Annotated in this window: 54 protein-coding genes and 1 tRNA gene (2 of these 55 running past the window's edge); 15 read left to right on the top strand and 40 right to left on the bottom strand. The window is 72.4% G+C overall.

All coding sequences use genetic code 11. From position 1 onward, the window contains the following. The 5 genes from xseA to DEI91_RS05160 all read left to right on the top strand — a co-directional run. Positions 1–406, top strand: partial view of an exodeoxyribonuclease VII large subunit gene (xseA, locus tag DEI91_RS05180; RefSeq protein ID WP_111051229.1) — the 3' portion only. The gene continues 860 nt to the left of window position 1, outside the view; 406 of the gene's 1,266 nt are visible here — the last part of the coding sequence; its start codon lies beyond the left edge, outside the window; the stop codon is at positions 404–406. 113 nt (positions 407–519) lie between these two features. Continuing rightward, positions 520–786 carry an exodeoxyribonuclease VII small subunit gene (locus DEI91_RS05175; RefSeq protein WP_111051228.1) on the top strand — a complete coding sequence of 89 codons (267 nt, stop codon included), beginning with the start codon at positions 520–522 and terminating at the stop codon, positions 784–786. Continuing rightward, positions 783–1,421 carry a DUF4245 domain-containing protein gene (locus tag DEI91_RS05170; RefSeq protein WP_111051227.1) on the top strand — a complete coding sequence of 213 codons (639 nt, stop codon included), beginning with the start codon at positions 783–785 and terminating at the stop codon, positions 1,419–1,421. The genes DEI91_RS05175 and DEI91_RS05170 overlap by 4 nt, the downstream gene beginning before the upstream one ends. 102 nt (positions 1,422–1,523) lie before the next feature. Beyond that, the gene (locus tag DEI91_RS05165) at positions 1,524–2,138 is read left to right on the top strand and encodes a carbonic anhydrase (protein ID WP_111051226.1); all 615 of its coding nucleotides are present in this window, start codon (positions 1,524–1,526) and stop codon (positions 2,136–2,138) included. A gap of 165 nt (positions 2,139–2,303) precedes the next feature. After that, positions 2,304–3,716: an aspartate ammonia-lyase gene (locus DEI91_RS05160; protein WP_111051328.1), complete on the top strand. Its 1,413-nt coding sequence runs from the start codon at positions 2,304–2,306 to the stop codon at positions 3,714–3,716. A gap of 170 nt (positions 3,717–3,886) precedes the next feature. Here DEI91_RS05160 and DEI91_RS05155 read toward each other — a convergent pair whose 3' ends face one another. The 3 genes from DEI91_RS05155 to DEI91_RS05145 all read right to left on the bottom strand — a co-directional run bounded on the left by DEI91_RS05155 (position 3,887) and on the right by DEI91_RS05145 (position 7,575). Then, entirely contained in the window at positions 3,887–5,197 is a 1,311-nt protein-coding gene (locus tag DEI91_RS05155) for a PhoH family protein (RefSeq protein WP_258374304.1), read from the bottom strand. A gap of 337 nt (positions 5,198–5,534) precedes the next feature. Beyond that, positions 5,535–6,650, bottom strand: coding sequence for an aminotransferase class V-fold PLP-dependent enzyme (locus tag DEI91_RS05150; protein ID WP_111051225.1), 1,116 nt, complete (start codon positions 6,648–6,650; stop codon positions 5,535–5,537). A 139-nt stretch (positions 6,651–6,789) separates the two neighbouring features. Continuing rightward, positions 6,790–7,575, bottom strand: coding sequence for an isoprenyl transferase (locus DEI91_RS05145; RefSeq protein ID WP_258374300.1), 786 nt, complete (start codon positions 7,573–7,575; stop codon positions 6,790–6,792). Between the two features lie 76 nt (positions 7,576–7,651). Between DEI91_RS05145 and DEI91_RS05140 the strand changes: the two genes are divergently transcribed. After that, positions 7,652–8,368 (top strand): hemolysin III family protein, encoded by a 717-nt coding sequence (locus DEI91_RS05140; RefSeq protein WP_111051223.1) that lies wholly within the window; start codon positions 7,652–7,654, stop codon positions 8,366–8,368. Positions 8,369–8,465: 97 nt separating this feature from the next. Here the strand turns inward: DEI91_RS05140 and DEI91_RS05135 are convergent, their stop codons facing one another. Continuing rightward, a complete protein-coding gene (locus DEI91_RS05135) occupies positions 8,466–8,771 on the bottom strand; it encodes a hypothetical protein (protein WP_111051222.1) in 306 nt (101 codons plus the stop codon). After that, positions 8,768–9,658, bottom strand: a complete 891-nt coding sequence (mca, locus tag DEI91_RS05130) for a mycothiol conjugate amidase Mca (RefSeq protein ID WP_111051221.1) — start codon at positions 9,656–9,658, stop codon at positions 8,768–8,770. Before mca ends, DEI91_RS05135 begins: the two co-directional genes overlap by 4 nt. A gap of 171 nt (positions 9,659–9,829) precedes the next feature. On the opposite strand from mca, the gene DEI91_RS05125 reads away from it, so the two are divergent. Together DEI91_RS05125 and greA are read left to right on the top strand one after the other, a co-directional pair. Further along, entirely contained in the window at positions 9,830–10,213 is a 384-nt protein-coding gene (locus DEI91_RS05125) for a DUF4307 domain-containing protein (RefSeq protein ID WP_181439486.1), read from the top strand. A 102-nt stretch (positions 10,214–10,315) separates the two neighbouring features. Further along, on the top strand, positions 10,316–10,804 hold the full coding sequence (greA, locus tag DEI91_RS05120) for a transcription elongation factor GreA (RefSeq protein WP_111051219.1): 489 nt from the start codon (positions 10,316–10,318) through the stop codon (positions 10,802–10,804). On the opposite strand, the gene DEI91_RS05115 is transcribed toward greA, so the two are convergent. From DEI91_RS05115 to DEI91_RS05100, 4 genes are all read right to left on the bottom strand, one after another. Then, positions 10,776–11,312 carry a DUF6611 family protein gene (locus DEI91_RS05115; RefSeq protein ID WP_111051218.1) on the bottom strand — a complete coding sequence of 179 codons (537 nt, stop codon included), beginning with the start codon at positions 11,310–11,312 and terminating at the stop codon, positions 10,776–10,778. The two genes, greA and DEI91_RS05115, sit on opposite strands and share 29 nt — an antisense overlap. Continuing rightward, positions 11,309–11,842, bottom strand: a complete 534-nt coding sequence (locus tag DEI91_RS05110) for a hypothetical protein (protein ID WP_111051217.1) — start codon at positions 11,840–11,842, stop codon at positions 11,309–11,311. The genes DEI91_RS05115 and DEI91_RS05110 overlap by 4 nt, the downstream gene beginning before the upstream one ends. Positions 11,843–11,959: 117 nt before the next feature. Further along, positions 11,960–13,204 (bottom strand): threonine ammonia-lyase, encoded by a 1,245-nt coding sequence (ilvA, locus tag DEI91_RS05105; protein ID WP_111051326.1) that lies wholly within the window; start codon positions 13,202–13,204, stop codon positions 11,960–11,962. A gap of 46 nt (positions 13,205–13,250) precedes the next feature. Beyond that, a complete protein-coding gene (locus DEI91_RS05100) occupies positions 13,251–14,507 on the bottom strand; it encodes an AI-2E family transporter (protein WP_258374299.1) in 1,257 nt (418 codons plus the stop codon). Positions 14,508–14,601: 94 nt separating this feature from the next. On the opposite strand from DEI91_RS05100, the gene DEI91_RS05095 reads away from it, so the two are divergent. After that, positions 14,602–15,837 carry a winged helix-turn-helix domain-containing protein gene (locus DEI91_RS05095; RefSeq protein WP_111051215.1) on the top strand — a complete coding sequence of 412 codons (1,236 nt, stop codon included), beginning with the start codon at positions 14,602–14,604 and terminating at the stop codon, positions 15,835–15,837. Here DEI91_RS05095 and DEI91_RS05090 read toward each other — a convergent pair. The 9 genes from DEI91_RS05090 to DEI91_RS05035 all read right to left on the bottom strand — a co-directional run bounded on the left by DEI91_RS05090 (position 15,834) and on the right by DEI91_RS05035 (position 28,125). Beyond that, positions 15,834–16,415 carry a LemA family protein gene (locus DEI91_RS05090; protein ID WP_375537664.1) on the bottom strand — a complete coding sequence of 194 codons (582 nt, stop codon included), beginning with the start codon at positions 16,413–16,415 and terminating at the stop codon, positions 15,834–15,836. The genes DEI91_RS05095 and DEI91_RS05090 overlap by 4 nt on opposite strands. Before the next feature lie 2,733 nt (positions 16,416–19,148). Beyond that, complete coding sequence (locus tag DEI91_RS05070; protein ID WP_181439485.1) at positions 19,149–20,471, bottom strand: threonine/serine exporter family protein; 1,323 nt, start codon at positions 20,469–20,471, stop codon at positions 19,149–19,151. A gap of 231 nt (positions 20,472–20,702) precedes the next feature. Beyond that, positions 20,703–20,776 (bottom strand) — tRNA-Leu (locus DEI91_RS05065). 95 nt (positions 20,777–20,871) lie between these two features. After that, positions 20,872–22,344 (bottom strand): NAD(P)/FAD-dependent oxidoreductase, encoded by a 1,473-nt coding sequence (locus DEI91_RS05060; protein ID WP_111051211.1) that lies wholly within the window; start codon positions 22,342–22,344, stop codon positions 20,872–20,874. A gap of 43 nt (positions 22,345–22,387) precedes the next feature. Continuing rightward, positions 22,388–22,936 (bottom strand): DUF501 domain-containing protein, encoded by a 549-nt coding sequence (locus tag DEI91_RS05055; RefSeq protein ID WP_111051210.1) that lies wholly within the window; start codon positions 22,934–22,936, stop codon positions 22,388–22,390. A 35-nt stretch (positions 22,937–22,971) separates the two neighbouring features. Continuing rightward, a complete protein-coding gene (locus DEI91_RS05050) occupies positions 22,972–23,547 on the bottom strand; it encodes a septum formation initiator family protein (RefSeq protein WP_111051209.1) in 576 nt (191 codons plus the stop codon). A gap of 844 nt (positions 23,548–24,391) precedes the next feature. Then, positions 24,392–25,675, bottom strand: coding sequence for a phosphopyruvate hydratase (gene eno / locus DEI91_RS05045; RefSeq protein WP_111051208.1), 1,284 nt, complete (start codon positions 25,673–25,675; stop codon positions 24,392–24,394). Positions 25,676–25,773: 98 nt separating this feature from the next. Beyond that, entirely contained in the window at positions 25,774–27,018 is a 1,245-nt protein-coding gene (gene hisS, locus DEI91_RS05040) for a histidine--tRNA ligase (protein ID WP_111051207.1), read from the bottom strand. A 216-nt stretch (positions 27,019–27,234) separates the two neighbouring features. Continuing rightward, positions 27,235–28,125: a MazG family protein gene (locus tag DEI91_RS05035; RefSeq protein WP_111051206.1), complete on the bottom strand. Its 891-nt coding sequence runs from the start codon at positions 28,123–28,125 to the stop codon at positions 27,235–27,237. Between the two features lie 128 nt (positions 28,126–28,253). Between DEI91_RS05035 and nhaA the strand changes: the two genes are divergently transcribed. Next, positions 28,254–29,432 (top strand): Na+/H+ antiporter NhaA, encoded by a 1,179-nt coding sequence (gene nhaA / locus DEI91_RS05030; RefSeq protein ID WP_111051205.1) that lies wholly within the window; start codon positions 28,254–28,256, stop codon positions 29,430–29,432. Positions 29,433–29,522: 90 nt separating this feature from the next. On the opposite strand, the gene mfd is transcribed toward nhaA, so the two are convergent. From mfd to DEI91_RS04965, 13 genes are all read right to left on the bottom strand, one after another. After that, complete coding sequence (mfd, locus tag DEI91_RS05025; protein WP_111051204.1) at positions 29,523–33,116, bottom strand: transcription-repair coupling factor; 3,594 nt, start codon at positions 33,114–33,116, stop codon at positions 29,523–29,525. 104 nt (positions 33,117–33,220) lie between these two features. Continuing rightward, entirely contained in the window at positions 33,221–33,409 is a 189-nt protein-coding gene (locus tag DEI91_RS05020) for a hypothetical protein (protein ID WP_111051203.1), read from the bottom strand. Then, entirely contained in the window at positions 33,409–33,993 is a 585-nt protein-coding gene (pth, locus tag DEI91_RS05015) for an aminoacyl-tRNA hydrolase (protein ID WP_111051202.1), read from the bottom strand. The genes DEI91_RS05020 and pth overlap by 1 nt, the downstream gene beginning before the upstream one ends. 27 nt (positions 33,994–34,020) lie before the next feature. Then, positions 34,021–34,659 carry a 50S ribosomal protein L25/general stress protein Ctc gene (locus DEI91_RS05010; RefSeq protein ID WP_111051201.1) on the bottom strand — a complete coding sequence of 213 codons (639 nt, stop codon included), beginning with the start codon at positions 34,657–34,659 and terminating at the stop codon, positions 34,021–34,023. A gap of 256 nt (positions 34,660–34,915) precedes the next feature. Next, a complete protein-coding gene (locus DEI91_RS05005; RefSeq protein ID WP_111051200.1) occupies positions 34,916–35,893 on the bottom strand; it encodes a hypothetical protein in 978 nt (325 codons plus the stop codon). An 8-nt stretch (positions 35,894–35,901) separates the two neighbouring features. Then, positions 35,902–36,558: a response regulator transcription factor gene (locus DEI91_RS05000; RefSeq protein ID WP_111051323.1), complete on the bottom strand. Its 657-nt coding sequence runs from the start codon at positions 36,556–36,558 to the stop codon at positions 35,902–35,904. After that, positions 36,555–37,865, bottom strand: coding sequence for a sensor histidine kinase (locus DEI91_RS04995; protein ID WP_181439484.1), 1,311 nt, complete (start codon positions 37,863–37,865; stop codon positions 36,555–36,557). Before DEI91_RS04995 ends, DEI91_RS05000 begins: the two co-directional genes overlap by 4 nt. Before the next feature lie 78 nt (positions 37,866–37,943). Next, on the bottom strand, positions 37,944–39,071 hold the full coding sequence (locus DEI91_RS04990; RefSeq protein ID WP_146244216.1) for a hypothetical protein: 1,128 nt from the start codon (positions 39,069–39,071) through the stop codon (positions 37,944–37,946). A gap of 32 nt (positions 39,072–39,103) precedes the next feature. Then, positions 39,104–40,444 carry a D-mannonate dehydratase ManD gene (gene manD, locus DEI91_RS04985; protein ID WP_258374298.1) on the bottom strand — a complete coding sequence of 447 codons (1,341 nt, stop codon included), beginning with the start codon at positions 40,442–40,444 and terminating at the stop codon, positions 39,104–39,106. Between the two features lie 127 nt (positions 40,445–40,571). Beyond that, the gene (locus DEI91_RS04980) at positions 40,572–40,949 is read right to left on the bottom strand and encodes a type II toxin-antitoxin system death-on-curing family toxin (protein ID WP_111051196.1); all 378 of its coding nucleotides are present in this window, start codon (positions 40,947–40,949) and stop codon (positions 40,572–40,574) included. After that, entirely contained in the window at positions 40,946–41,101 is a 156-nt protein-coding gene (locus DEI91_RS04975) for a hypothetical protein (RefSeq protein ID WP_258374297.1), read from the bottom strand. The genes DEI91_RS04980 and DEI91_RS04975 overlap by 4 nt, the downstream gene beginning before the upstream one ends. Positions 41,102–41,193: 92 nt before the next feature. Beyond that, on the bottom strand, positions 41,194–41,859 hold the full coding sequence (locus tag DEI91_RS04970) for a response regulator transcription factor (RefSeq protein WP_181439494.1): 666 nt from the start codon (positions 41,857–41,859) through the stop codon (positions 41,194–41,196). A 29-nt stretch (positions 41,860–41,888) separates the two neighbouring features. After that, a complete protein-coding gene (locus DEI91_RS04965; RefSeq protein WP_111051194.1) occupies positions 41,889–43,265 on the bottom strand; it encodes a sensor histidine kinase in 1,377 nt (458 codons plus the stop codon). 216 nt (positions 43,266–43,481) lie between these two features. On the opposite strand from DEI91_RS04965, the gene DEI91_RS04960 reads away from it, so the two are divergent. Beyond that, positions 43,482–43,727, top strand: coding sequence for an SHOCT domain-containing protein (locus DEI91_RS04960; RefSeq protein ID WP_146244215.1), 246 nt, complete (start codon positions 43,482–43,484; stop codon positions 43,725–43,727). A gap of 96 nt (positions 43,728–43,823) precedes the next feature. On the opposite strand, the gene DEI91_RS04955 is transcribed toward DEI91_RS04960, so the two are convergent. Next, the gene (locus tag DEI91_RS04955; RefSeq protein ID WP_111051193.1) at positions 43,824–44,351 is read right to left on the bottom strand and encodes a gluconokinase; all 528 of its coding nucleotides are present in this window, start codon (positions 44,349–44,351) and stop codon (positions 43,824–43,826) included. A 164-nt stretch (positions 44,352–44,515) separates the two neighbouring features. On the opposite strand from DEI91_RS04955, the gene gndA reads away from it, so the two are divergent. Beyond that, positions 44,516–45,922, top strand: coding sequence for an NADP-dependent phosphogluconate dehydrogenase (gene gndA, locus DEI91_RS04950; RefSeq protein ID WP_375537665.1), 1,407 nt, complete (start codon positions 44,516–44,518; stop codon positions 45,920–45,922). Positions 45,923–46,115: 193 nt separating this feature from the next. Here the strand turns inward: gndA and DEI91_RS04945 are convergent, their stop codons facing one another. Further along, complete coding sequence (locus tag DEI91_RS04945; protein WP_111051191.1) at positions 46,116–46,736, bottom strand: hypothetical protein; 621 nt, start codon at positions 46,734–46,736, stop codon at positions 46,116–46,118. Between the two features lie 259 nt (positions 46,737–46,995). On the opposite strand from DEI91_RS04945, the gene DEI91_RS04940 reads away from it, so the two are divergent. Beyond that, entirely contained in the window at positions 46,996–48,573 is a 1,578-nt protein-coding gene (locus DEI91_RS04940; RefSeq protein ID WP_258374296.1) for a molybdopterin-dependent oxidoreductase, read from the top strand. Positions 48,574–48,613: 40 nt separating this feature from the next. Here the strand turns inward: DEI91_RS04940 and DEI91_RS04935 are convergent, their stop codons facing one another. The 6 genes from DEI91_RS04935 to DEI91_RS04910 form a co-directional block, all read right to left on the bottom strand. After that, a complete protein-coding gene (locus DEI91_RS04935; RefSeq protein WP_258374295.1) occupies positions 48,614–49,393 on the bottom strand; it encodes a putative protein N(5)-glutamine methyltransferase in 780 nt (259 codons plus the stop codon). 16 nt (positions 49,394–49,409) lie between these two features. Further along, positions 49,410–50,387 carry a ribose-phosphate diphosphokinase gene (locus DEI91_RS04930; protein ID WP_110823606.1) on the bottom strand — a complete coding sequence of 326 codons (978 nt, stop codon included), beginning with the start codon at positions 50,385–50,387 and terminating at the stop codon, positions 49,410–49,412. Between the two features lie 113 nt (positions 50,388–50,500). Further along, positions 50,501–51,928, bottom strand: coding sequence for a bifunctional UDP-N-acetylglucosamine diphosphorylase/glucosamine-1-phosphate N-acetyltransferase GlmU (gene glmU, locus DEI91_RS04925; protein ID WP_111051189.1), 1,428 nt, complete (start codon positions 51,926–51,928; stop codon positions 50,501–50,503). Positions 51,929–52,121: 193 nt separating this feature from the next. Beyond that, positions 52,122–53,348 (bottom strand): zinc-dependent alcohol dehydrogenase, encoded by a 1,227-nt coding sequence (locus DEI91_RS04920; RefSeq protein WP_111051188.1) that lies wholly within the window; start codon positions 53,346–53,348, stop codon positions 52,122–52,124. A 244-nt stretch (positions 53,349–53,592) separates the two neighbouring features. Beyond that, a complete protein-coding gene (locus tag DEI91_RS04915) occupies positions 53,593–54,996 on the bottom strand; it encodes an MFS transporter (RefSeq protein ID WP_111051187.1) in 1,404 nt (467 codons plus the stop codon). A 63-nt stretch (positions 54,997–55,059) separates the two neighbouring features. Then, positions 55,060–56,064, bottom strand: coding sequence for a helix-turn-helix transcriptional regulator (locus DEI91_RS04910; protein ID WP_111051186.1), 1,005 nt, complete (start codon positions 56,062–56,064; stop codon positions 55,060–55,062). A gap of 101 nt (positions 56,065–56,165) precedes the next feature. Here DEI91_RS04910 and DEI91_RS04905 point away from each other — a divergent pair, with 101 nt between their 5' ends. Then, positions 56,166–56,615, top strand: a complete 450-nt coding sequence (locus DEI91_RS04905) for a MarR family winged helix-turn-helix transcriptional regulator (protein WP_111051185.1) — start codon at positions 56,166–56,168, stop codon at positions 56,613–56,615. 170 nt (positions 56,616–56,785) lie between these two features. Then, a complete protein-coding gene (locus tag DEI91_RS16205) occupies positions 56,786–56,929 on the top strand; it encodes a hypothetical protein (RefSeq protein WP_220038044.1) in 144 nt (47 codons plus the stop codon). 92 nt (positions 56,930–57,021) lie between these two features. Here DEI91_RS16205 and DEI91_RS04900 read toward each other — a convergent pair whose 3' ends face one another. Further along, positions 57,022–57,346 carry the final stretch of a carbohydrate ABC transporter permease gene (locus tag DEI91_RS04900; protein WP_111051184.1) on the bottom strand. The gene runs 524 nt beyond the window's last position, so the window shows 325 of its 849 coding nt (coding positions 525–849); its start codon lies beyond the right edge, outside the window; its stop codon occupies positions 57,022–57,024.

Below are 57,346 nucleotides of genomic sequence, written 5' to 3'. Positions count from 1 at the left end.
GCGGCTCTCACACACCCTGTCGGTCGAGGCGGACCGGATCGCGGCGCTGCGGTCGCGGCCGGCGCTCGCGTCGACGGCCTGGCTCGTGGACACGCGTGCGGAGGAGGTCGCGCGCGACCTCTCCCGCGCACGGGAACTCCTCGACCGCCGGATCGAGCGGTCCCACGCCGACGTCGGGCACCTGACGGGTCGACTCCGGGCCCTGTCCCCGCGTGACACGCTCCGGCGCGGGTACGCGATCGTGCAGACACGGGACGGCGCGGTGGTCCGCGGTGCCGACGAGCTCGACGGCGCGACCGCGGTGCACGTGACGCTGGGGGCGGGGACGGCGGTGGGCACACTGGAAGCCGACGGTCCGGGTCCGGACGGTTCCGGCGCCGGCGGGGCAGGCGAGGACGCGGCTTGATCCGGGAGGCCCGTCCCGGTCGGGTGCGCCGCGCTCCGTCCGCCTCGCCGCGGCTCCTCCACAGGTGCTGCCGGGCAGCGGAACCGTCGGTGGCGGCTCGGTAGGATCGGGTCGTGTCTTCCGAGCAGCAGTCCGAGCAGCCCGACGTCCGCTCGTTGAGCTACGAGGCGGCGCGTGACGAACTCGTCCGTGTCGTCGCCGAACTCGAGCAGGGGTCCGCGACCCTCGAGCGTTCCCTCGGCCTGTGGGAGCGCGGGGAGGCCCTGGCGGCTCGCTGCGAGGAGTGGCTCATGGGGGCCCGAGCCCGCCTCGACGCCGCGCGTGCCGCCACGGAAGGCGGGTCCGCTGCGGAGGACCCCGCGATCGGTGGTGCACGATGACCGATCCCGACACCGGGCGACCGATCGTCGCCGAGCTCGGCCGTCCGGAGACCCCGGAGGAGACCTGGGCGCGGAAGGACACCGCTCGTCGTGCCCGCCGTGAGCACCAGACGGCGTTCAACCTCGTCCTGGCGCTCATCGCGTCGCTCGGCATCGTGCTGTTCCTCGTGGCGGTCGTGGTCCGGCCCGACCAGGCCGTCGACCGTGCCGTGGACTACCGGCAGGTGGCGCAGCAGGCGGACGTGTCCGGCGCGAGGCTGCTGGTCCCGACCCTGCCGTCCGGCTACACCTCGAACCACGCCGACTACCAGTCCGGCTCCGCACGCGGCGTCGCCGTCTGGACGATCGGCCTGCTGACGCCCGACGAGCAGTACATCGGCATGCACCAGGGCATCGACGCGAACGACACCTGGATCGCCGACCAGCTCGACCAGAAGGCCGCCACCGGTTCCCGCGACATCGGCGGGGTGGAGTGGACCGTGTACGACCGGCGCGACGAGGGCAAGGACGCCGGCAACAACGCGTACGCCCTCGTGACGACCTCCGGCCGGGACACCGTCGTCCTCGCCGGGACCGCGGACGACCGCTCCTTCCGCGCCGTCGCGACCGCGGTCGGCGCGGAACTCCGCGACTAGCCCCGCGTGACCGGTGCCCCGCAGACCGCACGCAGCACCGGACCGACCACGACCACCCCGACCCCCCTCCCGACAACCCGAACGCCCGAGGAACGAACCACGATGACCGACCGCGCCGCCTCCTCCCCAGCCGAGGCCCTCCGACTCCTCGTCGAGGGCAACGCACGTTTCGCCGCTGACAAGCGCCGGACGGGCCGGATCGACCCCGAGCGACGCTCCGAGCTGCAGGGCTCGCAGGCTCCGTTCGCCACCGTCCTCGGCTGCTCGGACTCGCGCGTGCCGTTCGAGCACGTGTTCGACGCGGGCATCGGGGACGTCTTCGCGATCCGGAACGCCGGACAGATCGTCGACGACGTCGTGCTCGGCTCCATCGAGTTCGCCGTCGTCGCGCTCGGCACCCCGCTGGTGGTCGTGCTCCGGCACACGAAGTGCGGAGCGGTCGCCGCAGCCCGGTCCGGGGAGCCGGTCCCCGCGCCGCACCTGCAGGCCCTCGTCGACGCGATCGCGCCGAGCGTCGAGCGTGTCCGCGCGTCCGACCCCGACGTCGAGCAGGAGTCGGTCGGCGCCGCGCACCTCGAATCGACCCTGAAGGCCATCCTCGACCGCTCCGGCGCCGTCTCCGACGCCATCGCGGAGGGTAGGTTGGCCGTGGTCGGCGCGACCTACGACCTCACCACGGGAGAGGTCACGATCGACACCGTCGTCGGACAGGCCTGACCGGCCCGCACGGCGTCCGCCTGCGCAGTGGCGCCACGGGCGGACGCACGAGCGGACCACGTCCGACGACGACACCGCTCCGGCAGCGACGAGCCGCCGGGCGGGCACCGACACCGCCCGCGACCGCGATCCGGTGTGAGCACCACGAGGAAGGACCACGACGACGTGACCGACACCACCACCCCCGCTGACGGCGAGTTCCGCATCGAGCACGACACGATGGGCGAGGTGCGGGTCCCCGCGTCGGCGCTGTACCGTGCGCAGACGCAGCGCGCCGTGGAGAACTTCCCGATCTCCGGCACGGGCCTCGAGTCCGCGCAGATCGTGGCGCTGGCGCGGATCAAGCGCGCGGCGGCGCTGGTGAACGGCCGGCTGGGCATCCTCGACGACGAGGTGGCCCGGGCGATCGCGACCGCCGCGGACACCGTGATCGGTGGCGAGCACCACGACCACTTCCCGGTGGACGTCTACCAGACCGGCAGCGGCACCTCGTCGAACATGAACATGAACGAGGTCCTCGCCACCCTCGCGTCCCGGACCGCCGGCGCCGAGGTGCACCCGAACGACCACGTCAACGCGTCGCAGTCCTCGAACGACGTCTTCCCCACCTCGGTGCACGTGGCGGTCACGGACGCCCTCATCCGGTCGCTCGTGCCGGCGCTCGACCACCTCGCCGAGGCGCTCGAGCGCAAGGCGTCCGAGTGGGCCGGCGCGGTCAAGTCCGGCCGGACGCACCTGATGGACGCCACGCCCGTCACCCTCGGACAGGAGTTCGGCGGGTACGCGCGGCAGATCCGCCTGGGTATCGAGCGTGTCAACGCCACCCTCCCCCGCGTCGCCGAGGTCCCGCTCGGTGGGACCGCGGTCGGCACCGGCATCAACACCCCGAAGGGCTTCCCGCAGCAGGTCATCGCGCAGCTCGCGGAGGACACCGGCCTGCCGATCACCGAGGCACTCGACCACTTCGAGGCCCAGGGTGCCCGCGACGCGCTGGTCGAGGTGTCCGGCGCGCTGAAGGTCATCGCCGTGAGCCTGACGAAGATCAACAACGACCTCCGCTGGATGGGATCGGGGCCGAACACGGGCCTCGGCGAACTCCACATCCCGGACCTGCAGCCGGGCTCCTCGATCATGCCGGGCAAGGTGAACCCCGTGATCCCGGAAGCCACGCTCATGGTCGCCGCGCGGGTGATCGGCAACGACGCCACCGTCGCGTGGGCCGGAGCGTCCGGCTCGTTCGAGCTGAACGTCGCGATCCCGGTGATGGGCACGGCGCTCCTCGAGTCGATCCGTCTGCTCGCGAACAGCACCCGGGTCCTCGCCGACAAGACCGTCGACGGGCTCGAGGCCGACCTCGAGCGTGCACGTGCATTCGCCGAGTCGTCGCCGTCCATCGTCACGCCGCTGAACCGCGTCATCGGCTACGAGTCGGCCGCGAAGGTCGCGAAGGTCGCGGTGGCCGAGGGCATCACCGTCCGCGAGGCCGTCGTCGCCCTCGGGTTCGTCGAACGCGGTGAGGTCACCGAGGAGCAGCTCGACAGCGCCCTCGACGTCCTCAGCATGACCCGCCCGGCCTGACCCCCGGTCAGCACGAGACGCGAACGAGCCTGTCCCGACGGCAGCGGTGCGGATCGGCAGCGAACAACAGCAACCGCTCCGAACCACGCGAGAACGTGGTGCGGAGCGGTTGCTGTTGTGCGAGACCGGTCTGCGCCGCCACCTCGGCCGGGCAGCGCCGCGCGGCGCCCCTACGCCAGGTCGGGCGAGTCGAGCAGCTCCGTCACGAGTGCCGCGATGGCCGAGCGCTCGGACCGGGTCAGCGTCACGTGCGCGAACAACGGGTGCCCCTTGAGCCGCTCGATCACGCTCGCGACCCCGTCGTGCCGGCCGACCCGCAGGTTGTCCCGCTGCGCCACGTCGTGCGTCAGGACCACGCGCGAGTTCTGCCCGATCCGGGACAGCATCGTGAGCAGGACGTTCCGCTCGAGGGACTGCGCCTCGTCGACGATGACGAACGCGTCGTGCAGCGAACGACCTCGGATGTGGGTGAGCGGCAGCACCTCGAGCATGCCGCGCTCGACGACCTCGTCCAGGACGTTGTCGGACACGAGCGCCCCGAGGGTGTCGAACACGGCCTGCGCCCACGGGTTCATCTTCTCCGAGGCGTCCCCGGGCAGGAACCCGAGCTCCTGGCCCCCCACGGCGTACAGCGGGCGGAACACCATGATCTTCTTGTGCTGCTGCCGCTCGAGGACGGCCTCGAGTCCGGCGCACAGCGCCAGCGCGGACTTGCCGGTGCCGGCGCTCCCGCCGAGGGACACGATGCCGATCTCCGGGTCGAGCAGGGCGTCGATGGCGAGCCGCTGCTCGGCGGAGCGCCCCCGGAGACCGAAGACCTCGCGGTCGCCGCGCACGAGTGACACCGAACCGGCGGCGTGCACGCGGCCGAGGGCGGAGCCGCGCTCGGAGGAGATGACGACCCCGGTGTTGACCGGGACGCCGTCGAGGTCGGGGATGCGGAGCTCCTCGGTCTCGTAGAGCGCCGTGACCTGGTCGCCGGACACCTGCACCGTGGTGATGCCCGTGTACCCGGTGTCGACGGCGAGTTCGGCGCGGTACTCCTCGGCGGCGAGCCCGATGGACGCGGCCTTCACCCGGAGCGGCAGGTCCTTCGACACGACCACCACGTCGAGCCCGTCGTTCGCGAGGTTCATCGCGACCGCGAGGATGCGCGAGTCGTTGTCGCCGAGCTGGAGCCCGGACGGCAGGACGGACTGGTTGGAGTGGTTCAGCTCGACGCGGAGCGACCCGCCGTCGCCGACCGCGACCGGGAAGTCGAGTCGTTCGTGCTCGACCCGCAGTTCGTCGAGGATGCGCAGTGCCTGCCGGGCGAAGTAGCCGATCTCCGGGTCGTTGCGCTTGGACTCGAGCTCGCTGACGACCACGACGGGCAGGACGACCGCGTGCTCGTCGAAGCGGAAGAGGGCGCGGGGATCGCTGAGCAGCACCGAGGTGTCGAGCACGTAGGTGCGCTGGGCGACCGACGTCGGCGCCGACACTGCTGACGAGGTTCCGCGGGAGACGTTCTGAGAGGTCACGACCACTCCATCCCCGGGCCGCGAGCGACCCGGTCCATGTCCTCGACGCGGCCACTGGAGCGGTCCCGGAGCACCGACCGTGGCCGCTCCGACCGGGCGCGTTGCCCGATGCGGCCAAGCTACGACGGGCGCGCCCGTCGCACCAGCGACACGCCTGGTCACGCGGTTACGGTCGTGTGTCGGCCGGCTGAACGTCCGGGAGGCGCAGCGCGGCCGGGCGGGCCACCGTCGTCCGGCGGGCGCTCGCCCCGGGCCGTGGCCTCGCGGCCCCCGAGCACGGGGACGAGGAGGTGGCGGATCAGGCCGTCATGGTGGCGTACGAGACGCAGGCGTCCCGGAACATCCCGAGCGTCTCGTCCGTGGTGGACGCGAACACCGAGACCCGCACCTCGCCGAGGCGGGCGGTCGCGGTGACGCCGTGGTTGTGCAGCGCGGCACTCAGCGCGGTGAGTCGACCGGCGCCGGGACGGAGCACGACGATGCCGGAGCGCTCGGCGGGTTCGCGGCTCGAGCCGACCGGCAGGCCGAACTCGTCGGCGACGGCGAGGACGCGGTCGACACGGTCGGCGACGCGCTCCTGCACGGCGGCGACCCCGACGCCGGCGAGCCGTTCCAGGGACACGGCGAGCCGGGCCTGCGACACCGGGTCCACCCGCGACATGCTGAAGGCCGCCGCCCCCGGGCGCACGCTGGGCACCTCGGTCGGCCAGCCGGTCGTGCCGTGCGGGCCGGACAGTGCCGGCTTGATGCGCTCGAGGGCCCGGTCGCTGAACGACACGAAGCCGGTTCCCCACCCGGCGTGCAGCCACTTCTGGCCGCCGGTGGCGACGACGTCCGCCACCTCGTACGGGGCGTCGACGACACCGAAACCCTGGATGGCGTCGACGATGAGCAGACGGTCGCCGATGACCTCCCGGATCGCGGCGAGGTCGGCGCGGTAGCCGGTGCGCCAGTCGACGAGGGACAGCGCGACCGCCGTCACGTCGTCGGTGAGCCGCTCGCGGACCAGCTCGGGTGTGAGCCAGCCGGCGCCGGACTCGATGACGACGGGCTGCACGCGGCCACCGGTGGCGGACGCCGCACTCGCGAGCGCGAGCGGTAGCGACGGGTACTCGTCGGCGGCGACGAGCACGCCGCCGGTCAGGCCGAAGGCGGTGTGCAGCAGGCCCGGGGTGGTGGCGGTCTGCGAGACGACCTGGTCCTCACGGCGGCGGACCAGGCGGGCGGCGACGGCACGGACGCGTGCGTCCTGCTCGTCGAGCGTCTCCATCGCCCCGAAGCGCATGTGCTCCTGGATGTGGCCGAGGACACGCTGCTCCTCGAGGACGGCGGTCTGCACGGGGCCGAACGCGGCGTGGTCGAGGTAGCCGGGCTCCTCGGCGAAGCCGGCGACGTACTCGTCGATCGTGGTCACGGGGTGCACCTTCCAGTGGGCAGAACCCTGTGAGCCTACTGGGACCCGCCGACGCGGTCGAATGCAGTCCGCGGAACGCCAGGCCCGGCAGGACCGGACCGCCGTGCCGTCCGACCCGACCTCGACCCTGTGGAGCGGTTCAGCCGCCGAACCGCCGGGAGCGCAGGCCGAAGTCGCGGACCGCGCGGAGGAAGTCGACCTCGCGGAGGTCCGGGTAGAAGGCCTCGACGAAGTAGAACTCGCTGTGCGCGCTCTGCCACAGCAGGAAGTCCGACAGCCGCTGCTCGCCGGAGGTCCGGATCATGAGGTCCGGGTCGGGCTGCCCCTGCGTGTACAGGTGGTCGCCGATGAGCTCGGGCGTGAGGACCTCGGCCAGGGTGTCGAGCGTCCCACCGCCCTCGCCGTGCGACCGGACGATGCTTCGCATGGCGTCCGCGATCTCCCGCCGCCCGCCGTAGCCCACCGCGAGGTTGATGTGGAGTCCGGTGTGGTCCGCTGTGCGTTCCTCGGCCCGCTCGAGCGCGGCGACGAGCTCGGGCGGAAGACCGTCGTTCGACCCCACGTGCTGGACCCGCCACGTACGGTGCTGCGACAGCCGCTCGGCCAGGTCGGCGATGATCCCGACGAGCTGGTCGAGTTCCTCGCCGCCGCGGCCCTTCAGGTTGTCGGCGGAGAGCAGGTAGAGCGTGACGACCTGGATGTCGAGGTCCTCGCACCAGGACAGGAACTCGGGGATCTTCGCGGCGCCGGCCCGGTGGCCGTGTGCTGCGGTCTCGAGCCCGAGCTGCCGGGCCCACCGGCGGTTCCCGTCGACGATCATCGCGACGTGCTTGGGCTTCTGCGCGCCCTCGATCTCGCGACGGATGCGGTTCTGGTACGCGCGGTAGAGAAGCCCACGCCCCGCCCAACCCAGCCTGCCCGTCACGCGTCGACTGTAGTGCAACCACCCCTGGTGCCGACTCCCAGCCACGGTGCCGTCCGGTGGTCGTAGCGTCGAGGGCATGCAGTCAGACCAGGACGCGCCAGCACTCCCCCACGTCCCGTTCACCGAGGAGGCGAGCGCGGACGCCGCCACGGCCGACGCACCTCGCCCGGCCTGGCGCGGGTGGATCCACGCCGGCACGTTCCCGTTCGCCGTGGCGATGGGCATCGTGCTCATCTCGCTCGCGGCCACACCCGCCGCGAAGGCGGCGAGTGCGGTGTTCATGGCGACGTCGATGGTCATGTTCGGCGTCTCCGCCACGTACCACCGGTTCCCGTGGGGTCCGGTCGTCAAGCGCGTGCTGAAGCGCATCGACCACACGAACATCTTCCTGCTCATCGCGGGCACGTACACGCCGGTCGCGGTCTGCGCGCTGCCGCACACCCTCATGGTCGTGGTGCTCTGGGTGATGTGGAGCGGAGCCCTGCTCGGCGTCGCGTTCCGCGTGTTCTGGATCGGCGCGCCCCGCTGGCTGTACGTGCCCCTGTACCTGGCGCTCGGATGTGCGGCGTTCCTCATCCTGCCGCAGCTCTTCGCGGCGAGCGTCCCGATGACCGTGCTCGTCCTGGCCGGCGGTGTCGCGTACATCCTCGGTGCCGCGGTCTACGGCTTCAAGCGACCGGACCCGTCACCGACCTTCTTCGGCTTCCACGAGGTCTTCCACGCGCTCACGGTCGTCGCCTTCGCCGCACAGTGGGCCGGCATCCTCGTGATCGCCCTCGACCCGGTGCGCTGACCCTCCGAGACGCCCCCGTCTGCTCGGGACCAGCCGCACGACGGACGGGAGGCTCCCCACCAGCTGGTGGGGAGCCTCCCGTCCGTCGTGGCGCGCGTCAGCCGCGCTCGGTGTCGTCGCCGACGTCGGCTCGGCCGTCCTCGGCCGCCCGCCGTGCCGGGTCGTCGGTCGCGGCGCCGTCGGGGCGCTCGCCCGCGACTTCGGCCTCGAGGCGCTCCCGCACCTCGGCCCGGTAGCGGGTGCGACGGATGCGTCGGGTCATGTCGAGCACGAGCAGGATCGTCACGATCGCGACGACCGCGATGGCCACGAAGCCGGCGACCCCGGGGGTGACGTCGACGTCCGGGACGCCACTCGGGCTCGGGCTGGGGGTGGCTGCCAGTACGGCTGCGATGGTGCTCACGCGTGCGCGTCCTCTTCGGATGGGATCCCTGCGAACAGGTCGGACTCGGGGAGCTCGGTCGGCACACGGGCCTCGACGAGCTGGTAGTCCTCGGTCGGCCAGACCTCGGCGAGCAGGTCGTTCGGCCAGTAGAAGAACGGACTGTCCGGCGGCACCTGACTCGCGTGCGCCCGGAGAGCGGCGTCGCGCGCCTCGAAGTACTCGTGGACGTCGACGTGCGTCGTCGCGAGGTCCGGTCGGTCCGCGAACCGTTCCACCCACTCGCCGAGCTGCTCGAGGAGCGGGTTCTCGGGGTCACGCTCCCGCAGGGCCTCGTGGAAGGCCGTGAACCGGCGGGGGTTCATGGTGCGCTCGTAGTACAGCTTCGACACCGACCAGGCGGGCCCGGCCTCCGGGTACTTCTCGGGGTCGGCGGCGTCCCGCCACGCGGCGACGGACACCTCGTGCGTCCGGATGTGGTCCGGGTGCGGGTACCCGCCGTTCTCGTCGTAGGTGACGAGGACGTGCGGGCGGAAGCGTCGGACGACCCGGACCAGGGCCTCGGTGCTGTACTCCAGCGGGACCGTCGCGAAGGTGCCGGGGCGGACCGTCTCGCCCTGCTCGGTGTCCGGCAGCCCGGAGTCGTGGTAGCCGAGCCAGAGGTGGTCGATCCCGAGGGCTGCCTGCGCCGCCGCCATCTCGGTCCGGCGGAACCCGGCCATGTCGCGGTGCGCGCGGGCCTTCGACGCGTCGGACAGCTGCTCGTTGAGGATGTCCCCAGCCTCACCCCCGGTGCAGGAGACGACGAGGACCTCCGCGCCGTCGGCCACGTACTTCGCCGCGGTCGCCGCCCCCTTGCTCGACTCGTCGTCGGGGTGGGCGTGCACGGCGAGCAGACGACGGGGCACAGCGTTCCTCCACTGCTCACGGACCTTCGGACGCGGGTGACGCACGGCGAGCGTGAACTACCCTGGGATCAGGATAATCACCCCGGGAGCCCCGAACTGTCCGATCAGCACGACGCCCCACCAGCAGGGCCCGCAGCAGCCGGTAGCGCAGCACTCGCCGACCGTGCGGCGTTGGACGACCGCTACGGACGGACCACCGAAACCCGGCGCCGGGGCAGGCTGCTCGCGATCGTCACCGCGGTCGCGATCGCCGTGGTCTTCGCCGTCTGGGCGATCTGGGCGGGGCCCGGGCAGACCGACCACGGGCTCGACACGGACGACGTCGGGTACGAGGTCGTGTCGGACCACCAGGTCGTCGTGCACACGCAGCTGGCGGTCGACCCCGGCACCGAGGTCGAGTGCGCGGTGCAGGCACTCGACAAGGGCTACACGATCGTCGGCTGGCGGGTCGTGACGGTCCCGGCGGACGACCAGCGCAGCCGCTCGCTGTCGACCCCCGTCAACACCACGTCGCGAGCCGTCACCGGCTTGATCCACTCGTGTTGGGTTCCCTAGACTGCTCGGAATCACGATTCGAGACCGGCCGCCGGCCGGTCTCGATTCTTTTGCGCCACACGCCGTCACCGGTCCCGACCGTCGCGGCCGAAGGGAAACGACATGAGCAACGACACGCAGGGCACCTGGCTGACCCAGGAGGCGTTCGACCGTCTCACCGCCGAGCTCGAGCAGCTCACCGGCCCGGCCCGCATCGAGATCGCGAGCCGCATCGAGGCCGCGCGCGAAGAGGGCGACCTCAAGGAGAACGGCGGCTACCACGCCGCCAAGGACGAGCAGGGCAAGATCGAGGCCCGCATCCGCTCGCTCACCGAGCTGCTCAAGCACGCGACCGTCACCGAGGCCGCGTTCGACGGCACCGTGGAGCCGGGCACCGTCGTCACCGCCACCATCGCGGGTGACCCCTCCACCTTCCTGGTCGGCAACCGCGAGATCGTCGCCGAGGGCTCGGACCTGACCGTCTACAGCCCGGTCAGCCCGGTCGGTGCCGCCATCGTCGGCCTCCGCGCGGGCGAGAAGACGACGTACACGGCCCCGAACGGCAAGGAGATCGCCGTCGAGGTCACGAAGGTCGAGCGGTACGAGCCGTAAGGCGTCCGCGGCGCGCGGGCAGGGCGTCCCAGACCTCGGACCACGTCGCTTCGAACGCGACGGGGTCGATCCTGCCCGCACGCAGCGCCTCCTCGGCCGACGACAGCGCGTCGAGGGCCACGGCCATGAGCCGCGCGTCACCGTGGACCTCCGGCCGACCGCTGCCGTGGAAGGTCGTCACGGTGAGGGTCCGGACGAGCGGCCGGAGTCGACGCGTGCACCGACGCAGCACGAGGAACCCCAGCACGTACACCGCCGTCCCGACGACCGCCCCGACCGAGGGGGCCGAGGTCCACGAGACGGTGACGACGCCGGCGAGCACGACGCCGACCAGGGGCCACGCGTGGGCCGCCCGGAGCACGGCTCGCTCACGGGTGTCGGTCCCCGGCGGGTGGACGACGAGTGTCCGGGTCGCCCACATGGTCCGACCGACCGGACGGACGTCGAGCCGGCCCCAGCGGTGCGCCCCGTCCAGGATGCGTGCCCGGACGGCGCCGGCGAGCGTCACCGGGACCGGTCCGCGACGGGTACCGCGGCGGTGGGCAGGGCCGCGGCGGGCACGACCGCGGTGACCTCACGGTGGGTGAGCGCACGTCGGCACGGGAAGCAGACCAGGTCCCCGACGGCGACGTCGGCCGGCACGACGAGCACGGCACCGTCGGCGGCAGCGACGACGGCCGTCGACCGGGGCGCGGTGGTCCGACGGCCGATGAGCCGCGCCTCGTCGAGGACCGCGCACGCCGGCAGCACCGCGTCGAGGTCGAGCACGAGTCCGTCACCGGTCCGGGTCACCCCGGTCACCGCCGCGACCGCCACGCTCATCCCGCGTGGGGTCCAGTCGCGCGGTCGGTAGCGGGGCGGCGCCTCCTCGGCCGTGTGCACGCACGGGGTGCCCGCGACGTCGGCGAGACGCGCCATCGACACGGCACGGACACGCACGTCGTCGATCGTCGGTTCGGTGTGCACGGGCCAGGCGGTCGCGTCGAGCGGGTCGGGGACGGAGGCGCGGAGCGACGGGAGGATCGCGGTGAGGGTCATGCCGACCAGCGTCGCCCCGCCGGCACCGCCCGGCGCCGTTCCTCACGGAGCGCTGACGCCCCGGCACACGATCCGTGCGTCCCGCTGACGCCTCGGCCCGTCCGCGACGAGCGTGGGTCAGTGCGTGAGCTGCTCCGGGCGGAAGCCGGCCTCCTGCAGACGGGCCATGACCTCGTCGGCGTGCTCCGGCCCGCGTGCCTCGATGGACAGGTCGAGCGCGACCTCGCTGATCACGACGCCCTGGCCGTGGCGGGTGTGCAGGACCTCGACGACGTTCGCGCCGGCGTCCGAGATGATCTGTGAGACGCGGGCGAGCTGACCCGGGCGGTCCGGCAGCATGATCCGGATCCCGATGTACCGGGACGCCGCGACGAGACCACGGGTGATGATCCGCTCCATCATGAGCGGGTCGATGTTCCCGCCGCTGAGGAGCACCACGGTCCGACCGGTGTCGTGCACCGCGCCCGCCATGATCGCCGCGACGCCGACTGCGCCGGCGGCCTCGACCACGAGTTTCGCCCGCTCGAGCAGCACGAGGAGTGCCCGGGCGACGTCGTCGTCGGACACGGTCACGATCTCGTCGACCAGGTCGCGGATGATCGGGAAGTTCATGTCGCCCGGCCGCGCGACCGCGATGCCGTCGGCGATCGTCGGACTCGTCGCGATCGTGACGGGCTCGCCGGCCTCGATCGACGACGGGTAGGCCGCCGCGTTCTCCGCCTGCACGCCGATCACCCGGATCTCGCGGTCCAGTCGCTCGGCCATGCCCTTGACCGCGATCGCGATCCCGGAGATGACACCGCCGCCACCGATCGGGACGACGACCGTGTCGACGTCGGGGACCTGGTCGACGATCTCGAGACCGACCGTGCCCTGCCCGGCGATCACCGCGGGGTGGTCGAACGGCGGGATGAACACCGCTCCGGTCCGGATGGCGAAGTCCTTGGCGGCCGAGAGCGCCTCCTCCACCGAGTGTCCGCGCAGCACGACGTCGGCGCCGTACCGGCGGGTGGCCTGCAGCTTCGGCAGGGCGACGCCGACCGGGGTGAAGATCGTCGCCGGGATGCCGAGCTCGCGCGCGGCGAACGCCACCCCCTGCGCGTGGTTGCCGGCGCTGGCGGCGACGACACCGGCCTCCCGCTGCTCGGACGACAGCGTGGACAGCCGGTTGTAGGCGCCGCGCACCTTGTAGGCGCCGGTGCGCTGCAGGTTCTCGCACTTCAGGTGCACGGGCGACCCGAGCAGTCCCTCGAGGAACTTCGACGTCTCCATCGGGGTCACGCGCGCGACCCCGGCGATCGTCTCGCGCGCGGCCTCGATGTCGGCGAGCGTCGGGATCGGGGATGCAGTCGTGTCGGTCACGGTCCCATCATCGTCGGTCGCGGAGCGGTCGCGTGCCACGTGACGCTCAGTTGGTGCTGGCGGTCCCCGGTTCGGCCGCGGGCTGGTCGTCACTGCCCGGGGCCGGCACGTCGTCGCCGACCTGGTGACGGCGCCGCCGGAGGAGCTGGATGCGGCCGTGTTGGCCGCGCTTCGGGGTGGCCTCGCGGACGTGTTCGGAGTCGAGCCCGCGCCAGCGGCCGCTCGCGATCGTCGTGACCATCGCGTTGAGCGTCGCGATGAGGGGGACCGCGAAGAACGCCCCGGCGATGCCGGCGAGACCGGACGCGGCCGTCACGCCGAGCACGACCGCGAGGGGGTGCACCTTGACGGCGTTGCCCATCACGAGCGGCTGCAGGATGTGGCCCTCGATCTGCTGGACGAGCAGGACGACGCCGAGCACCAGGACCGCGGCGAGCGGGCCGTTGAAGATGAGGGCGACGAAGACCGCCAGAAAGCCCGTGACGATCGCACCGACGACGGGGATGAAGGCACCGAGGAACACGATCGCGGCGATCGGGATGACGAGCGGCATGCCCCCGAAGAACAGTCCGACGATGAACGCACCGAGACCGATGCCCACCGCGTCGACGAACGCCACGAAGATCTGCACGCGGATGAAGCTCGTCAGGGTGATCCACCCCGCGACACCCGCACCGTCGACGGTGGCCCGGGCCTTGCGCGGGAAGAGCCGCACGGTCCAGCGCCAGACGTTCTTGCCGTCGATGAGCAGGAAGATCGTGGTGAAGAGGATGATGAAGAGCGCCTCGAACACGTGCGTGGCGCTCGACCCGGCAGTGGCGACACCGGACAGGATCGTCCCGGTGTTGTCCTGCACCCAGGTCGTCGCCTCCTTGATCCAGTTGTCGACGTCTGCCTGTGAGATCCCGAACCCGGAGTTCAGCACGAACTCCCGCACGTTGCCGAACTGCGACACCGTGCGGTCCCGGAGCGAGGGGTACGACGCGATGATCTGGTCGATGACGAGCCAGAGCAGCCCTGCCACCGCGGCGAGCCCGCCGAGCAGACTGAGGATGACGGCGAGCCACTTCGGCACACGGTGACGCTGCAGCCAGTTCGAGATCGGCACGAGCAGCGCGGAGATCACGATGCCGACGAGGAAGGGGACGAGGATGTCGCTGAACACGGTCATCAGCCACACGAAGAGCGCGATGACACCGGCGATGACGAGCACCCGCCATGAGAACGCTCCGGCGATCCGCATGCCGATCGGCACCGATTCCTCGACCACGGGGTCGGGGTGTGTCTTCTTGACCCAAGCCATGCGCTCACTGTATCCACGGCATGCCGCACGGGTACCGGAGGCGGCACGCGTCGGGCCAGCACGCGGTGTCGGGCCCGCTCGGTAGCGTTCCCCCATGGTCAGGACCACGCTCTCCGCCGCCGAGGCCCGACGGGTGGCCCTGGCCGCCCAGGGGTTCGGACGCCCTCGACCCGACGCCGTCACGGCGCGGGCTGTGTCCGCCACCGCGGCACGCCTCGGTCTGTTGCAGATCGACTCGGTCAACGTCTTCGAGCGGAGCCACTACCTGCCCCTGTTCGCCCGCCTCGGCGCGTACGACAAGGCAGCCCTCGACCGCATCACGCTCACCCAGCGCAGCCCGTGGCTGGAGTACTGGGCGCACGAGGCGGCGTTCGTCCCGCGTGACGACCTCCGCCTCTTCCGCTGGCGGATGGACGCGTACCGGGAGCGCGACACGACGCGACCGAACCGCGCGGCCGGGCTCGAACGGACCGCACGCGTGCGCGGTGAGCTCCTCGCGCTGCTCGCGGCGGAGGGGCCGCTGCCGGCGAGCGCCGTCGAGCACGAGTCGAACGTCCGCCGGGGTCCGTGGTGGGGATGGAGCGACGTCAAGCACGGGCTGGAACAGCTCTTCCGGTGGGGCGACGTCGTCAGCGCGGGCCGGGCCGGCTTCGAGCGGGTGTACGCCCTCCCCGACCAGGTGTTGCCGACCGGGTTCTTCGCGGCCGCCCCGGACCGGCCCGACGCCGTCCGGGAGCTCGTCCGACGATCGGCCCGGGCGGTGGGCGTCGGCACCCGGGCGGACCTGGCGGACCACCACCGGTTGCGCTCCGACGACACCGCGGCGGCGATCGCCGACCTCGAGGACGCCGGCGAGCTCGTCCCGGTGTCGGTGGCGGGCTGGAAGGACCGCGCGTGGATGCACGTCGACGCTCGCGTGCCCCGACGGATCGACTCAGACGCCGTGCTCAGCCCGTTCGACCCGGTCGTCTGGTTCCGACCGCGCGCGGAGCGGGTGTTCGGCTTCCACTACCGGATCGAGATCTACACGCCGGCTCCGAAGCGGGTGTTCGGCTACTACGTGCTCCCGGTGTTGCAGGACGACGCCCTGGTGGGACGGGTCGACCTCAAGAGCGACCGGCAGCGCGGGGTGCTGCACGTGCGGACCGCGTGGCACGAGCCGGGGGCGGTCGTGGACGTCGAGCGGCTGGCCGCGCTGCTCCGTCGGACGGCCGCGTGGCAGGGGCTCGGGGACGTCGAGGTCACCGATCGTGGAACGGCTGCCGCGGCCCTCGCCGGCGCACTGGGCGTCCGACCGCTGCCGGGCGACCCGACGAGCGGGACCGCCTAGAACTGGACGCGCGGCGGTTCCGCGATGGCGGCCGGCTCCGCCGTCTCGAAGAACGGTGCGGGACCGACTCCGCGGCGCTTCGCGAAGGTGGAGGTCGGGAACGACTTCACCTTGGTGTTGAGTTCACGGACGCCGCCGTTGTAGTGCCGGCGCGCGGACTGGATCTTGTCCTCGGTGGCGACGAGCTGCGACTGGAGCTCGAGGAACGCCTGGCTCGACTGGAGCTGCGGGTAATGCTCGGCCACGGCGAACACGCTCTTCAGCGCCTTCTGCATGTGCCCTTCGGCCGTCGACGCCGCGACGGCGTCCCCGGCGGCGAGCGTCTCGGAGCGGGCCGTGGTGACCGCGGAGAAGACGGACTGCTCGTGCGAGGCGTACCCACGGACGGTGTCGACGATCGTGGGGATCAGTTCGGCTCGCTGCTGCAGGTGCTCGGCGATCTCCGACCAGGCGCTGTCGACCCGTCCCTGGAGCGCGACGAGCGACTTGTGACTGACCCAGAGCCAGATCCCGATCACCACGAGGACGACGACCACCACGCCGACCACGATGAGCGTCGTGATGAGTCCGGTGTCCATTCGGTCGTGCTCCTCTGCGCGTCGGGCCGCGGTCGTGCCGGACCACTCGGGTCCGTCGGGTGGACCAGGGCGGTCCTCGACGATCTTACCGAGCAGGCCGGACCGCCTTCGTCGGGGACGGATCTTCACGGCCGATTCCCGAGTGCCGCCCACCCCGCTCGCGGGACACGTCCGGTTCCGCCGGTGATGCGCGCGGAACCGGCCGGCACGCCCGCGGGGGGTGTTGACCCAGGCCGTCGGATCACGTGGGATGGAGGGGATGGACACGGCAGGGGGCGACGTGGCACACCGGAGCACGCGGGGGACGTCCGGCGACGACCCGCCGCGGGCGCGGGGACGGACGGCGGTGCGTGGCACGGTCGCCCGCCTGGTGGTCGCCGTCACCGGTCTCGTCCTGGCCCCCCTCGTCCTGTTCCCGGTCGACGCCGTCCCGGCGGTCGCCGCCCCGTCGGACGCCGTCCCGGCCGTCGCCGCGCCGCCGACCCTGCCCGGTGCCGACACGACCGCGCCCCCGACCGGGCCACCCGTCTTCTCGAACCCGGTCCCGGCACCCGCGCCGAGCCCGTCGCCGACCCGGACACCGGTCGCTCCCCCGTCGAGTGACACCCCGACGGCCCCGACCATCGTCGACCCCGGTGACCTCACGACCGACCTCGCCCGGTTCTCGGGCCGCGCCTCCCCCGGCCACGCCGTCCGTGTCGCCGACCCCGCCGTCCCCTCCGCCACGATCTGCCGTGCGACAACGCGGGCCGACGGCTCCTGGTCGTGCGTTGGGACCGTGCACTCGGGACCGGCACAGGTCTTCACCGTCCTGGACACGACGACGTCCTCCCTGCCGAGCGCCGACGCCGCTCCGTCGGACGTGGTCGTCCCGCCCGTGGTCACCACCCGGCGACCGACCACCGGCGCCGTCGCCGGGACCGGGCTGGCCGGCGCGACCGTGACGGTCAGCCGTGCCGGCAGCTCGGCGGTCCGCACCGCGACCGTGGGTCCGGCGGGTACCTGGCACGTCTCCTGGCGGGTCGGGCCCGGAGCGCCCGCCGACGGGACGACCACCGTCACGGCCACCCAGACCGCCAGCACGGCGGACGGCTACCGCTCCGACCTCCGGAGCGCGGTCTCGCCGCCGAGGAGCATCACGATCGACCGGACCGCTCCGGCCGCGCCTCGTGTCACCCGCCCGTCGGCGTCATCGCGGGTCGACGCGCGTGCGCTGGTCATCGCCGGTACAGCCGAGGCCGGGACCATCGTGACCGGCTACGTCGACGACGTGGCCGTCTGCCGGTCGGAGGTGTCGGTGACGGGGTCGTGGTCGTGCCGTGTCGCCGACGTGCTGCGTGGTGGCGTCCACCGCATCAGCGCAGGTGCGCAGGACGCGGCGGGCAACACCTCCCGGGCGGCGACCGCGGTCCCGGTCCGGGTGACCGGCTCGTCCGCCGGCGTGCCGTCGGCGGACGGGACGTCTGCCGGCGGTGCCTCCTCGTCGACCCCGGCTGCGGGCCTCCCGTCCTCCGACAGCGGCACGCCGACGGACTCGTCGCCCCGCCCCGGCTCCGGACCAGGGTCCGGCCGGGGCGACGGCCGGGGCGGCACCGCGGCGGGTGCGCCGCCCGGCCACGGCTCCGACGGCGGCACGGGTGGACGGACCGACTGGTCCGGACCCGCGGGCGACTGGACGGTCGCGACCGCGTACGACCACGCCGTGCCCACGATCCAGTCCTCGTTCTCCTGGCGCACCCTCGTGATCGCGGTCGGCGTCGCGGCGGCGTTCCTCCTCCTCGTGGCGGGTCCGGTCCGCGTCCTCGCCGGGACCCTCCGCGGGCGGCTGCCGCGCCCCGCCTCCCGGCTCACGGGCCGCAACCGCCCGAGGTCGGAACGCAGACGCGGCGACGACGCGGTGCCCACCTGGGTCTCCCTCGCCGTCGGCACGACGCTCGCCGCGGTGGCCACCCTCGTGGGCAGCGGCATCGCCCTCGAGGCACGCTACGTCCGGCTCGCCCTCGCCGTCCTGGCCGGTGTCGGCGTGCTCACCGCCGGCGTCGTGCTCGCGACGCGGTGGGCTGCAGGCGTGAACCGGCACACTGTCACCTTCCGCGTGTCCCCGTGGCTCGTGCTCGCGGCGGTCGTGGCGAGCGGCCTCACTCGGTCCGGGGACCTCTCCCCCGCGCTCGTCGTCGGGCTGCTGCTCGTGCCCGTCGGCCGTACCGACGTCGACACCGCGGCCATGCGGCTCGGGAACGGTGTCGCGGCCTGTGCGCGGGGCGCGACCTGGCGCTCGGTGACGCTGCTCGTCCTCGCGGCCGTCGGATGGGTGGTGCACAGCCTGACGAGCGGTCCGGGGTTCACCGCATCGCTCGTGTCCGAGTTCGCCAGCACCCTGTGCGTCGGTGGTCTCGGCGCGCTCGTCGTGACGCTCCTGCCGCTCCGCGGGTCCGCGGGTCCGCGGGGGCAGCCCTGGCAGCCGAGTCCCGCCGGCGGTACGGCGCCCTCGCGGCCGTCGCCGTCGGGCTCGCAGCCGCGGTCTACTCGGGCCCGACCGGGACGCACGTCCCGGTCGCCGCCTGGGCATCGGCCGTCGCGGTGGTCGTCGTCCTCGCGGCAGGCGTGCGCCTCTGGCCCAAGATCCGCTGACGCGTCCCGGCGTCCCGACCGGTCGCCGGTCACGCCGTGCGGTGGCGACCGGCCGGGAGGCCCGACACCCGCCGCGCAGGTCGACCGCCGGTCGGCAGGCCGTCAGTGGGTCGGCGCGGACCGGGCGAAGAGCCCCGGGATCAGCCCGCCGATCTTCGTCCCCACGCACAGGCTGACGAAGGTCGCGAGCGGCGTCGCGAGCGCAGCGGCGTCGAACGTCGCGACCGCGACCAGCCCGACCGTGCCGGGCACGAGCAGCAGGAACGCCGGCCGGAACGACACGGTCGCCGGCACCACCGGCACGATCCGCTCCAGCACACGCATCGCCACGAACAGCAGGGCCGCGGCGAGGCCCGTGGCGACGACGCTGCCGCTGAACGGGGTGAGCAACGACACGACGGCGTAGGCGGTGACCATGACGAGGACCGACGCCGCGGTGAGGCGCCACCCGGAGCCGAAGACCAGGCTGATCCCGGTCGCGAGGACAACCACGGCGACCCACGACACCCAGAGGGCGGGGACGGCCTCCCAGCCGGGGCGGTCGGTCCCGATGCCTGCGACCTCGCCGACGAGTGCGGCGGAGCTCGGGTCGATGCGGAGGCCGGTCACCGCGCTCCCCGCCGCGATCCCGGCGGCCATGAAGCCGAGCATGATGAGCCCCTGCATGAGCCGCGCCGACCCGGTGACGATGTCGGCGGCGGTGAGCTCGAGCAGGGCGTTCGTGATGAGAGCCCCGGGCACGAACACCGCGACCGGTGCACACACGGCGTAGAGCGGCACGTGGTCGAACCCGGTCCCGGCGGCGACGAGCCCGACGACCGCGGTCGAGCAGAACGCGGCGAGGAACGGCACGACGGCGACGGCCTCGCGGAAGCGCCGCAGCAGCAGGCCGATGACCCCGACGAGGGCCCCGACCACCAGCGCGAGGAGGACCGCCCACCACGGGCACCGGAACACCACGGCGAGCCCTGCGGAGGTCAGGGCGTTGCCGAGCACCCACGGCAGCGGGGCCGGTGGTCGCGTCCCCTGCCGGATGCTCCGGACACGCGCGGGGATCTCGGCGAGGGCGATCGCGCCGCGCTCGAGCCCGAGCACCAGGCGGTTCGCGCGGGCGGACTGGCGGAACGAGAGCTCGATGCCCTCGGCGTTGACGATCGTCGCGGCACCCGTCGCCGTCTCGCTGACGATGACGAGCGCGGGCAGCACCCCGATCGCGAGGCCACTCCCGACCCCGGCTGCGTCGCGTGCCTTCTCGAGGGCGGAGCGGACGTCCGTGACCGAGCTGCCGGCGTCGAGGAGCAGCGCGCCGAGCGTGCCGAGGAGCATCCCGACGGGGACGGTCTCGCCGTCGATGACCTCGACGTGGGCCTCGGGGCGCCGGAGGGCGTCCCGGAGGTTCGTCAGCGCGCTCCCGATCCCGACCACGTGGTCAGCGTAACGAGTACGGCGCGTCCTCCGTCTCCGTACCCCCGGAGGGACTCGAACCCTCAACTCGGCGATGGTGAGTCGGATGCCCGTCCGGTCTCCGTACCCCCGGAGGGACTCGAACCCTCAACTCGGCGATGTTGAGTCGGATGCCCGTCCGGTCTCCGTACCCCCGGAGGGACTCGAACCCGCAACTCGGCGATGGTGAGTCGGATGCCCGTCCGGTCTCCGTACCCCCGGAGGGACTCGAACCCTCATCTCGGCGATTTTAAGTCGCATGCCTCTACCGATTGGGCCACGGGGGCGCACGGCCGTGGGCGGCCGGGCCGGAACAGCCTACCGACGCCGGAGGGCGGCCACCCGTCGGGTGACCGCCCTCTCGTCAGCGGATGTGCGGTGCCTACTCGGTCTTCGCCGACTCACCGGCGCCGACGGGCTCGGCTGCCTTCGAGACGTCCTCGGCGGGCGTGGCGTAGGCCGGACCGGCAGCGCCGGCGGGCTGGCCCTCGGCAGGCGAGTCGGCGGCAGGGGCCGCTTCGACCGCCGGCTTCGGACGGGAGGCCCACGCCTCGAACGCCGCGCGGGGCGTCTCGCGGTCGTCGAGCGACGCGATGTCGCGTCCGAGGAAGAAGCCGGAGACCCAGTCCCCGATGACGCGGATCTTGCGCTCCCACGACGGCATGGCCAGACCGTGGTACCCGCGGTGGGCACCCCAGGCGAGGAAGCCCTTCATGGCGAACTTGCCGGACTGGAAGACACCGATGCCGAGACCGAGGCCGGCGACGGCACCGAGGTTCTCGTGCTTGTAGTCCACGGTGGCCTCGTTGCGGAGGGTGGCGACGAGGTTCTTCGCGAGCTGCTTGGCCTGACGGACCGCGTGCTGGGCGTTCGGCACGCACATGCCGCCCACGCCACCACCGGTCAGGTCCGGGACGGCCGCGACGTCACCGCAGGCCCAGGCGTCGGCGACGACCGTGCCCTCGTCGACGATGCGGAGGTCGGGCTGCACCGTGATGCGGCCACGGGGCTCGAGCGGGAAGTCGGTGCCCTTGACCATCGGGTTCGCCATGACGCCGGCGGTCCAGATGATCAGGTCGGACTCGATGACCTCGATCGACTCGTCCTTGGCCTTGAGCTGGCAGACACCGCCGACGGCCGAGGCGAGCTGCGTCTCGAGGTGCACGGTGGCACCGCGCTCGGCGAGGTTCTTGAGCACCCAGTGCGAGGTCTCGAGCGACACCTCGGGCATGATGCGGCCCATCGCCTCGACGAGGTGGAAGTGCGTGTCCTCGAAGGCGATCTGCGGGTAGCTGCTGAGCAGGTCCGACACGAAGGAGCGGAGTTCGGCGAAGACCTCGATGCCGGCGAAGCCACCACCGACGACGACGACCGTGAGCAGACGCTGCCGCTCGGGGCCGGCCGGCAGGTTCGCTGCCTTGGCGAAGTTGGTGAGGATCTTGTCGCGGATCGCCGCGGCCTCTTCGATGGTCTTCAGGCCGATGGCCTCGTCCGCGACGCCCGGGATCGGGAAGGTGCGCGAGACGGCGCCGGCGGTCATGACGATCTGGTCGTACGACTCCTGCCACGGCTCACCGACCGCGGGGGTGATGGTCGCGGTCTTGTTCGCGTGGTCGACCCCGGTGACCTTCGCGGTGACGACGCGGGTCGACTTGAGGTGGCGGCGGTGCGAGACCACGGCGTGACGCGGTTCGATCGACCCGGCGGCGACCTCGGGCAGGAACGGCTGGTACGTCATGTACGGCAGCGGGTCCACCATGACGACGTCGGCTTCGCCGTTGCGAAGGTGCTTCTCGAGCTTCCATGCGGTGTAGAAGCCGGCGTAGCCGCCGCCGACGACGAGGATCTTGGGCACGGTTGTTGATCTCCTTGGGGTGGTTGGACTGCTGGGCGGCTGGTCAGGACTCGCCGCCACCCACCCCGACTCCGGCGTCTGCATCCTCATCATAGGCCCGGCATCCGCACCGGGACGGCGACCAGTCCGCGCGCTCGAGCGCGAGGTCGCCGATGGGGTTGACGCCGGGTCCGGCGGCGAGGGCGTGCCCGACGAGCGCGTGCAGGCACTTCACGCGGGTGGGCATGCCACCGGCGCTGATGCCCGCGATCTCCTCGACGTGCTCGATCGACTCGCGGTCGTCGAGGTACGCCTGGTGCGCTCGACGGTACTGCTCGGCGATCTCCGGGTCCTCGAGGAGGGCGGCCAGCTCGGGCATGACCTGGTTCGCCTCGAGGGTGCTGACCGCGGCGGTGGCTGCCGGGTGGCACAGGTAGTAGAGCGTCGGGAACGGGGTGCCGTTGCCGAGGCGGGGCTTCGTGGACACGACCGTCGGGTTGCCGCAGACGCAGCGGGCCGCGATGCCGATCACGTCACGGGCAGGGCGGCCGAGCTGAGCGGTCACCACCTGCACGTCGTGCGCGGACGGCGGGTCGAACGGAGGGGTCGTCACGGGGACGTGAGCCTACCGGATCACACCCGTCGGCCCTACTCGGAGGACGAGCCGCTGCCCGTCCCGCGACCGGTGTCACTGCTGCTGCCGGTGCCGCTCTCGCCGCGTCGCTCGAGTTCGTCGCCGGTCTCGTCCGACAACCCGGACTCGAGCACGGACGAGAGCATCGACTGCACCCAGTCCACCTTCGGCGTCTGCACCGTGGAGCTGACCGGCGTCCCGGAGTCGGTGGTCGGCGCGGGCGTGGCTGCTGCGTCGGCCTCGGTGCCCATCACGAGGTAGCTCTCCTCGCCCGGGTAGACGTAGAGCAGGCGGTCACGCGCCTGGGCCTCGATGTAGGCCGGGTCGTCCCAGCGAGCCACGTCGTGCTTCTTCTGCGCGACATCGGCCTTCTGCGCCGCGACCTGGCGCTGCATGTCGGTGATCTGCTCCTGCTGCTCCACGAGCGTGCGGAGTGACGGGGCGAGCACCACGACGAAGAGCACGATGATCGCGAGCATGAGCAGGCTGAAGCCGGAGAAGTGCAGCGAGCGGTACCAGGGCTGCCCCGAGGTCGTCCCCTGGGGCATGGCCACGGGGACGCGGCGGACGCGGGGCTTCTGACTGGGCACGACGACGACGATAACGCGGCCCTCGGGGGCTCGGCATCCCGCCGCGCGCGCGTTGCGCACCCTCTCAGCGACGGCTGCCGCCCTGGAGGCCCGCCCGAGCCTCCAGGCGGGCTCGCCTTGCCGAGACGCCCCCACCGAGCCGTGACGCCGCCGCGGAGCTGTGACGCCGCCACCTCGCCGAGACGCCGCCGAATACTGGGGCGTCTCGCGCGCACCGCGGCGTCACGCGCAGACGGGGGCGTCTCGCTCCACCGGCCTGGAGGCACGGCCCGGGTCTCCCGGCTGGCTCGGGTCCCGGGACGTCAACTGACCGAAGGGACGCCGCCGGGCCGCCGAAACGCCGCCACCTCGGCGAGACGCCGCCGGATTCGGAGGCGTCTCGCGCACACCGCGGCGTGACGCGCAGACGGGGGCGTCTCGCTCCACCGGCCTGGAGGCACGGCCCGGGTCTCCCGGCCGGCTCGGGTCCCGGGACGTCAACTGACCGAAGGGACGCCGCCGGGCAGCCGAAACGCCGCCACCTCGGCGAGACGCCGTCGGATTCGGAGGCGTCTCGCGCGCACCGCGGCGTCACGCGCAGACGGGGCGTCTCGGTCCACCGTCCTGGAGGCTGGCTCTGGGCCCCGAGACGCCCTGGCCGCGCCGAAACGCCGCCACCTCGGCAAGACGCCGTCGAATCCGGAGGCGTCTCGCGCGCACCGCGGCGTCGTCCGCAGACGGGGGCGTCTTGGACAGACGGGGGAAGTTCACGCGCATCGGTGGCACGCGCGCGGACGGGGCCATTCCGCGGAACGGCGAGACGCCGCCCTCCGAGCGGAGGACGGCGTCTCGACGGTGCGTGTGATTACAGCGAGGCCGAACGCGGGAAGGCGGAGCGGCCGGCGTAGACCGCCGCGTCGCCGAGCTCTTCCTCGATGCGGAGCAGCTGGTTGTACTTCGCGACGCGGTCCGAACGGGCCGGTGCGCCGGTCTTGATCTGACCACCGTCGACGGCGACCGCGATGTCCGCGATCGTGGTGTCCTCGGTCTCGCCGGAGCGGTGCGACAGGATGGCGGTCATGCCGTGGCGGTGCGCGAGGCTGACCGCGTCGAGGGTCTCGGTCAGCGTGCCGATCTGGTTCACCTTGACCAGGATCGAGTTGCCGGCCTGCTCGTCGATGCCGCGCTGGAGTCGCGTCGGGTTGGTGACGAAGAGGTCGTCGCCGACGATCTGCAGCTTCGAACCGAGCTCGGCGGTCAGGTGGGTCCAGCCCTCCCAGTCGTCCTCGGCCAGCGGGTCCTCGATCGTGGCGAGCGGGTAGTCGCGGGCCAGGTCGACGAAGTACTGCGTGAACTCCGCACTCGAGAGCTGCTTGCCCTCGAAGGAGTACTTGCCGTCGTGGAAGAACTCGGTGCTGGCGACGTCGAGGCCCAGCGCGATGTCCTTGCCCGGGGTGAAGCCGGCCTTCTCGATCGCCGCGAGGAGGAAGTCGAGCGCGGCGCGGTTCGAGGCGAGCTCCGGCGCGAAACCGCCCTCGTCGCCGAGTCCGGTCGCCAGGCCCTGCTTCTTCAGCTCGCCCTTGAGGGCGTGGTAGGTCTCGACACCCCAGCGCAGGGCCTCCGAGAAGGACTCCGCGCCGTAGGGCACCAGGAAGAACTCCTGGATGTCGACGTTGGTGTCGGCGTGCGCTCCACCGTTCACGACGTTCATGAGCGGGACGGGCAGCGTGTGCGCGTTCGGGCCACCGAGGTAGCGGAACAGCGGCAGGTCGACCGAGTCGGCTGCGGCTCGGGCCACGGCGAGCGAGGCACCGAGGATGGCGTTCGCGCCGAGGCGTGACTTGTTCTCGGTGCCGTCGAGCTCGATGAGCGCGGCGTCGACGAGACGCTGGTCGGTGGCGTCGAAGCCCTCGAGCGCCGGACCGATCTCGTCGAGCACGGCCTCGACGGCCTTGAGGACGCCCTTGCCGCCGTAGCGGGACTCGTCGCCGTCGCGCAGTTCGTACGCTTCGAAGGCGCCGGTGGAGGCACCGGACGGGACGAGGGCGCGCGAGACGACACCGTCGTCGAGGAGGACCTCGACCTCGACCGTCGGGTTGCCTCGGGAATCGAGGACTTCGCGTGCGCCTACGGCATCGATCACTGCCACGGGGTACTCCCTGTCGTTGGGTTGTGGTGGTTGCGCTGTCGATCCTAGCGACGCCGCTGCAGCGCGACGCCTGGCTGTGGATGACCGGCGGGCGTCCGTCAGGCGAGCGGACGGAACGCGACGCCCTCGAGCGACGCCGTGTCGGCGCCGACGGTGGCGAACGAGCCGAAGCCCTGCTCCGCGAGGCCGGCGAGCAGGTTCTTCATGTTCTTGGTGCGCTTCTCGAGCCGGACACGGTGGTGTGCGTCGAGCGCCTCGGCCTTCAGGGCAGCCAGCCGCACCGGGTCGACGTCCTTGTCGTACACGAGCACGACGGCATCCGACTCGGCCGAACCGGGCAGCGACACGAGGTCCACGAGCCGCTCGAACCCGAGCGAGAACCCGACAGCCGGGACGTCCTGGCCGAGGAACCGTCCGATCATGCCGTCGTAGCGGCCACCCCCGCCGAGGCTGTAGCCGAAGTCGGGGTGCGCGACCTCGAAGATCGTGCCGGTGTAGTACCCCATGCCGCGGACGAGCGTGGGGTCGAAGCGGAGGTCCACGCCCGGGAGCGCCGCGCGCAGCCGCTCGAGCTCGGCGAACGCGTCGGCGTCCAGCCAGTCCGCCCCGCGCACGCTCTCCCAGTCGGCGGACTCGAGCGCGCGGATCGTGTCGGCCGTGGCGCCCGGGTCGAGGTCGAGCGTCTGGCCGAGCTCCTCCGCGACGCCGACGGCGCCGATCTTGTCGAGCTTGTCGACCGTGATGAGCGCTCGGTCAGCCGCCGCGGGCTCGGTGATCCCCCACGAGGCGAGGAGTGCGAGCAGGATGCGGCGGTCGTTGATCCGGATCGACGTCCCGACGATGCCGAGGGCGTCGAGGGCCGCCGTGGTCGCCCGGATGAGCTCGATCTCGGCGAGCTGCCCGGGCTCCCCCAGGACGTCGATGTCGCACTGCACGAACTGCCGGTAGCGCCCCTTCTGCGGCCGCTCGGCACGCCAGACGGGGGCGATCTGCACGGCGCGGAACACCGTCGGCAGTTCGGCGCGGTGAGAAGCGTAGAACCGGGCCAGCGGGACGGTCAGGTCGAACCGCAGCCCGAGGTCGGCGAGGTCCAGCGGCGCCTCCGCCTGCCGCAGGTCCTCGGTGGTCAGCCCGCGGCGCATCACGGCGAAGGCGAGCTTCTCGTTGTCACCACCGAGTCCGGAGTGCAGGCGAGCGGCGTCCTCGACGACCGGCGTCTCGATCTCGTCGAAGCCGTGACGCGCGTACACACCACGGATGACACCGAGCACGTGCTCCCGCCGGGCCTTGTCAGCAGGGAGGTGGTCTCGCATGCCCCGGGGGGCCGTCACGGTCGTCGCCATGCCGTCAATCTTCGCAGAGCGGCAGCGTCGCTTGCTGCAGCAGTTGTCCGGTGATATGCTGCATCTCAGAACCTCGGCCGGTGCGTGCCTGATCCACGCAACGGCCGTCAGCGGGGGCGGTGTGCTGCAAGCGCCCCCGCGGTTCGAGCGGGATCCCTGTCGGCGTCGCTCCCTGGTGGCGCCTTCTCCCGCTCGCGGGCGTCCTTCTTTTTCGGGTTAGGAGGACGCCCGCTCTTCCACATCCCGGCGTTCGGAGGCGCGGCCGTCTCGTTCGAGACCGCGGCCGGCGGTCTCCAGCATCGCCACCGCGGCGCGGAGACTCGCGACCGGGTCCAGGCCTTGCTCGTGCGCGACGGCCACCTCGGCGAGCATCCCGGCTCCCCAGGCCGGGTCGACCCGGCTCCCGGGCTGCGAGGCGGCAGCGCCGTGGTCAGGGTCGACACGGTCAGGGTCGACACGGTCAGGGTCGACACGGTCAAGATCGACACGGTCAGGGTCGGTTCCGACGAGGCCGTCGGCACCGACGGTGTCGACCGCGGGGGCACCGGTGCCGGCCGTCCCCGGACCGTCGGCAGCACCGGCGACCTCCGAGACGGCGTCGAGCACGGCACCGTCCGTCACCGAGGCCATCGCAGCGTGCAGGTCGCCGCGCTCCTCGAGCCGCTCGAGGAGCTTCACGGCACGCTCGAGCGGTGGCATCGCCCGTGGCACGCCCGTGTAGGCGCTGGTCCGCGAGGACTTCTCGTCCGCCTTCGCGGCACGCCAGACCCGGATGACGTCCTCGACGGTGTGCGCTTCCTCGTCACCGAAGACGTGTGGGTGACGGCGCTGCATCTTCTCGCGCACCGTCTCGGCGACGTCGTCCAGGTCGAACCGTCCCTGCCGCGCGGCGATCCCGGCGTGCAGGACCACCTGGTACAGGACGTCGCCGAGTTCCTCGCGGAGCTCGTCGTCGTCCCCACCGTCGATCGCGTCGACGAGCTCGTACGTCTCCTCGACGGCGTACCGGGCCAGGCTGGCGTGGGTCTGCTCGCGGTTCCAGACGCATCCGTGCTCGGGGTCGAGCAGGCGGTCCACGACGGCGACGAGTTCGTCAACGGAGGTCATGGGGCCATGCTGCCACCCGAGCCTCCGCACGGAACGGACGTCAGGAGCCGCCCGGTACGATGGTCTCCGGTGTGTCGGGAAGTCTGGTCGACGGTCCGTTCCCCGTACCCGATCTCCACCGGAGTCGCATGCCCTCCTTCGTCCGTTCGCCGCGTTTCAGCGCGATCGCCCTCCTCGCCGCCGCCGTCCTCGGTCTGGTCGTCGCGAACACCGCCCTCGGTCCCGGACTCGAGCGTGGCCTCGACTGGCACACCCCGTGGGGAGCGGTCGGCCTCGACCTCTCCATCAGCCACTGGGTCAGCGACGGCCTGCTCGCGGTCTTCTTCCTGCTGGTCGCCATCGAGCTGAAGCACGAGCTGGTCGCCGGCGAGCTCGCGAACCCGAAGACCGCCGTCGTCCCCGCGATCGCTGCAGTCGGCGGCGTGCTCGTCCCGGCGGGCGTCTACCTGCTCGTCACCGCCGGGACGCCGTACACACACGGGTGGCCGATCCCCACCGCGACCGACATCGCGTTCGCGCTCGGGGTCCTGGCGATGTTCGGGCGCGGGCTGCCCGCGACGATCCGGGTGTTCCTGCTCGCCCTCGCGGTCCTCGACGACCTCATCGCGATCGTCATCATCGCCGTCGTCTTCGCGCACGGCACGGACTTCCTCGCGCTCGGCGGAGCCGCGGTCCTGCTCGTGGTCTTCGCGCTCCTGGGACGCCGGTTGCGCCCGGGCAGCGCTGCGCAGCCGTTCCTCGTCGTCGCGATGGTCCTCGTCGGTCTCGTCACGTGGTGGCTCGTGTACCACTCGGGGGTGCACGCGACGATCGCCGGCGTGGCGCTCGGCCTGGTCCTCCCCCGACGTCCGGGCGGCACCCTGCACGAGCAGGTCGAGCCGTGGTCGAACGCGATCGTGCTCCCCGTCTTCGCCTTCGTCTCCGCAGCGGTCGTGATCCCCGCCGTCGGGATCGGCGAGCTCTCTCCGACGTTCTGGGCGGTCGTCCTGGCGCTGCCGGTCGGCAAGGTCATCGGCATCACCCTGTTCGGCGTCGTCGCCGGCCGGCTCTTCCGCGGTCCGGGCCGCTCGACGCTCTCGGTCGGCTCGGTGATGACGGTCGGCGTGCTCGGCGGCATCGGCTTCACCGTGTCGCTGCTCATGAACGAACTGGCCTTCGCCGCGGACGAGGAGATCGTCGACGAGGGCGTCCTCGCGGTCCTCGTCGGGTCCGGCATCGCGATGGTCGCGTCCGCCGTCGTGGTGTCCGTGCGGGCACGCCGGTACCGCCAGCGGCGCGAGCTCTCCGAGGCCGAGGCCACCGAGTAGCGCACCAGCGCGTCCACGCGACGGACGGGAGGCCCGGGACGGATCCGCCCCGGGCCTCCCGTCCGTCCGGTGGTCACCGGACGACCACCGTCAGGCCGTCGGCGCCTCCGCACGGGCGGGCGCGCCGTAGACCGCGGTGAGGATGCTCTCCACCCAACCGATGAGGGCGTCGTCCGGCAGGGTCTCGCCGTGCGGCTTCGGCACCGGGATGCTCGCGGCGTCCTGCTGCGGGAACCAGCGCGCGCCGGCGAACATGCGCTTGAGCCGCACCTGCGCCGAGTCGGCGAGCTCCTTGCCGGCGACCCGCAGGTTCGAGCCCATCACGACCACGTCGGACAGGCCCACCTGCTGCGCCATGCGGCGGAGGCGGGACACCTCGATGAGGGTGAGCACGGCCTGCGGTGGGGTGCCGTAGCGGTCGGTGAGCTCGTCGAGGACCATGTCGATCGCCTCGGGCTGCGCAGCCGGCGCGGACGCGGCGGAGAGCTTCTGGTAGGCCTCGAGCCGGAGCCGCTCGGACTCGACGTAGTCCTCCGGGATGTGCGCGTCGACCGGGATCTCGAGCCGGAGCTCGGTCTGCCCCTCGGCCACGTCCCCGCGGAACTGCGAGACCGCCTCGCCGATCATGCGCAGGTACAGGTCGAAGCCGACGCCGGCGATGTGCCCGGACTGCTCGCCGCCCAGCAGGTTGCCCGCGCCGCGGATCTCGAGGTCCTTCATCGCGACCTGCATGCCCGCGCCGAGCTCGTTGTTCGCCGCGATCGTCTCGAGGCGGTCCTGCGCCGTCTCGGACAGCGGCTTGTCGGCGTCGTAGAGGAAGTACGCGTAGCCGCGCTCCCGGCCACGTCCGACACGGCCGCGGAGCTGGTGGAGCTGCGACAGGCCGTACTTGTCCGCCTTGTCGATGATGAGGGTGTTCGCGTTCGCGATGTCCAGACCGGTCTCGATGATCGTCGTGGACACGAGCACGTCGAACCGGCGCTCCCAGAAGTCGACCATGACCTGCTCGAGGGCCTGCTCGCCCATCTGCCCGTGCGCCACGGCGATGCGGGCGTCCGGCACGATCTCGGCCAGGTGCGACGCGACCGATTGGATGTCCTTCACGCGGTTGTGCACGTAGAACACCTGACCCTCGCGGAGCATCTCGCGCTTGATCGCCGCGGCCACCTGCAGGTCCGACTGCGGTCCGACGAACGTGAGGATCGGGTGCCGGTCCTCCGGCGGGGTCGCGAGGGTCGACATCTCGCGGATGCCGGTCACGGCCATCTCGAGCGAGCGCGGGATCGGCGTCGCGGACATCGCCAGGACGTCGACGTTCGTCTTGAGCTTCTTGAGCTGGTCCTTGTGCTCGACGCCGAAGCGTTGCTCCTCGTCGATGATGACGAGGCCGACGTCCTTGAACTGCACGCTCTGCGACAGGATCCGGTGCGTGCCGATGACGACGTCGACGGTGCCGTCGGCGAGGCCCGCGAGGGTCTCCTTCGTCTCCTTCTCGGTCTGGAACCGGCTCAGGGCGCGCAGGTTGACCGGGAACCCGGCGAACCGCTCCTGGAACGTCTCCATGTGCTGGCGGACCAGCAGCGTCGTCGGGACGAGCACGGCGACCTGCTTGCCGTCCTGCACCGCCTTGAAGGCGGCGCGGATCGCGACCTCGGTCTTGCCGTAGCCGACGTCGCCCGAGAGCAGCCGGTCCATCGGGATCGGGCTCTCCATGTCGCGCTTGATCTCGTCGATGGTCGTCAGCTGGTCGACGGTCTCCGCGAAGGGGAACGCCTCCTCCAGCTCGCGCTGCCACGGGGTGTCCGGGCCGAACGCGTGCCCCTTCGACGCCATGCGGGCGGAGTACAGCTTCACGAGGTCCACCGCGATGTCGCGCACGGCCTTGCGCGCCTTCGACTTCGCCGCCGACCAGTCCGAGCCGCCCATCTTCGACAGGGTCGGGTTCTCGCCGCCGACGTACCGGGACAGCTGGTCGAGCTGGTCGGTCGGCACGAAGAGCTTGTCGCCGGGGTAGTTCCGCTTCGAGGGCGCGTACTCGAGCACCAGGTACTCACGCTGCTGCTTGACGGCGTTCCGGCCACCGGAACTGACCTCACGGCTGACCAGTTCCACGAACTTGCCGATGCCGTGCGTGGCGTGCACGACGACGTCGCCCGGCTTGAGCTGCAGCGGGTCGACGACGTTCTTGCGCCGGCTCGCGAGCTTCTTGACGGTGCGGGCGCCCTGCTGGACGCTGCGGCCGTAGAACTCGGCCTCGCTGAGGAGCGCGATCCGCGGGTCCGCGACGGCGAAGCCGTGCTCGACGCTGGCCGTCGTGACGATGGCGACGCCCGGCTCGGGAGGCCCGTCCAGCGTCTCGGCGCGCGCGGCCACCCCGGCGTCGGCGAGCACCTGCACCGCACGTTCGACGAGGCCCTGGCCCTGCGCTGTCACGACGACGGCCCACTGGTCGTCGGTCAGCGCCTTGACGTGGGCGACCGCACCGTCCGCACTGCCGGCGAAGCTCGGGATCGCCTCGCCCGGGACGCGGATGTACTCCCCCGCCTCGGCGGCCGCGTCGGCGTCGCTCAGCGGTTCGTCGGCACCGGAGTCGAACGGCGACACCGTCCACCACGTGCGCTGCCCGCGGGTGTTCTTCAGCTGCTGGACCGTGAGGAAGTTGCCCGCGTCGAGGTCGATGGGCGCCTGGGCACCCGCCACGGCCGCGCTCCACGCCGCCTGCAGGAACTCCTGGTTCGTCTCGGCCAGGCTGTGCGCGCGACCGCTCACCCGCTCCGGCGAGAAGACCGCGATCGTCGCTTCCTCGGGCAGGTACTCCGTCACCGGCACGAGCTTGCGGACCAGCGCCGGGGCGAGGGACTCCATGCCCTCGACGGGGATCCCCTCGGACACCTTCGCGAGCATCTGCGACAGGTTCGGGAACTCGTGGAGCATCTCGCGCGCCCGCTGTCGGACGTCGTCGCTCAGGAGCAGTTCGCGTGATGCGGTGAGCTCCACCGCGTCGAGGTCGTCGTCCGTGGACCGCTGGTCGGCGACCGAGAACGCCTTGATGCCCTCGATCTCGTCGCCGAAGAAGTCGACGCGGACGGGGTGGTCGGCCGTCGGCGGGAAGACGTCGAGGATGCCGCCGCGGACGGCGAACTCCCCGCGGCGGGTGACGAGGTCCACCCGGGCGTACGCGACGTCGACGAGCTGTGCGGCGATCGCGCCGAGGTCGTTGCCGCGCGACGAGCTCCGCAGCACGACCGGCGCGAGCTCGGTCAGGTTGTCGGCGATCGGTTGGAGCGCTGCCCGGACGCTCGCGACCACGACGGTCGTCCGGCGCTCCGCGGCAGGGGCCTCCTGCCACCGCTGCAGTGCGCGGAGGGTCGCGATGCGGGTGCCGACGGTCTGCGGGCTCGGGCTGAGACGCTCGTGCGGCAGGGTCTCCCACGCCGGGAACTCGAGCACGTCCGCGTCGGGGACGGTGCAGCTGAGGGCGTCACGGACGGCTTCGGCCTCCCGCCCGGTCGCGGTGATGACGAAGGCGCACTGCGGCCCCGAGCGCTCGGCCAGCAGGGCGGCGAACAGGGGCACGCGCAGGCCGTCGACCACCGAGAAGTCGGCGTCGCGAGGAGCGGCACGGAGCGCACGATCGAAGGAGGAGGCGCGCGAGAGCGCAGGGATGAGGCCCGAGATCGTCACTCACACGATGGTACCGGCGGCCCCCGACAGCGGTCGCGGCGTGCGCGACGGGCGAACAGGAGGCGCGTGGCGGAGTCGGGGCGGGCCTCCCGGCCGGTTCCGGCTCAGGAGCTGCTGCCCGGCTCCAGGTCGTCCGGCGGCGGCGTCGGCTCGCCCTCGCGCGCCTGCTCGGCCGCGCGGCGACCGAGGAAGCGCGCCGTCCCGACGAGCGCGATGCCCATGACCGAGACGACGACGAGCGCGGCCGTGGCGAACGGGTTCGTCGCGAGCACGACGGCGGCGACGGCGTCCATCAGGCCGGGGCGTGGAAGCGCTGCTGCGCGGCGAGCAGGCCGTCGGTCACGATCGCCTCGACGGCGTCGGCCGCGTCGGCGAGGAGGTTCGGCAGCGCCTTCTTCTCGGCGGCGGAGAAGTCACGCAGCACGTAGTCGGCCGGGTCCTGACGACCGGGCGGGCGTCCGATGCCGACCCGCACGCGGGCGAACTCGTTCGTGTTCGTCGCCTTGATGACGTCGCGGATGCCGTTGTGCCCGCCGTGGCCACCGTTGCCCTTGAGCTTCACGGAGTCGAACGGCAGGTCGAGCTCGTCGTGAACCAGGATGAGGTCCGCCGGCGGCACACTGTAGAACCCGAGGACGGCGGAGACCGGACCGCCGGACGTGTTCATGAACGACCCGGGCTTCGCGAGGACGAGCTTCGGGCCCCCCGGCGCCAGGCGCCCCTCGGCGACCTGGTTCGGGGTCTTGTGCTTCCTGAACGTGGCACCCATCCGGGCGGCCAGCTCGTCGAGGACCATCTGGCCGACGTTGTGACGGTTGCCCGCGTAGTCGGGCCCGGGGTTCCCGAGCCCGACCACCACGAACGTGCGCTCCGCCATCAGCGTCGGCCAGACGTCGTCGTCGTCTTACTCGGAGTCGGCGTCGACCGGGGCGGAGCCGCCCTCGATGCCGGCCTCGGCGCCCGCCTCGGCAGCAGCCTCGTCGGCGGCGTCGTCGTCAGCGGTGCCACGCGGGGTGACGATCTGGACGACGAGCGCCTCGGCGTCGGTCTCGAGCTCGGCACCGGCCGGCAGCTCGAGCTGCGAGGCGAGGACCTGCGCGCCGTCCTCGAGGCCCTCGACGTCGACGACGACGTGCTCGGGGATGTCGGTCGCCTCGACGAGCAGGGACACGCTCGCCAGGTCCTGCACGTGGATGGTGCCGGCGAAGGACTCGCCCTCGATCACGACGGGCACGTCGACCGTGACCTTCTCGCCACGACGCACGACGACGAGGTCGACGTGCTCGATGATCTGACGCACCGGGTCACGCTGCACGTCCTTGACGAGGGCGAGCTGGGCCGCGCCCTCGATGTCGAGGTCGACGACCGCGTTGGCGGTACGGACGAGGAGCATCGTCTCGTGGCCCGGCAGGCTGATGTGCTGCGGCTCGGTGCCGTGCCCGTAGACGACGGCGGGGATCTTGTCGGCGGCGCGGAGCTTGCGGGCCGCACCCTTGCCGAACTTGGTGCGGACTTCCGCCGCGAGCTTGGTGTAGTCAGCCATGATGCCTCCTGGTGTCGGGGACGACGCCGGAGTGCCGGCATCGGGGGGTCTGTGGTGTTGCAACTCGAACGCGTGCACGCGTGAGGAACGTTCCCAGGGCTGGCCGGGTCTCCCACCGCGTCGATCACGGCCGCTTGCGCGGCCCTCGCCGAAGTCAGTCACCGAGTCTAGCAGTACCCGTCCGGGCGTGTCGTCACCGCGGGCCGGTCCCCCCAGGACCACCTGCCCGCGACGGAGGCCGCTGCGACCGGGCCCCTCAGCCCAGGTCGGCCGGTGCAGCCGGGGCGTGCTGTTCGACGACACGGTCGAGGCGGGCGGCGACAGCCCGCTGACCGGGATCGCCTGCCGCGAGGACCGCCGCGTCCGACGCCGTGACGCGCAGCAACCGGTCCCACTCGGCGTCGTACAGCGTCTGCCGGTAGCCCGACGATCGCTGGCACCGGACGTCCCGGTCGGCGACGGCGATCTCGTCGTCGCCGACCTCGTCGGAGAGCGTCACGACCTCCTCAGCGTCCCGTGCGGTGACGCGCATCGACGGTGTCGGCATGCCCTCGGGTCCCTCCGGGAGGTCGGCGAGACCGAGCGGTGCCATGCACGTCCGCCACGCCGCGGCCGCGATGGTGACGGCAGGGTCCTGCCGAGCGGACAGTGCGGCGAGGTGCGTGAGCCGTTGGGCCGTCTCGGACGCGCTCTGGACCTCGCCGCTCGCGCCGGTACCGAGGGACCGACGCGTCCGCTCCGGACATCGGTCCCGCACCCCGGCCGGCAGGGCCGCGAAGGCCTCGTCGAACCCCGGGGCGTACCCCCACTCCCGCCAGCCCCCGACGTTCGCTCCATCGGTGGACGGCCCGTGGTACCCGCGCGCCGACGCCAGCTCCGCCGAGAGCGGCCGGCTGGTCGACAGGGCCGGCGACGGGTTCGCACGCGCCGCGGCGTCGACGGTGTCGTCGTGGGCATGGAGTCCGGCGACGGTGGCCCAGGGCAGCGGCGGCACGTCGAGCCCGGCCTCGCGGAGACAGGGGAGATCGACCAGCATCTCGGCGTAGTCCTGTTCGTGCCCGCCCGGGACCACCCACCCGTCGAGGGGCATCGTCCACGCGGAGACGTCCTTCGTGGTCGTCGGCCGGACCGGATGGTCGACGGGCTCCGGCAGGCCGTGCAGGACGGCTCCGCCGAGACCGGCCACGACGAGGACGAGGGTGCCGGTCTTCGCGGCCCTGGTGGTGATGTGCATGGTCCCCCCTAGGCGCGGACGAGGCCGCGTTCGTGTGCGGTGATGACGACCTGGATCCGGTTCCGCAGCCCGAGCTTGGTGAGCACCGACCGGACGTGGGTCTTGACGGTGGCCTCGCTGAGGAACACCGTGGTGGCGATCTCCTGGTTGCTCAGTCCCTTGGCCACGAGGAGGAACACCTCGCGCTCCCGGGCGGTGAGCGCGTCGAGGACCTCGTCCCGACGCTCGGACTCGACGAGGGAGCCCTCGGCACGGAGGAGGTCGAGCGCCTCGGTCTCCGTGGGCGCCGGTCGTCCCTCGTGCACGTCGCGGATCGTGGCCGTGACGACCTCGGGCAGCGCGTCCTTCGTCAGGAACGCCGCCGCACCGGCACGCAGTGCGGCGAGGACCGCGTCGTCGCGGCGGATCGTCGTGAGCGCGACGACCCGCGGCCGGTCGTCACCCTGCTCGGCGAGGCGTGCCATCGTCTCGATGCCGTTCAGCACCGGCATCCGGAGGTCGAGGAGCAGCACGTCCGGCTGCGCTGTCGCACAGAGCGCGAGGGCCTCGGCACCGTCGGCGGCCGTTCCGACGCACGTCATGTCGTCCTGGGCGTCGACGAGCATCCGCATGCCCGAGGCGAAGAGCCGCTGGTCGTCGACGACGGCGACGCGGATCGCCGTCACCGGGACGCTCCGGTGACGCTCGTCCCGCCGGGTCCGGTCGCGTCGGCCGCTCCGGCCGTGACGACCGCCGGGAGGCCCGTGGTCGCGTCCGGACCGGACGGTGCGGGCGTTCCACCGAGCGTCGGCAACCACGCGGTCACGACGTACTCGTGCTCCTCGTCGCCGACCCCGGCACGCAGCCAACCGTCGACCAACCGTGCGCGCTCCCGCATCCCCGCCACGCCGGACCCCGGGCCGTCGAGCGCGACGAGCGGACTGCTGCCGGTGGAGGTCACGACGACCCCGAGCCCCGGCCCGCGCCAGTCGAGCACCACACGCGCTGACGCCGTCCGGCCCTGGTGTTTCAGCACGTTCGTCAGGCTCTCCTGCACGATCCGGTGTACCGCTCCCCCGGCCTCGGACCCGATCGGCCGCGGGGCGCCGTGCTGCTCGAACACGGCCTGCATGCCGAGCTCCCGCATGTCCTCGACCAGGTGCGGGACGTCCGCCAGGCCGTGTCGGGCCTCCTGGCCGGTGCCCTGGATCCGTTCGACGAGCGCACGGACGTCCCCGAGGGCGTTCCGGCTCACCTCGGCGATGTCCTGCAGTGCCGTGGCGGCAGGTCCGTCCCGGACCGTGAGCGCCGCGGCGCCCTGCGCCTGGGAGACGACGACGGCGAGGGAGTGCGCCAGCGAGTCGTGCACGTCCCGCGCGATGCGGGCACGCTCCTGCTCGGCGCGGAGCTCGGCGCTGGCGGCCTCCGTCTCCTGCTCCGCCTCGACGACGCGGAGCCCCGCGAGCCCGACCCGCCAGGTCGCGCCGAGCGCCACCCCCACCGCCCAGGCGATGCCGCTCGCACCGGCGATCGCGAGGGCCAGGAAGGCGAGGTCGGACCGCGTGCCGGACAGCGAGCCGGTCCAGGACGCCCAGACGTCCTGGTCGGCGACGGTGGGGACGACCATCGCCCAGGCAGCGGCGGCGCTGGCGACACCCAGGGCCGGGATCGCGAGCCAGCGGAGCAGACCGGAGCGCCCGGCGCCGATGATGCCGACCACGATCGCGATGGCGAGGTACTCCGGCCAGGTCGTGCTCGACGGTCGGTCGAGCAGCCGGAACGCCTGCAGGACGGGGACGACGACGACCAGACCGAGACTCGTCGACGGCATCCAGTGCGCGAGGCCGATCGCGACGGCGAAGGCAGACACGACGAGGACATGTCCGGTGGGGTCGCCGCGGCCGGCCTCGGCGACGACCCAGAGCACGAGGTACAGCGCGCCGGCGGCCGGGGCCACGAGGTGCCGGGCCCACCGGCGGAGGAAGAGGAGCATGGCGCCGAGCGTAGGGCGCGGGTCACGGCCGGAGCGAGCGTGGACGGCTGCTTTCATCCGAGTGGATGAGCGGACGGGTCAGGAGCCCGCGCGACGGTGGTGACGGGCGGCGACGAGGGCTTCGCGGGCGCGGTCGCTCGCGGCCTCGGCGTCGTCGCGCTCCTGGCCGAGCCGGTCGGCCTCGGCGTCGAGGTCGGCCTGCTCCTGGTCGAGGGCGCTGAGTTGTCGCTGGAGGTCGCGACGCCGGTGGTCGAGGTCCGCGCGGCGGTCCTCGACGTCCTCGAGGGCGGACTCCACCTGGTCGAGAGCGGCGTCGGCGTCCCGGGAGGCTCGCCGTGCCGCCGCCTCGGCCTCCCGTGCGGTGCGGCGCTCGGCCGCGGGGTCGTGGGGGTCCTCGTCCGTGGCTGGGCTCTCCGGGGCGTCCGGCTCGTCGGAGGTGCCCGGCTCGTCGGGTTCCTCCGGTGCCTCCGGTTCGTCAGCGGTCTGCGGCCCGTCCGGGGTCTGCGATCCGTCCGGGGTCTGCGGCCCGTCCGGGGTCTGCGGCCCGTCCGGGGTCTGCGGTCGATCCTGGGTCTGCGGTCCGTCCGGGCTCGCCGGGCCGTCGTCTGCGGGACCGGCCCTGCGGGACCGGCGTGCGCCGCGCCTCCCGGCCGTGATCGGGATGGGAGGCGCGTCGCTGCCGGACCACGCGTCCGGGACGGCGTCCGGGACGGCGAGCGCATCGGTCAGGTCGACGTCCTCGAAGCCGACGCTCTCGAGGGGTCGGAGGAGCAGACCCGAGCGGATCGCCGCACCGGCGTGCGCGTCGGCCATACCGGCCTCGATGGTCGCGCGGACCTGGTCGAGCACCGCGGACGTCGCCGGGTGCCCGGCCGCCTCCGCCCGTGCGGCGCCGGTGTCGGCGAGCACCGCGACGACCTGGGACCGCTGTCGGCGGAGCGTCGCGATCTGTTGCGGGTCGGCGGAGGCCTGCGCCTGACGGAGGGCGGGACCGAGGTCGACGGCGTCGTCGAGGGCACCCTCGGCGGCGAGCAGGTCCACGATCCACGCGGCCGGCGCGGGCTTCCCCAGCTTCCCGACCGCGGCCGCGAGTTCCCGGTCGTCCTTCCGGATCGCCCGCTGCCGTGCCGTCCGTCCGCGGACGAACGCACCGGGCGCGGCGCGCATCAGGTCGCGGGCGACGTCGGCGAGCGCTGCGGTGTCCACGCCACCACCCTGCCCGTCGTCGGCGGGACAGGTCACCAGTCGTGCACGGTGCCGTCCGCGAGGCGGTTGAACGGCAGGTAGGCCTGCTCGTACGGGTACTTCCCCGCTTCGTCGACGTCGAGCGAGACACCGATGCCGGGTTCGTCGCCGGGGTGCAGGTACCCGTCCGTGAAGGTGGCCGTCTGCTGGAACACCTGGTTCGTCCTCGGGCCGTGCTGCATGTACTCCTGGATCCCGAAGTTGTGGATGGCGAGCCCGAGGTGCATCTGGGCCGCCATCCCCACCGGCGAGATGTCCGTCGGCCCGTGGAAACCGGACTTCACCTGGTACATCGCGGCGTAGTCCATCGTCTTCCGCAGCGGGGTCACGCCGCCCATGTGTGTGACGGCGCCGCGGACGTAGTCGATGAGCTGGTCGCGGATGAGGTCCTTGAAGTCCCAGATCGTGTTGAAGACCTCCCCGATGGCGAGCGGGGTCGTGGTGTGCTGCCGGACGAGCCGGAGCGCTTCCTGGTTCTCGGCGGGGGTGCAGTCCTCGAGCCAGAAGAGGTCGTACGGCTCGAGCGACTTCCCGAGCTTGGCGGCCTGGATCGGGGTCATCCGGTGGTGTCCGTCGTGCAGGAGCGGCAGTTCGGGTCCGAACTCGTTGCGGACCGCCTCGAAGACGGTCGGCAGGTGCCGGAGGTACGCGCGGGTGTCCCAGTCCTCCATGGCCGGGAACGCCCCACGCTGCGCGGGCTCGAAGTCGTAGCGGACGCCGGCGTTGCCCTCGGTGGTGCGGTTCGACGCGATGCCGTAGATGGACTCGAGCCCCGGCACGCCGGTCTGGACGCGGATGGACCGGTAGCCCTCGGCCTGGTGCTGGCGGATCGAGTCGAACAGCTCCGGGAGGTCCTTGCCCGAGGCGTGCCCGTACGCCATCAGCCCGGTGCGGGAAGCACCACCGAGCAGCTGGTAGAGCGGCATCCCGGCGACCTTGGCCTTGATGTCCCAGAGCGCCATGTCGACGGCGGCGATCGCGGCCATCGTCACCGGGCCCCGACGCCAGTAGGTCGAGCGGTAGAGGAACTGCCAGGCGTCCTCGATGCGGCTGGCGTCCCGACCGACGAGCAGCGGGACGACGTGCTCGGACAGGTACGCGGCGACCGCGAGTTCGCGGCCGTTCAGGGTCGCGTCACCGAGACCGGTGACGCCGTCCGCGGTGGTCAGCTTGAGGGTGACGAAGTTCCGGTCCGGACTGGTGACGATCACCTCGGCACGGTCGACGAGCTGTCCACGGTCCGTGCTCGCCCAGGTGTCCGGCCTGGAGGCTGGGCCTCCGCCGTCAGGTCGGGCGTCGGTCGCACCGGGGGTCGGGTTTGCGGGATCGGTCACGACGTTGCTCCTCCTCGAGGTGGGCGCGGTGCTCCTCCGCGGCGGTGCGGGTGCGTCCGACGTCCACCTGTCGAGCCTGCACCGGCGGCGGCCGTGTGTCCATCGTCAGCGGCGGCTCGAGGCCCGCTCAACCCCGACGCACGGCGGGCGTCAGGTGTCCGACGATGCTCGGGACGTCGTCGAGCCGTCCCTCCGCGATCGCGACGATGAAGTCGTACGCCTCGTCGTTGGTCATCGTGAGGACGCGACCGGTGACGCCGAGGAAGACGATCAGCAGCATGAGCCCGAGACGCCTGTTCCCGTCGACGAGGGCGTGGTTCCGCACGGCCGAGTGCACGAGCGCGGCGGCTTTCTCGACCAGCGACGGGTAGGCGTCGCGGCCGTCGACGCTGGCGGCGGGCTGGGCGATCGCGGCTTCCAGCAGGCCCGCGTCACGGATCAGGAGACCGTCGCCGATCGTCCGACGAGCGATGTGGAGGGCTTCGTCGAGGGTCAGGTGGATCATCGAGCCAGGCGGTCGAGCGCTTCCGCGTAGCGAGGGAGCTCGCGGTCGAGGATCCCGTCGATCAGGTCGCTCCGACTGTGGTGCTCGATGTACTCGCGGATGGCTTCGCGCGCGACGTCCTGCATCGAGCGGGCTTCCACCTCGGCCCGCATGCGCAGTGCAGTCGTCTCGGCTTTCGTCCAGTCTGAGCGTCATGGCCATGCGCCTGATGGTGTCGGAAGTGGTATCGAGGTGGCGTTCCCGGTCATCCCGTCCACCCGGGGGTGACGAGGCCGGTCTCGTAGGCGAAGACGACGAGTTGGGCGCGGTCGCGAGCGCCGAGCTTGATCATCGCCCGGGAGACGTGGGTCTTCGTCGTGGCCGGGCTGACGAACAGGCGCTCGGCGATCTCGGCGTTCGTCAAGCCGCTCGCGACCAGGCGCATGACCTGGCGTTCGCGGTCCGTCAGGGCGTCGAGTTCGGGTGCGAGCGCTGCCGGCTTCGCGTGCGCCGCGTACGCCTCGACGAGCGACCGGGTCGGGCCGGGCGACAGCAACGACTCCCCCGCGACCACGGTGCGGATCGCCCGGAGGAGTTCGGCGGGCTCGGTGTCCTTCACGAGGAACCCGGCGGCACCGCCACGGATCGCCTCGAACACGGTGTCGTCCTCCTCGAAGGTCGTGAGGACCACCACGTGCACCGCGCTGAGCGCCGGGTCCTCGGAGATCCGCCGGGTGGCGACGAGGCCGTCAGTCCCCGGCATGCGGATGTCCATGAGCACGACGTCCGGCAGTTCCCGTGTGACGACCGCGACGGCGTCGTCGCCGTCGGACGCCTCACCGACGACCTGCATCCCCGGCTCGGCGGACACGAGTGCGCGGAGTCCGGCACGGATGAGGCTCTGGTCGTCCACCAACACGATCCGGATCAGATCCGGCGTGGTGGGAGTCGCGGACATGGTCATGCGGTCGTCTCCGTCACTCCGGTCGTGGTGTGTTCGGGTTCGCCGATCGGCAGGCGCGCGTGGACCGACCACCCACCGTCGGGGGTCGGGCCGACGGCGAGCGAGCCGCCGACGACTGCGGCCCGTTCGTGCATCCCGACCAACCCGTTCCCCGGGCTGCTGCCGCTGCCGCCGTCCGCACCTTCGGTCTCGGTCTGCTGGTTCGCCACACGGGCGAGGGCGGACGAGGAGCGGTGCCCACGGTGCGCCTCCTCCGTCCGCGGAGCACCGGCGCCGGTCGCGACCGGCGACGGGACGTCGGTCACCGTGATGTCGACGACCTCGGCCCCCACGTCGACCACGACCGAGGCGTGGTGGTCAGGGGCGTGCTTCATGACGTTCGTGACCGACTCCTGCACGATGCGGAAGGCGTTGCGCGAGACGAGGCCGGCGACGGTGTCCACCGGGCCGTCGAGGCGCAGCTCCACGTCCACTCCGGCCGCGCGGGCTCGATCGACCAGGTCGGGAACGCGGTCGAGGCCGGCGACCGGGGCGCGGTCGGAGGTGCCGGACGGCGCATCGACGGCTCGCAGCACGCCGAGGATCGTCCGGAGCTCCACGAGCGCCTGCTTGCTGGAGTCGCGGATGTTCAGCAACGACTCCCGGGTCTGCTCGGGGAGTTCGGCCCCGAGGTGCAGGGCCACCCCCGCCTGCAGGTTGATGAGCGACATGCTGTGGGCGACCGAGTCGTGCAGCTCTCGGGCGATGCGGACGCGCTCGGCGCCGGCCCGCTGCTGCTCCGCCGCGGATCGGGCGCGACGGGCGTCGGCGGCGCGGACGACCCGCACCCGGACGAGCTCGGTGACGGCGATGGTGACCGTCAGCCACGCCAAGCAGAGCGTCATGGTCGTGACGGTCGGGAAGGGCGCACGCCCGGTCAGGGTGTCCGCCGAGGGCAGGACGACCTGGGCGACCGCGGCGGCGAGGTAGACCGGCACGCGATGGCCGCGGAACCAGGCGTTCGCCAGCGCCATGGTCAGCGCCGCGACGAACGGTCCACGCGGACTGACCACCAGGGCGTAGCCGATCGTCGTGCCGAGGGTCAGGGCCAGGACCGCGACCGGCCACCGCCATCGGAACGGCAGCACGACGATCACGCCCACGAGCAGCACCCACGCGAGGGGTCCGAGGAACACCGGGTCGACGCCGTCACCGAAGCGTTGGGTCCACGGTGGGCCACCACCACCGACGGCACCGGAACCGACCCCGGCTGCCCACCGGGTGGCGACGACGGTGCCGACGACCTGCACGAGCGCCACCGGCAGCACCCGTCCCACGCGGGCGAACCGGCGTCCACCCGCCGGGCGGGCGTCGGAGCGGGTGTCGGTGGTCATGCAGCGAGCCTACGGTCGGCCCTCCCCCGAGACATCGCGCAGCGGGAGGGCCTGTGGACTACGCCCGGAGGAGTAGTCGCCTGTGGAGGAACCGGCGTGGGTGAGCCGGCGGGAGCAGGTCCGAGTGGGCTCGCCTGGCGGACGCGGGAGGGGCCTCCCGACCGACAACCTTGTCCTGTCGCGACCGCGGCACCGCAACCGACCTCGGAGGTCCCCATGCTCACCACACTCGCTGCCACCGCTCCGTACTGGCACGGAGGCGGGTTGCCGTCCCACGGCTTCCCCGTGTTCCCGGCGCTCCTGCTCCTGCTCGTCGTCGGGGCCGTCGTCTTCGGCGTCCTCCGCCGCGGTGCCGGACGGGCGATCGCCGACGCGCGGTCGGTGCTCGCCGACCGGTTCGCCCGCGGCGAGATCGACGCCGAGGAGTACCGCGCTCGCCGGTTGGAGCTCAGCCGGAAGTAGACCCGACGGTCAGGTCGTCGAGCGCGACGGTCTCAGGGCAGGACGGGTTCAAGGCAGGACAGGTTCAAGGCAGGACAGGCTCAGGGCAGGACGGGCTCAGGGCAGGACGGCGAGGATCGCCGCGACGGTGTCGTCCACGACCCCGTGGATCGGCACCGCCGCGACGGCTTCGTCCTCACCCGGGCGCTCGAGCGTCGCGAACTGCGAGTCGAGCAGGGAGTTCGGCATGTACTCGTGGTGACGGTGGCGCTGCCGATCGGCGATGAGCTCGCGCGACCCGTCGAGGAACACGATGAAGAGGTCCGGGGCGTCCTCGCGGAGGCGGTCCCGGTACGCGCGCTTCAGCGCCGAGTTCGCCATCACACACCGTGAGCCGGAGGCCTCGACCTCCGCGATGCGGGACGAGCACGCGTCCAGCCAGGGGCGGCGGTCGTCGTCGGTGAGCGGGATGCCGGCGTGCATCTTCTCCTTGTTCGCCGACGGGTGCAGCGCGTCCGCGTCGACGAACTCCACCACCTGTCCGCGGTCGACGAGCGCCTGTGTCAGGGCCTCACCGATCGTCGACTTGCCGGATCCGGAGACCCCCATCACGAGCACGGGCGGGAGGACGGTCGCATCGGCCATGTCTCCACAGTACGAACGGGGGGACCGAGTGTCCCCAGGATGCGGAAGACCTGGATGAGCACATCGGGCGCTGCATAGATTGGCGACGGCCGTCCAGACACGAAGGAGTCGACGTGGCAGACAACAACGAACAGGCGAACATCGGGGTCATCGGCCTCGCGGTGATGGGTTCGAACCTGGCGCGGAACCTCGCGTCGCGTGAGGGGAACACCGTCGCGGTCTACAACCGCACCTACGCCCGGACCGAGGACCTGATGCGCGAGCACGGGGACATGGGCTTCATCGCGTCGGAGGACATCGACGGCTTCGTCGCCTCGCTGTCGAAGCCGCGCACGGCGATCATCATGGTCCAGGCCGGGAAGGGCACCGACGCCGTCATCGGTCAGTTGGCCGAGCGGTTCGAGCCGGGCGACATCATCGTCGACGGCGGCAACGCGAACTTCCACGACACCATCCGTCGCGAGCACGACCTGCGGGAGAAGGGCATCAACTTCGTCGGCACCGGCATCTCCGGCGGCGAGGAGGGCGCCCTGCACGGGCCGTCGATCATGCCCGGCGGATCGGACGAAGCGTGGGAGACGCTCGGGCCGATCCTGAAGTCGATCGCGGCCGTCGCCGAGGGCGAACCCTGCGTCACCCACGTCGGGACCGACGGCGCCGGACACTTCGTCAAGATGGTGCACAACGGCATCGAGTACGCGGACATGCAGCTCATCGCGGAGTCGTACGACCTGCTGCGCCGCATCGGGGGCTACAGCGTCGACCAGCTCGTCGACGTGTTCGACGAGTGGAACAAGGGCGACCTGGAGTCCTACCTGATCGAGATCACCGGGGAGGTCCTCAAGCAGAAGGACGCCGACACCGGCAAGCCGCTCGTGGACGTCATCCGGGACGCCGCCGGATCGAAGGGCACCGGCGTCTGGACCGTGCAGAACGCGGTCGGTCTCGGCATCCCCGTCTCCGGCATCGGCGAGGCCGTGTTCGCCCGAGCCGTCTCGTCCAGGCCCGCGCAGCGCGCAGCCGTCCAGAAGTCGGTCACCTCGCGGCCGGACATCGCCCAGGCGCCGGACTCGTTCGCCGACGACGTCCGAGCGGCCCTCTACGCATCCAAGGTCGTCGCGTACGCGCAGGGCTTCGACCTCATCATCGCCGGGGCGAAGGAGTACGACTGGGACATCGCGCTCGGGGACATGGCGAAGATCTGGCGCGGCGGCTGCATCATCCGCGCGCAGTTCCTGAACCGCATCGTCGAGGCGTACGAGAAGAACCCGGACCTCGAGTCGCTGCTCGTCGACCCGTACTTCGCCGACGCCGTCGCCGAGGGCGAAGCCGCCTGGCGCCGGATCGTGGGCATCGCGGCCGCGTCCGGTGTCCCCGCGCCCGGGTTCTCCTCCGCACTGTCCTACTTCGACTCCCTCGCCTCCGAACGCCTGCCCGCCGCCCTCATCCAGGGGCAGCGCGACTTCTTCGGCGCCCACACGTACCAGCGGATCGACAAGGACGGCACGTTCCACACCCTCTGGTCCGAGGACGAGCGCCGCGAGGTCGAACAGGAACCCTCGACGCACTGAGCAGCGAGCCGCGCCGGAGCAGACCCGGACGGAGACGTCGTCGGTGGCGAGGTCTCCGTCCGGACTGAATCCGGAACGGACCCGTCGTGCACCCGGCACCTCCCGGGCAGGTCCGGGCGCCGGGCGCCGGGCGCCGGGCGCCGGGACGAGCGAGCCCGCGCGGGTCGAGCCGGGCCGCGACCGGCAAGCCGTGTCAGGCGACGATGCGCTCGCGGGTGAGGCGAGCGAGCAGGTCGTCGAGACGAGCACCGGGCCCGAGCAACCGGTCCGACCCGGGAGCCGCCCGCACGAAGAACGTGGCCACGGCGGTCGCGTCGTCGGCCCGGACGTAGTGCACCGCCACGGCGGGTGCGGTGCGGCGGCCAGCACCTGGCACGAGGACGGATTCGATCCCCACGTGCATGACACGGCTCCACCGGATGACCAGCAGCCGGGTCGCACGCCGTCCGTCGAGTTCCCACAGCGACGCCTCCGTCGCGCCGAAGGCCCAGGTCACGCGATCGGCGAGCGGCACCTCGGGGCGGGCCGCCTCGACGACCCCGCGCAGCTCGGGTGTCGGAGCAGCGGGGACCAGCCACACCGTCGGGTCGATCCGTCGTACCGCCGTGGCGAGCACGTCATCTCCCCGTCGCCGTCCCAGTGCACGTGCGCGGACGACCGCGACGACGACCAGGGTCACCCCGGCGGCGACGGCCACTGCCTCGGCGATGCCGAAGACCCGGAGGTCCGCGTCCGGGTGGACCGAGACCACGATGATCCGCGCGGTGAGGAGCGCCACCCACACCCCGACGACCCCCCACCGGAGCGCGAGCATCCGACCGGCAGCGGTTGAGCGGTGCCGGTCGTCGCGGGCACGACCAGGCCCGGGGACTCGATCAGGTCGCCACGGCACGATGCGATCCTGCCACGGTGCCAGCACGGCACGCTCCGCACCGCGGGTGAACGCTCCCCGAACCCGAACCCGAACCCGAACCCCGAACCCCGGACCCCGGGCCCGGACCCCGGACCGCGACGCACAGCCCGGTTCCGGGACGGACGCATCGTTCCCAGCCCACCTGACCTACCATCCGATCGTGACCGAGCCAGACCCGCGCCTCCTCCCGCACCGCAGGTGGGCCGCAGCGCTCGTCGGCGTCATCGCCGTCCTCGCGTTCCTCGCGGTCGCCGAGCTCGGCGCGCTCGTGCTCGGCGGCGCGGGCAGCCCGCTCGTCGCGGTCGGCTCCGCCGTCATCGACCTCGCGCCCCGGGCGGCGAAGGACCTCATGGTGTCCCTGTTCGGGACGGGCGACAAGGTGGCCCTGTTCGTCCTGATGAGCGTCATCCTCGTCGCGGTGGCTGCCGGCGCCGGTGTCCTCGAACGGCGGAACCCGCCGTACGGTGCGCTCGTCTTCGCCGCCGGCGGGGTGCTCGCCCTCCTGGCCGTCACCACGCGATCGGGCAGCGGCACCCTCGACGGCGCCCCGACGGTCGCTGGCATCGCCGCCGCGGTGCTGGTGCTGCGCATCCTGCTCCAGCGTCTCCGCCGCTGGGAGGACGCCCGCGCGGTCCCCACCGCTGGACCGGACGGTCCAGGCTCGGTCGAACGGCGTTCCTTCATCACATGGACGGTGACCAGCGCAGCGATCGCCGTGGTGGTGGGCGGCGCCTCCCGGATCGGCTCCGCCTCGGTGCAGGCCGCAGCGGCCGTCCGGCGAGCCGTGCGTCTGCCGCAGCCGGCGACGGCCGCCCCTCCCGTCCCGAGCGGCGCGAGCCTGGACATCCCGGGCATCACCCCGTACGTGACGCCGAACGCCGACTTCTACCGCATCGACACGGCGCTCCGCGTCCCCGCCATCGACCCCGCGGACTGGTCGCTGAAGATCACGGGCGAGGTCGACGAGGAGGTCGAGCTCACCTGGGACGAACTGCTCGCGCTCCCGCTCGAGGAGCACATGGCGACCCTGAGCTGCGTTTCGAACGAGGTCGGTGGTGACCTGATCGGCAACGCCCTGTGGCTCGGGTACCCCATCCGGTCGCTGCTCGCGCGCGCACGCCCTCGTGCCGGAGCCGACATGGTGCTGTCCCGCAGCATCGACGGCTTCACCGCGGGCACCCCGCTCGACGTGCTCCAGGACGAAGGGACCGACGCGCTCCTGGCCGTCGGGATGAACGGCGACCCGCTGCCCGCTGAACACGGGTTCCCGGCGCGGTTGGTCGTGCCGGGCCTGTTCGGGTACGTGTCCGCGACGAAGTGGGTCACCGAGCTGGAGGTGACGCGGTTCTCCCGTGCGCAGGGGTACTGGACGCCGCGGGGCTGGTCGGAGCGGGGACCGGTGAAGCTCGAGTCGCGGATCGACACCCCGGTGGACGGCGTCACGGTGGCCGTCGGTGACCGGGTCCCGATCGCAGGCGTCGCATGGCAGCCGCACACCGGGGTGAAGGCCGTGCAGGTCAAGGTCGGGGACGCCGACTGGCAGGACGCCGAACTGGCGGACTCGGTCTCCGCCGACACGTGGCGGCAGTGGGTCCTCCGGTGGACGGCGACGAAGGGACGCCACGAGATCCAGGTCCGTGCCGTCGGTGCCGACGGCGAGGTGCAGACGAGCGTGCAGCGGCCGCCGGCACCGAACGGCGCGACCGGGTGGCACGGGGTCACCATCACGGCGTCCTGACGGGAGGCCCGGCGCACCGCCGCCGGAGCGTGCGACCCCGTCAGACGGGGAGCGTCGCCACCACGCAGGTCCCGTCGACGTCGTCGTCGCGCGCGAGCTCCACGGTGAAGCCGGCCGAGCGGAACAGCGCCGCCGACACCGGCGCCTGCTCGGCCGACACCTCGATGACCACGGACCCGCCCGGCCGCACCCAGTCAACGGCTCCGTCTGCGATCCTCCGGTGCAGATCGAGCCCGTCGGTGCCGCCGTCGAGGGCGACACGGCGTTCGTGGTCCCGTGCCTCGGACGGCATGGTGGCGATGGCGTCGCTGGGGACGTAGGGGGCGTTCACGGCGATGACGTCCACCGCACCACGGAACCGGGTGGGCAGCGGCGTGAACAGGTCACCGGTGACGACGATGCCCCGGTCGCCCAGGTTCTCGGCTGCCACCTCGGTGGCGTCGGCGTCGATGTCGGCAGCGACGAGGTCGAGCGCCCCGACGCGTTCCAGCAGCGCCATCGCAACGGCCCCCGCTCCGCAGCACAGGTCGACGACACGGTCGTACCGTCGGAGCCGTCGGGCTGCCTCCGTGACGACGACCCGGGTCCGCGCCCGCGGCACGAAGACGCCCGGTGTGACTCGGACGCGGTGCCCGTCGAACGCCGCCCAGCCGAGGACGTACTCGAGGGGCTCCCCCGCCAGGCGACGCTGCACCAGGCCGCGCAGCCGGACCGCGTCGCCGTCACCGGCCGCGAGGAGCAGGTCCGCCTCGTCCTCCGCGAACACGCTCCCGCCGGCCCGCAGCCGGGCGGCGAGGGCGTCCCGCGCGGTCAGTGCCACCGTCGGACGCGAGCGCTCAGGCGGCGCCGTCGAACATCGACGTCACCGAGCCGTCGTCGAACACCTCGTGGATGGCCCGGGCGATGAGCGGCGCGATCGGCAGCACCTCGAGCTTGTCCCAGCGCTTCTCGGGCGGCAACGGCAGGGTGTCGGTCACGACGACGCGGTCGATGAACTCGCTCTGCAGCAGCTCCGTGGCCGGGTCGGAGAACACCGCGTGGGTGGCAGCGACGACGACGCCCTTGGCACCGTTGGCCTTGAGTGCCTCGGCGGCCTTCGCGATGGTGCGCCCGGTGTCGATGAGGTCGTCGACGAGGAGGCACCACCGACCGGAGACGTCACCGACGATCTCGTGCACGGACACCTGGTTCGGGACGAGCGGGTCGCGGCGCTTGTGGATGATGGCCAGCGGGGCGCCGAGCTTCTCGGACCAGATGTCGGCAACGCGGACGCGCCCCATGTCGGGCGACACGACGGTGAGGGTCTCCGGGTCGAGCATCTCCTTGAAGCGCTCGAGCAGCACGGGCATGGCGAACAGGTGGTCGACCGGGCCGTCGAAGAAGCCCTGGATCTGCGGCGCGTGCAGATCGACGCTCATGATGCGGTGCGCGCCCGCGGCCTTGAACAGGTCGGCGACCAGACGGGCCGAGATCGGCTCGCGCCCGCGGCCCTTCTTGTCCTGACGGGCGTACGGGTAGAACGGCGCCACGACGGTGATGCGCTTCGCCGAGGCACGCTTGAGCGCGTCGACCATGATGAGCTGCTCCATGAGCCACTCGTTGATCGGGGCGGTGTGGGACTGGATGACGAACGCGTCGCACCCGCGCACCGACTCGTCGAAGCGGGCGTAGAGCTCACCGTTGGCGAAGGTCCGGGCGTCGGTCGGGACGAGGTCGACACCGAGCTCTTCCGCGATCGCCTTCGACAGTTCCGGGTGCGCTCGCCCGGCCACCAGGACGAGTCGCTTCTGGCCGGTTGTCTTGATTCCGGACACGTGTGGTGCTCACTCCCTGACCCCGAGAGGGGGCCGATCTGACCCCACTGGGGCCGATGTCCTGGGCTCCGATCGGGGCCCACCGCTGACGGCCGCAGGGACCGTCGAAGGTGTCACTCGCCTCGCGCGCGCCGAGCTGCCTCGGCCGCCGGGGTACCGGGTCGGTTCTCCTCGACCCATCCCTCGGTGTTGCGCTGTGGGGCGTAGCTGATCGCGAGCGACCCGGCCGGCACGTCCTTGCGGACGGTCGTGCCCGCACCGGTGTACGCCCCGTCACCAATCCTAACCGGGGCGACGAACACGTTGTGCGACCCGGTGCGGACGTCCGACCCGACGACCGTGCGGTGCTTGTGCACGCCGTCGTAGTTCGCCGTGATGGTGTTCGCGCCGATGTTCGAGTCCTCGCCCACCTCGGTGTCGCCGATGTAGGACAGGTGCGGGACCTTGCTGCCGCGACCGATGACGGCGTTCTTCGTCTCGACGAAGGTGCCGATCTTGCCGCCGTCGCCGAGGACCGTGCCCGGCCGCAGGTAGGCGAACGGCCCGACGGAGGCACCGTCGCCGATGACCGCGAGCGTGGCGTCGACCCGGTTGACGGTGGCGCCGGCGCCGACCTCGGTGTCTCGGAGCGTGGTGCCCGGTCCGACGACGGCGCCGGCCGCGATCGCCGTCGCCCCGAGCAGCTGCGTGCCGGGCAGGAGCTCGGCGTCGGGCTCGATGGACACGTCGAGGTCGATCCACGTCGACGCGGGGTCCTGCACCGTGACGCCGGCGAGCTGGTGCCGACGGACGATCCGCGCGTTCAGCTCGCGTGCCGCGTCGGACAGTTGCGCCCGGTCGTTGATGCCGGCGACGAGCCACGGGTCGGTCAGGGTGACGACGTCCACCCGTCCCCCGCGGGCGGCGATGAGCGCGGGCACGTCGGTGATGTACTTCTCGCCCTGCGCGTTCTCGGTCGTCAGCGACGGCAGCACCGCGCGCAGGTGGGTGACGTCGAACGCGTAGATCCCGGCGTTGGTCTCGGTGACGGCGCGCTGCTCGTCCGTGGCGTCCTTGTGCTCGACGACACCGGTGAAGGCGCCGGAGGCGTCGCGCAGGATCCGGCCGAGCCCGGTCGGGTCGTCCTGGATGGCGCTGACGAAGGTGACCGCGTTCGACTGGCTCGCGTGCGCCTCGACCAGTCCGCGCAGGCTCTGCGCGTCGAGCAGCGGGACGTCGCCGGAGAGCACCACGACGACGCCGTCGAAGTCGGCCGGGAGCGCGTCGACCGCGACCTCCACCGCCCGACCGGTCCCGGGGACGTCGTCCTGGTCCACGACGAGGGCGTCGGGGGCACGCTCGGTGATCTCCGCCGCGACGCGCTCACGCTCGTGCCGCACGACCACGGCGACGTGCTCGGGCGACAGGGACTCGGCGGTCCGGAGCACGTGGGCGATGAGGGGCAGCCCGGCGAGCCGGTGCAGCACCTTGGGGAGCGAGGACTTCATGCGCGTGCCCTGCCCGGCGGCGAGGACGACGACGGCGATCCGCTGGTCGGTCATGCGTCCCATCCTGGCGCACCGCTCCCCCGGCGTCCGACCGGCGCGGGTGTCTGTGCGGAACTCCGCGCCGCAGCACGCCTGTGGAGGAGCAGCCGACGCACCGCGAGCGCCTGGGGGCCCGGCACCGGTCCGCCTGACCGGTGCCGGGCCTCCAGGCCGAGCCGTGCGCGCGGTCCGCGCGTGGAGACCGCCGTCAGGCGGACGTGTCCGACAGCTCCACCTTGATCCAGCCCGGTTCGCGACGGTCGAAGGCCTCGTACGCGTCGATCGCGGACCCGATGCCCTCGTGCTCGGTGATGAGCGCGGTCGGGTCGAACTGGCCCGCTGCGACCATGTCGATGAGCGGCGGCGTGACCGAGTGGTGGTCGCAGTTGCCCATCCGGATCGTGAGGTTCTTGTTCATCGCCTCGCCGATCGGGTACGACTGCGCGGTCGGCCCGTACACACCGATGATCCCGATCCGGCCGTACTTCGCGACGCAGGCGACCGCCCACTGCGCGACCTGCGACGGGCCGTCACCCGGCTTCCACTGCTGCGCCTCGCCGAACCCGTCCGGGGAGGCGTCGGGCGCGACCTGGGCGACCTCGGCGTCGAACGCGGCCGCCTGCTCGTCGGACACCGCTGCCGGGCCCCGCTTCGGACGCTCGGCGTCGACCCCGACCGCGTCGATGACCGCGTCCGCGCCGATGCCGTTGGTGAGGTCCATGATCGCCTGCACCGGGTCCTCGCGGTTGTAGTCGACGACCTCGCAGTTCTGCGCGAGCGCGGCGGCGAGCCGGGTCTCCTCGCCGTCGACGACGATCACGCGCCCGGCGCCCTGCTTGAACGCGGAGGCCGCGGCGAACTGCCCGACGATGCCCGCGCCGAACACCACGACGACGTCGCCCCGCGTGACACCGGCGAGTTCGGCCCCGAACCACCCGGTCGGGAAGATGTCGGAGAGCAGGATGGCCTGCTCGTCGCTCACGTTGTCCGGCAGCGGGTGCATGGTGTTCTGCGCCCACGGGACCCGGACGTACTCGGCCTGCAGACCGTTCACGGGACCGGTCGACTCGGGGCCGCCGAAGAAGCTCGTCCCCGCCTGCGGTCCGTTCGGGTTCGCGACGTCGCACTGCGCGGTCTGCCCCATCCGGCAGTACCGGCACGCGCCGCACGAGATCGTCGAGTTGATCACGACACGGTCGCCGGCGCTGAACCCACGGACGGCGTCGCCGACGCTGGTGACGACGCCGACGGCCTCGTGACCGAGGATCGTGCCCTCCTGCATCGGGGCCATGGTGCCGCGGACGAAGTGCAGGTCGGTGCCGCAGATCGCGGAGCGGGTGATGTGCACGATCGCGTCGTGCGGGTCCTGGATCGTGGGCTCCGGGACCTCGTCGAGCCGGATGTCGCCGATGCCGTGCCAGACAACTGCCTTCATGGGGTGCCTCCTCGTGGGTCGTCGACCCGGACGGTACGCGCGGCGGTCTCGGCGGCCGTCGAGGTCCGCAGGCCCGTCGACGCGCGCGAGTGCGTCCGCCGAGGGGTCACGACGTGTCGCTCGCCTGCCCCGAGAACGACGAGCCGTGCCCCCTCGGCGGACGTGAGCGGGGTGTCGTGACCGCCCGGCGGGCCGGCGGGCGGGGCCGGCAGGCGGGGCGGCCGGGAGGCCCTCCCCGCGTCCGTCAGGCGGCGGCGCCCCGGGCGTCGGGTCGCGTCTCGTCGCGCACGAACGCCATGAGCACGAGCCCGGCGACGAGGACCACGACCACCCCGAGGATCCCGTAGCGGGTCGACCCGCCGATGGTCACGGCGAGGCCGAACAGCGCCGGCGCGATGAACGACGCGGCGCGGCCGGTGGTGGCGTAGAGGCCGAACAGCTCGCCCTCGCGACCGGGCGTCGCGAGCTTCGCCAGGTGGGCGCGGGAGGACGACTGCACGGGCCCGACGAACATGCAGAGCCCGAGGCCGAGCACCCAGAACGAGACCTGCGCGGACCCGGCGAACAGCACCGCGGTGCCGAAGACCGACAGCCCGACGAGCGACACCATGATGAGCGGACGGGACCCGAACCGGTCGTCGAGTCGACCGGAGAGCACGGTGGAGATGCCCGCGACGACGTTCGCGACGATGGCGAACAGGATGACCCCGGACGGGCTGAAGCCGAACACCTGGGCGGCGATGATCCCGCCGAAGGTGAACACCGCGCCGACGCCGTCGCGGAACACCGCGCTGGCGAGCAGGAACGCGAGCACGTTGCGGCGGGTCCGCCAGAGTCGGGCGACGTCACGTCCGAGGTCGGCGTACGCGGTCCAGAGCGACCCGCGACGCCCGGGGTCGGCGGGTGCCTCGGGCACGGCGAGGAAGAGCGGGACGGAGCTCACGGCGAGCCAGACCGCCGCGATGCCGATCGCGACGCGCACGTCCCACTGCCCCGCCGCGACCGTCGCCGGGAGCTGTAGGAGCCCGCCGCGGCCGTCCACGCCGAAGTCCTGGATGCACAGCACGAGCAGCACGATGAGCAGGACGATGCCGCCGAAGTACCCCGCCGCCCAGCCGATCGCGGACACCCGGCCGGTCCTCGGCCCGGTGGCGACCTGCCCGAGCATCGCGTTGTACCCGACGCAGGCGACCTCGTACGCGACGGTCCCGATCCCGATGAGCGCGGCGCCGAGCACCAGGTAGGGCTGTTCCGGGGCGACGAACACCATGCCGACGATCGACAGGAAGACGCCGACCGTCGCGACGACGACCGACCGCTTGCGGTGCCCGGAGGTGTCCGCCAGCCGACCGACGGCGGGGGCGACCAGCGCGACCACGATGCCCGCGACGGTCAGTGCCGTCGAGACGACGGCGGCGTTGTGCGCGAGTTCCCGCTCGACGGCGGCGGCCGCTGCGGTGGAGGAGCCCTCGGCGGCGACCAGGGCCGGGTCGACGAACGCCCGGCTCGCCAGGTAGGTGCTGAAGACGAACGTCGTGACGACGGCGTTGAAGGCCGCGGACCCCCAGTCCCAGAGCGCCCAGGACACGAGTGCCCGGCGTCCGGACGGGGTCGGCGGAGCCGCTGCGGTCGTCGGCGTACCGGTCATGGCGGAACCGTAGCGCGTCCCGGTGTCCGGCCGGGGCGCCGCGTCGGGGAGCGGATCAGCCGGTCAGCGCCGGAGCGTCTGCTTGGGGTACTCGCCGAAGCGTTCGGCGTACGCCGCGGAGAACCGGCCGAGGTGCGCGAAGCCCCACCGCGTGGCGACCTGCCCGACCGAGACCGTCCGCGGATCGCCGGTCAGCAGCTCGTCGTGCACGCGGTCGAGCCGCACCTGCCGCAGGTAGGTCAGGGGCGAGACACCGAGGGTCCGACGGAACGACTCCTGCACGCTGCGCACGCTCAGGCCCGCGACCTCCGCCAGCTCGGTGATGGTGATCGGGTCCTCGGGGTGGGCGTGGACGTACTCGACGGCGGCCCGGAGCTTCGCCTGCCGGGGGTGCAGCAGCTCGGCGGGGAGTCGGTCGAGCTGCGGAGGGACGACGCGGAGGAAGGCGTCGGCCGTCTGCCGCTTCGCCTCGTGCCACACGAGCGAGTCGGTCCCACCCTCCCGGAGGGCACGGGAGAGCGCGCCGAGCGACTCCCGCCAGTGCCGGACCGCCGTGCTCTCCAGCGGCCGCAGGTGGTCGAACCGCAGGTCACGGGTACCGACGTCGAACCGCTCGGCAGCGACCTGGCGCACGAACCGACGGTCCAGGTGCACGAGCTGCTGGTCGTAGTCGGCGGCGACGAACACGACGTCCCGGTGCGCCGGGAACAGCATCGGCTGCCCGATGCGGAGCGGCACCCGGTCGCGCAGGGTGTCCGGGATGCCGGAGCCCGCGGTGAGCCACCCCATCACGAGCTCACTGCCAGGGCTGGAGGCACCGCGGAGGAACCCGCTCATCGTCGACCGGCGCATCGACAGCTCGGAGTCACCGACGGCCGTGTAGCGGTAGGAGAACTCGCCCTCGGACCGGCGCGACAACCACTGCTTGCCGGCGTAGATGCCGGCGAGGTCGCGGACGGCGGCGTCGGGCTCGGTCCCGGCGACCTCGAACCGGACCGGCGTGACCTGCGGGTCGTCGCCGGAACCGCCGGGACCGCCAGGACCGCCAGGGGGCAGCGTCCCGCTCACCGGGCCACCCGACTGGTCCGGGCACCGGCGCGGTCCGGATATGGTTGGGCCGAGCGCGCGGGGTCGACCCGCGCGCCGCTGCGCGTCGAGGAGGCGAGCCGGTGAGCGAGCTCGACGTGATGGGTGCTCTGACCCGGCTCGAGAGCGCGTCGATCTCGCTGCGTGACCGGCTGCGCGACCGCACCGGCATCACCGGCACGGACCTGCTGGTCGTCCGGTACGTGTGGCGGGCGAAGACCGCCGGACGGTCGGTGCGGGTGAAGGACCTCCGTTCCCACCTCGGCCTGACCGGCCCGGCGGTGACCGGCATCGTCGACCGGCTGGGACGGCAGGGCGTGCTGCAGCGCGTGCCGAACCCGCAGGACGGTCGCAGCCGCTACATCGAGCTCACGCCCGGTCACGAGGAGGTGTTCGCAGCGGCGCTGGCGAGCACCAACGAGCAGTTGCACGAACTCCTGTCCTCCTTCTCGGAACGCGAGCGTCGGCGCCTCGTCCACATCGTGGACCGCATCGCCGGGGCGCTCGACGACGGGGTACCGCCCGCGTCGTAGTGCAGGCTAAGGGCCGGTCGGACGGTCGACGGGGGCTTTGTCCGCGCAGCGCGGATGGGTCGGCGACCTCCCCGACCGGGCGGACGTGCCCCAGCCCACCGTCGTACCGTCGGTGTCGATCAGGGCCCCTCGCAAGGGGGTCATGTCCGACGGGAAGGGACACCATGGGCATGTACGAGTCCGAACCGGGCGTCGACCCGGTGCGCATCACCACCATCCGCCGTCTGCGCCGGCGCTGGAAGCACGGCGAACAGCCGACCGACGACCAGGGGCTGTTCGACGACCTCTTCGTGGGCACGACGACGCAGCGCTGACACGGTCGTCGGCGCGGCGGCGCGTCGCGCTGACACACGACGGGAGGCCCGTGGCGGGATCGCCACGGGCCTCCCGTCGTCTGCGCGGCGGGTCAGCCCTTCACCGCCCCGGAGGTGAGGCCGGAGACGATCGACCGGCGGAACACGAGCACGAGGATGACGATCGGCACCGTCGCCGCGACGCTCGCCGCGAAGATCTGCGCGAACGGCACCGTGAACTGCGTGCCGAACAGGGCGATGCCGACGGGGATCGTCCGCAGCGAGTTCTCGCTGTTGAACGTGAGCGCCATGAGGAACTCGCTCCACGACGCGGTGAACGTGAAGACCCCGACGGTGAACAACCCGGGCTTGGCCATCGGCAGGATCACGGAGAGCACCGTCCGCCAGGCGCCGGCGCCGTCGATCTCGGAGGCCTCC

It is taken from the genome of Curtobacterium sp. MCBD17_032 (genome assembly GCF_003234855.1).
Taxonomy (GTDB): Bacteria; Actinomycetota; Actinomycetes; order Actinomycetales; family Microbacteriaceae; genus Curtobacterium.
Note: the sequence above shows the minus strand (reverse complement) of the source record. Positions and strands in the feature narration are given on the sequence as shown.

What these genes read in the sequence shown, in the direction of transcription:
- DEI91_RS05170 (WP_111051227.1), top strand. Translation starts at nt 783, where the DNA reads ATGACCGATCCCGACACCGGGCGACCGATCGTCGCCGAGCTCGGCCGT.
- DEI91_RS05165 (WP_111051226.1), top strand. Translation starts at nt 1,524, where the DNA reads ATGACCGACCGCGCCGCCTCCTCCCCAGCCGAGGCCCTCCGACTCCTC.
- DEI91_RS05140 (WP_111051223.1), top strand. Translation starts at nt 7,652, where the DNA reads ATGCAGTCAGACCAGGACGCGCCAGCACTCCCCCACGTCCCGTTCACC.
- greA (WP_111051219.1), top strand. Translation starts at nt 10,316, where the DNA reads ATGAGCAACGACACGCAGGGCACCTGGCTGACCCAGGAGGCGTTCGAC.
- DEI91_RS05110 (WP_111051217.1), bottom strand. Translation starts at nt 11,842, where the DNA reads ATGACCCTCACCGCGATCCTCCCGTCGCTCCGCGCCTCCGTCCCCGAC.
- DEI91_RS05100 (WP_258374299.1), bottom strand. Translation starts at nt 14,507, where the DNA reads ATGGCTTGGGTCAAGAAGACACACCCCGACCCCGTGGTCGAGGAATCG.
- DEI91_RS05095 (WP_111051215.1), top strand. Translation starts at nt 14,602, where the DNA reads ATGGTCAGGACCACGCTCTCCGCCGCCGAGGCCCGACGGGTGGCCCTG.
- DEI91_RS05090 (WP_375537664.1), bottom strand. Translation starts at nt 16,415, where the DNA reads ATGGACACCGGACTCATCACGACGCTCATCGTGGTCGGCGTGGTGGTC.
- hisS (WP_111051207.1), bottom strand. Translation starts at nt 27,018, where the DNA reads ATGGCGACGACCGTGACGGCCCCCCGGGGCATGCGAGACCACCTCCCT.
- DEI91_RS05035 (WP_111051206.1), bottom strand. Translation starts at nt 28,125, where the DNA reads ATGACCTCCGTTGACGAACTCGTCGCCGTCGTGGACCGCCTGCTCGAC.
- nhaA (WP_111051205.1), top strand. Translation starts at nt 28,254, where the DNA reads ATGCCCTCCTTCGTCCGTTCGCCGCGTTTCAGCGCGATCGCCCTCCTC.
- DEI91_RS05020 (WP_111051203.1), bottom strand. Translation starts at nt 33,409, where the DNA reads ATGGACGCCGTCGCCGCCGTCGTGCTCGCGACGAACCCGTTCGCCACG.
- pth (WP_111051202.1), bottom strand. Translation starts at nt 33,993, where the DNA reads ATGGCGGAGCGCACGTTCGTGGTGGTCGGGCTCGGGAACCCCGGGCCC.
- DEI91_RS05010 (WP_111051201.1), bottom strand. Translation starts at nt 34,659, where the DNA reads ATGGCTGACTACACCAAGCTCGCGGCGGAAGTCCGCACCAAGTTCGGC.
- DEI91_RS05005 (WP_111051200.1), bottom strand. Translation starts at nt 35,893, where the DNA reads ATGCACATCACCACCAGGGCCGCGAAGACCGGCACCCTCGTCCTCGTC.
- DEI91_RS04995 (WP_181439484.1), bottom strand. Translation starts at nt 37,865, where the DNA reads ATGCTCCTCTTCCTCCGCCGGTGGGCCCGGCACCTCGTGGCCCCGGCC.
- DEI91_RS04980 (WP_111051196.1), bottom strand. Translation starts at nt 40,949, where the DNA reads ATGATCCACCTGACCCTCGACGAAGCCCTCCACATCGCTCGTCGGACG.
- DEI91_RS04975 (WP_258374297.1), bottom strand. Translation starts at nt 41,101, where the DNA reads ATGCGGGCCGAGGTGGAAGCCCGCTCGATGCAGGACGTCGCGCGCGAA.
- DEI91_RS04965 (WP_111051194.1), bottom strand. Translation starts at nt 43,265, where the DNA reads ATGACCACCGACACCCGCTCCGACGCCCGCCCGGCGGGTGGACGCCGG.
- DEI91_RS04960 (WP_146244215.1), top strand. Translation starts at nt 43,482, where the DNA reads ATGCTCACCACACTCGCTGCCACCGCTCCGTACTGGCACGGAGGCGGG.
- DEI91_RS04955 (WP_111051193.1), bottom strand. Translation starts at nt 44,351, where the DNA reads ATGGCCGATGCGACCGTCCTCCCGCCCGTGCTCGTGATGGGGGTCTCC.
- gndA (WP_375537665.1), top strand. Translation starts at nt 44,516, where the DNA reads ATGGGTTCGAACCTGGCGCGGAACCTCGCGTCGCGTGAGGGGAACACC.
- DEI91_RS04945 (WP_111051191.1), bottom strand. Translation starts at nt 46,736, where the DNA reads ATGCTCGCGCTCCGGTGGGGGGTCGTCGGGGTGTGGGTGGCGCTCCTC.
- glmU (WP_111051189.1), bottom strand. Translation starts at nt 51,928, where the DNA reads ATGACCGACCAGCGGATCGCCGTCGTCGTCCTCGCCGCCGGGCAGGGC.
- DEI91_RS04920 (WP_111051188.1), bottom strand. Translation starts at nt 53,348, where the DNA reads ATGAAGGCAGTTGTCTGGCACGGCATCGGCGACATCCGGCTCGACGAG.
- DEI91_RS04915 (WP_111051187.1), bottom strand. Translation starts at nt 54,996, where the DNA reads ATGACCGGTACGCCGACGACCGCAGCGGCTCCGCCGACCCCGTCCGGA.
- DEI91_RS16205 (WP_220038044.1), top strand. Translation starts at nt 56,786, where the DNA reads ATGTACGAGTCCGAACCGGGCGTCGACCCGGTGCGCATCACCACCATC.